Origin of the sequence: Mycobacterium mantenii (assembly GCF_001667865.1) — a bacterium.
Lineage (GTDB): Bacteria > Actinomycetota > Actinomycetes > Mycobacteriales > Mycobacteriaceae > Mycobacterium > Mycobacterium mantenii_A.
Genome location: NZ_LZJP01000102.1, coordinates 1 through 57,336 on the forward strand (window position 1 = coordinate 1; position 57,336 = coordinate 57,336).

General features: G+C 68.6%; 54 protein-coding genes (1 of these 54 only partly in view). 39 read left to right on the top strand and 15 right to left on the bottom strand.

Translation table 11 applies throughout. The annotated features are described in order from the left end of the window. The 3 genes from infB to A5688_RS19165 all read left to right on the top strand — a co-directional run. Positions 1-2,115, top strand: a 2,115-nt coding sequence (gene infB / locus A5688_RS19155) for a translation initiation factor IF-2 (RefSeq protein WP_068268253.1), incomplete at its 5' end; no start/stop codon positions are given. A 98-nt stretch (positions 2,116-2,213) separates the two neighbouring features. Further along, positions 2,214-2,702 carry a 30S ribosome-binding factor RbfA gene (rbfA, locus tag A5688_RS19160; protein WP_067912903.1) on the top strand — a complete coding sequence of 163 codons (489 nt, stop codon included), beginning with the start codon at positions 2,214-2,216 and terminating at the stop codon, positions 2,700-2,702. Further along, complete coding sequence (locus A5688_RS19165) at positions 2,677-3,684, top strand: DHH family phosphoesterase (protein ID WP_120312297.1); 1,008 nt, start codon at positions 2,677-2,679, stop codon at positions 3,682-3,684. Before rbfA ends, A5688_RS19165 begins: the two co-directional genes overlap by 26 nt. A gap of 134 nt (positions 3,685-3,818) precedes the next feature. On the opposite strand, the gene A5688_RS19170 is transcribed toward A5688_RS19165, so the two are convergent. Together A5688_RS19170 and A5688_RS19175 are read right to left on the bottom strand one after the other, a co-directional pair. Beyond that, positions 3,819-4,400, bottom strand: a complete 582-nt coding sequence (locus A5688_RS19170) for a hypothetical protein (RefSeq protein ID WP_067839638.1) — start codon at positions 4,398-4,400, stop codon at positions 3,819-3,821. A gap of 58 nt (positions 4,401-4,458) precedes the next feature. After that, the gene (locus tag A5688_RS19175; RefSeq protein WP_067912906.1) at positions 4,459-5,208 is read right to left on the bottom strand and encodes an enoyl-CoA hydratase; all 750 of its coding nucleotides are present in this window, start codon (positions 5,206-5,208) and stop codon (positions 4,459-4,461) included. A gap of 102 nt (positions 5,209-5,310) precedes the next feature. Here A5688_RS19175 and A5688_RS19180 point away from each other — a divergent pair, with 102 nt between their 5' ends. Beyond that, positions 5,311-5,580 (top strand): DUF2277 domain-containing protein, encoded by a 270-nt coding sequence (locus tag A5688_RS19180; protein ID WP_067840018.1) that lies wholly within the window; start codon positions 5,311-5,313, stop codon positions 5,578-5,580. Next, on the top strand, positions 5,577-6,137 hold the full coding sequence (locus A5688_RS19185) for a DUF1802 family protein (RefSeq protein WP_067912910.1): 561 nt from the start codon (positions 5,577-5,579) through the stop codon (positions 6,135-6,137). Before A5688_RS19180 ends, A5688_RS19185 begins: the two co-directional genes overlap by 4 nt. On the opposite strand, the gene A5688_RS19190 is transcribed toward A5688_RS19185, so the two are convergent. Together A5688_RS19190 and A5688_RS19195 are read right to left on the bottom strand one after the other, a co-directional pair. Further along, on the bottom strand, positions 6,096-7,826 hold the full coding sequence (locus tag A5688_RS19190) for a CocE/NonD family hydrolase (protein WP_067912913.1): 1,731 nt from the start codon (positions 7,824-7,826) through the stop codon (positions 6,096-6,098). The two genes, A5688_RS19185 and A5688_RS19190, sit on opposite strands and share 42 nt — an antisense overlap. Before the next feature lie 51 nt (positions 7,827-7,877). Beyond that, positions 7,878-8,465 (bottom strand): DUF3558 domain-containing protein, encoded by a 588-nt coding sequence (locus A5688_RS19195; RefSeq protein ID WP_067839649.1) that lies wholly within the window; start codon positions 8,463-8,465, stop codon positions 7,878-7,880. Between the two features lie 160 nt (positions 8,466-8,625). On the opposite strand from A5688_RS19195, the gene A5688_RS19200 reads away from it, so the two are divergent. From A5688_RS19200 to A5688_RS19220, 5 genes are all read left to right on the top strand, one after another. Continuing rightward, a complete protein-coding gene (locus tag A5688_RS19200) occupies positions 8,626-9,603 on the top strand; it encodes a metallophosphoesterase family protein (RefSeq protein WP_067912918.1) in 978 nt (325 codons plus the stop codon). Beyond that, the gene (gene pptT, locus A5688_RS19205) at positions 9,600-10,280 is read left to right on the top strand and encodes a 4'-phosphopantetheinyl transferase PptT (RefSeq protein ID WP_067912921.1); all 681 of its coding nucleotides are present in this window, start codon (positions 9,600-9,602) and stop codon (positions 10,278-10,280) included. The genes A5688_RS19200 and pptT overlap by 4 nt, the downstream gene beginning before the upstream one ends. Beyond that, positions 10,277-11,191, top strand: coding sequence for a tRNA pseudouridine(55) synthase TruB (gene truB / locus A5688_RS19210; protein ID WP_067912924.1), 915 nt, complete (start codon positions 10,277-10,279; stop codon positions 11,189-11,191). Before pptT ends, truB begins: the two co-directional genes overlap by 4 nt. A 172-nt stretch (positions 11,192-11,363) precedes the next feature. Further along, complete coding sequence (locus A5688_RS19215) at positions 11,364-12,554, top strand: lipid-transfer protein (protein ID WP_067912928.1); 1,191 nt, start codon at positions 11,364-11,366, stop codon at positions 12,552-12,554. A gap of 7 nt (positions 12,555-12,561) precedes the next feature. After that, entirely contained in the window at positions 12,562-13,845 is a 1,284-nt protein-coding gene (locus tag A5688_RS19220; RefSeq protein ID WP_067912931.1) for an acyl-CoA dehydrogenase family protein, read from the top strand. 78 nt (positions 13,846-13,923) lie between these two features. Here A5688_RS19220 and mntR read toward each other — a convergent pair whose 3' ends face one another. Continuing rightward, on the bottom strand, positions 13,924-14,616 hold the full coding sequence (gene mntR / locus A5688_RS19225; RefSeq protein WP_067839667.1) for a manganese-binding transcriptional regulator MntR: 693 nt from the start codon (positions 14,614-14,616) through the stop codon (positions 13,924-13,926). A gap of 101 nt (positions 14,617-14,717) precedes the next feature. On the opposite strand from mntR, the gene A5688_RS19230 reads away from it, so the two are divergent. The 5 genes from A5688_RS19230 to A5688_RS19250 all read left to right on the top strand — a co-directional run bounded on the left by A5688_RS19230 (position 14,718) and on the right by A5688_RS19250 (position 21,161). Continuing rightward, entirely contained in the window at positions 14,718-15,689 is a 972-nt protein-coding gene (locus tag A5688_RS19230; protein WP_067839669.1) for a bifunctional riboflavin kinase/FAD synthetase, read from the top strand. A 186-nt stretch (positions 15,690-15,875) separates the two neighbouring features. Further along, positions 15,876-16,145 (top strand): 30S ribosomal protein S15, encoded by a 270-nt coding sequence (gene rpsO / locus A5688_RS19235; RefSeq protein ID WP_067269087.1) that lies wholly within the window; start codon positions 15,876-15,878, stop codon positions 16,143-16,145. Between the two features lie 367 nt (positions 16,146-16,512). Next, a complete protein-coding gene (locus tag A5688_RS19240; RefSeq protein WP_082955159.1) occupies positions 16,513-18,771 on the top strand; it encodes a polyribonucleotide nucleotidyltransferase in 2,259 nt (752 codons plus the stop codon). Next, positions 18,749-20,131, top strand: coding sequence for a M16 family metallopeptidase (locus tag A5688_RS19245; protein WP_067840021.1), 1,383 nt, complete (start codon positions 18,749-18,751; stop codon positions 20,129-20,131). The genes A5688_RS19240 and A5688_RS19245 overlap by 23 nt, the downstream gene beginning before the upstream one ends. A 4-nt stretch (positions 20,132-20,135) precedes the next feature. Next, positions 20,136-21,161, top strand: coding sequence for a nitronate monooxygenase (locus tag A5688_RS19250; protein ID WP_067912936.1), 1,026 nt, complete (start codon positions 20,136-20,138; stop codon positions 21,159-21,161). 14 nt (positions 21,162-21,175) lie between these two features. Here the strand turns inward: A5688_RS19250 and ald are convergent, their stop codons facing one another. After that, on the bottom strand, positions 21,176-22,291 hold the full coding sequence (gene ald / locus A5688_RS19255) for an alanine dehydrogenase (RefSeq protein WP_067839678.1): 1,116 nt from the start codon (positions 22,289-22,291) through the stop codon (positions 21,176-21,178). A 90-nt stretch (positions 22,292-22,381) separates the two neighbouring features. Here ald and A5688_RS19260 point away from each other — a divergent pair, with 90 nt between their 5' ends. From A5688_RS19260 to A5688_RS19280, 5 genes are all read left to right on the top strand, one after another. After that, positions 22,382-22,843 carry an SRPBCC family protein gene (locus tag A5688_RS19260; RefSeq protein WP_067912939.1) on the top strand — a complete coding sequence of 154 codons (462 nt, stop codon included), beginning with the start codon at positions 22,382-22,384 and terminating at the stop codon, positions 22,841-22,843. Between the two features lie 24 nt (positions 22,844-22,867). Continuing rightward, on the top strand, positions 22,868-24,331 hold the full coding sequence (locus A5688_RS19265; protein WP_067912942.1) for a flavin-containing monooxygenase: 1,464 nt from the start codon (positions 22,868-22,870) through the stop codon (positions 24,329-24,331). A 162-nt stretch (positions 24,332-24,493) separates the two neighbouring features. Continuing rightward, positions 24,494-25,402: a metal-dependent hydrolase gene (locus A5688_RS19270; RefSeq protein ID WP_067839686.1), complete on the top strand. Its 909-nt coding sequence runs from the start codon at positions 24,494-24,496 to the stop codon at positions 25,400-25,402. Between the two features lie 4 nt (positions 25,403-25,406). Continuing rightward, entirely contained in the window at positions 25,407-27,191 is a 1,785-nt protein-coding gene (locus A5688_RS19275) for an SDR family oxidoreductase (protein WP_067912945.1), read from the top strand. Between the two features lie 21 nt (positions 27,192-27,212). Beyond that, entirely contained in the window at positions 27,213-28,277 is a 1,065-nt protein-coding gene (locus A5688_RS19280; protein ID WP_067912948.1) for a PDR/VanB family oxidoreductase, read from the top strand. On the opposite strand, the gene A5688_RS19285 is transcribed toward A5688_RS19280, so the two are convergent. Together A5688_RS19285 and A5688_RS19290 are read right to left on the bottom strand one after the other, a co-directional pair. Beyond that, positions 28,264-28,770 carry a GNAT family N-acetyltransferase gene (locus A5688_RS19285; RefSeq protein ID WP_067839695.1) on the bottom strand — a complete coding sequence of 169 codons (507 nt, stop codon included), beginning with the start codon at positions 28,768-28,770 and terminating at the stop codon, positions 28,264-28,266. The genes A5688_RS19280 and A5688_RS19285 overlap by 14 nt on opposite strands. Beyond that, a complete protein-coding gene (locus A5688_RS19290) occupies positions 28,770-29,345 on the bottom strand; it encodes a TetR/AcrR family transcriptional regulator (protein WP_120312301.1) in 576 nt (191 codons plus the stop codon). The genes A5688_RS19285 and A5688_RS19290 overlap by 1 nt, the downstream gene beginning before the upstream one ends. Before the next feature lie 192 nt (positions 29,346-29,537). On the opposite strand from A5688_RS19290, the gene A5688_RS19295 reads away from it, so the two are divergent. Both A5688_RS19295 and A5688_RS19300 read left to right on the top strand, forming a co-directional pair. Further along, positions 29,538-30,536, top strand: a complete 999-nt coding sequence (locus A5688_RS19295; RefSeq protein WP_067839702.1) for a Rieske 2Fe-2S domain-containing protein — start codon at positions 29,538-29,540, stop codon at positions 30,534-30,536. Positions 30,537-30,542: 6 nt separating this feature from the next. Then, the gene (locus A5688_RS19300; RefSeq protein WP_067912951.1) at positions 30,543-31,625 is read left to right on the top strand and encodes an NAD(P)H-dependent amine dehydrogenase family protein; all 1,083 of its coding nucleotides are present in this window, start codon (positions 30,543-30,545) and stop codon (positions 31,623-31,625) included. Positions 31,626-31,630: 5 nt separating this feature from the next. On the opposite strand, the gene A5688_RS19305 is transcribed toward A5688_RS19300, so the two are convergent. Beyond that, a complete protein-coding gene (locus A5688_RS19305; protein ID WP_067912954.1) occupies positions 31,631-32,989 on the bottom strand; it encodes an HNH endonuclease signature motif containing protein in 1,359 nt (452 codons plus the stop codon). 345 nt (positions 32,990-33,334) lie between these two features. Here A5688_RS19305 and A5688_RS19310 point away from each other — a divergent pair, with 345 nt between their 5' ends. From A5688_RS19310 to A5688_RS19325, 4 genes are all read left to right on the top strand, one after another. Continuing rightward, positions 33,335-33,901: a hypothetical protein gene (locus A5688_RS19310; RefSeq protein WP_067913049.1), complete on the top strand. Its 567-nt coding sequence runs from the start codon at positions 33,335-33,337 to the stop codon at positions 33,899-33,901. Positions 33,902-33,985: 84 nt separating this feature from the next. Next, positions 33,986-34,723, top strand: a complete 738-nt coding sequence (dapB, locus tag A5688_RS19315; RefSeq protein ID WP_067913052.1) for a 4-hydroxy-tetrahydrodipicolinate reductase — start codon at positions 33,986-33,988, stop codon at positions 34,721-34,723. Then, entirely contained in the window at positions 34,720-35,196 is a 477-nt protein-coding gene (locus A5688_RS19320; protein WP_067912957.1) for a hypothetical protein, read from the top strand. Before dapB ends, A5688_RS19320 begins: the two co-directional genes overlap by 4 nt. Then, positions 35,193-35,648: a flavodoxin family protein gene (locus A5688_RS19325; protein WP_067912960.1), complete on the top strand. Its 456-nt coding sequence runs from the start codon at positions 35,193-35,195 to the stop codon at positions 35,646-35,648. The genes A5688_RS19320 and A5688_RS19325 overlap by 4 nt, the downstream gene beginning before the upstream one ends. A 10-nt stretch (positions 35,649-35,658) precedes the next feature. Here the strand turns inward: A5688_RS19325 and A5688_RS19330 are convergent, their stop codons facing one another. From A5688_RS19330 to A5688_RS19345, 4 genes are all read right to left on the bottom strand, one after another. Next, entirely contained in the window at positions 35,659-36,207 is a 549-nt protein-coding gene (locus A5688_RS19330) for an ester cyclase (protein ID WP_067912963.1), read from the bottom strand. A 187-nt stretch (positions 36,208-36,394) separates the two neighbouring features. Continuing rightward, the gene (locus A5688_RS19335) at positions 36,395-37,228 is read right to left on the bottom strand and encodes an acyl-CoA thioesterase domain-containing protein (RefSeq protein ID WP_082955160.1); all 834 of its coding nucleotides are present in this window, start codon (positions 37,226-37,228) and stop codon (positions 36,395-36,397) included. A gap of 45 nt (positions 37,229-37,273) precedes the next feature. Continuing rightward, positions 37,274-38,788: a DUF4118 domain-containing protein gene (locus A5688_RS19340; RefSeq protein WP_067912966.1), complete on the bottom strand. Its 1,515-nt coding sequence runs from the start codon at positions 38,786-38,788 to the stop codon at positions 37,274-37,276. Positions 38,789-38,833: 45 nt separating this feature from the next. Then, positions 38,834-39,499, bottom strand: a complete 666-nt coding sequence (locus A5688_RS19345) for a response regulator (protein WP_067839724.1) — start codon at positions 39,497-39,499, stop codon at positions 38,834-38,836. An 810-nt stretch (positions 39,500-40,309) separates the two neighbouring features. Here A5688_RS19345 and A5688_RS19350 point away from each other — a divergent pair. Further along, positions 40,310-41,836 (top strand): class I adenylate-forming enzyme family protein, encoded by a 1,527-nt coding sequence (locus A5688_RS19350; protein ID WP_067840032.1) that lies wholly within the window; start codon positions 40,310-40,312, stop codon positions 41,834-41,836. Then, entirely contained in the window at positions 41,833-45,078 is a 3,246-nt protein-coding gene (locus A5688_RS19355; protein ID WP_067912969.1) for a carboxyl transferase domain-containing protein, read from the top strand. The genes A5688_RS19350 and A5688_RS19355 overlap by 4 nt, the downstream gene beginning before the upstream one ends. Here the strand turns inward: A5688_RS19355 and A5688_RS19360 are convergent, their stop codons facing one another. Then, positions 45,079-45,408: a hypothetical protein gene (locus tag A5688_RS19360; RefSeq protein ID WP_007775027.1), complete on the bottom strand. Its 330-nt coding sequence runs from the start codon at positions 45,406-45,408 to the stop codon at positions 45,079-45,081. 133 nt (positions 45,409-45,541) lie between these two features. Here A5688_RS19360 and A5688_RS19365 point away from each other — a divergent pair, with 133 nt between their 5' ends. The 4 genes from A5688_RS19365 to A5688_RS19380 all read left to right on the top strand — a co-directional run bounded on the left by A5688_RS19365 (position 45,542) and on the right by A5688_RS19380 (position 49,992). Then, on the top strand, positions 45,542-46,324 hold the full coding sequence (locus A5688_RS19365) for an SDR family oxidoreductase (protein ID WP_067839733.1): 783 nt from the start codon (positions 45,542-45,544) through the stop codon (positions 46,322-46,324). Further along, complete coding sequence (locus A5688_RS19370) at positions 46,321-47,520, top strand: acyl-CoA dehydrogenase family protein (protein WP_067839736.1); 1,200 nt, start codon at positions 46,321-46,323, stop codon at positions 47,518-47,520. Before A5688_RS19365 ends, A5688_RS19370 begins: the two co-directional genes overlap by 4 nt. Continuing rightward, positions 47,517-48,620, top strand: a complete 1,104-nt coding sequence (locus A5688_RS19375; protein ID WP_067839739.1) for an acyl-CoA dehydrogenase family protein — start codon at positions 47,517-47,519, stop codon at positions 48,618-48,620. Before A5688_RS19370 ends, A5688_RS19375 begins: the two co-directional genes overlap by 4 nt. Before the next feature lie 157 nt (positions 48,621-48,777). After that, positions 48,778-49,992, top strand: a complete 1,215-nt coding sequence (locus A5688_RS19380; protein WP_067839742.1) for a glycosyltransferase — start codon at positions 48,778-48,780, stop codon at positions 49,990-49,992. On the opposite strand, the gene A5688_RS19385 is transcribed toward A5688_RS19380, so the two are convergent. After that, positions 49,981-50,730 carry a dienelactone hydrolase family protein gene (locus A5688_RS19385; protein ID WP_067839745.1) on the bottom strand — a complete coding sequence of 250 codons (750 nt, stop codon included), beginning with the start codon at positions 50,728-50,730 and terminating at the stop codon, positions 49,981-49,983. The two genes, A5688_RS19380 and A5688_RS19385, sit on opposite strands and share 12 nt — an antisense overlap. Positions 50,731-50,772: 42 nt before the next feature. On the opposite strand from A5688_RS19385, the gene A5688_RS19390 reads away from it, so the two are divergent. The 7 genes from A5688_RS19390 to thyX form a co-directional block, all read left to right on the top strand. Continuing rightward, complete coding sequence (locus tag A5688_RS19390) at positions 50,773-51,573, top strand: thymidylate synthase (RefSeq protein WP_067839748.1); 801 nt, start codon at positions 50,773-50,775, stop codon at positions 51,571-51,573. Then, positions 51,570-52,103, top strand: a complete 534-nt coding sequence (locus tag A5688_RS19395; RefSeq protein ID WP_067839750.1) for a dihydrofolate reductase — start codon at positions 51,570-51,572, stop codon at positions 52,101-52,103. Before A5688_RS19390 ends, A5688_RS19395 begins: the two co-directional genes overlap by 4 nt. A 111-nt stretch (positions 52,104-52,214) precedes the next feature. Beyond that, positions 52,215-52,904, top strand: a complete 690-nt coding sequence (locus A5688_RS19400) for a cell division protein DivIVA (RefSeq protein ID WP_431602679.1) — start codon at positions 52,215-52,217, stop codon at positions 52,902-52,904. 36 nt (positions 52,905-52,940) lie between these two features. After that, complete coding sequence (locus A5688_RS19405; protein WP_067839755.1) at positions 52,941-54,164, top strand: winged helix-turn-helix domain-containing protein; 1,224 nt, start codon at positions 52,941-52,943, stop codon at positions 54,162-54,164. Beyond that, on the top strand, positions 54,164-55,561 hold the full coding sequence (locus tag A5688_RS19410) for a type I restriction-modification system subunit M (RefSeq protein ID WP_067912972.1): 1,398 nt from the start codon (positions 54,164-54,166) through the stop codon (positions 55,559-55,561). The genes A5688_RS19405 and A5688_RS19410 overlap by 1 nt, the downstream gene beginning before the upstream one ends. After that, positions 55,558-56,634 (top strand): restriction endonuclease subunit S, encoded by a 1,077-nt coding sequence (locus A5688_RS19415; RefSeq protein WP_067839761.1) that lies wholly within the window; start codon positions 55,558-55,560, stop codon positions 56,632-56,634. Before A5688_RS19410 ends, A5688_RS19415 begins: the two co-directional genes overlap by 4 nt. A 68-nt stretch (positions 56,635-56,702) precedes the next feature. Continuing rightward, a protein-coding gene (thyX, locus tag A5688_RS19420) for an FAD-dependent thymidylate synthase (RefSeq protein ID WP_067839764.1) crosses the window boundary here: on the top strand, positions 56,703-57,336 show its 5' portion. 119 nt of this gene lie beyond the right edge of the window; the window shows 634 of its 753 coding nt (coding positions 1-634); it begins with the start codon at positions 56,703-56,705; its stop codon lies off the right edge, out of view.

The window sequence follows — 57,336 nt, forward strand, 5'->3', positions numbered from 1 at the left end:
GCGCAGGGGGGCCCGGCCCCCCCCGGCGCCCCGCGTCCGGGCGGTGGCCGTCCCGGCGGTCCCGGCGGTCGTGACGGAGGCGGCGGCAACTACCGCGGTGGCGGCGGTGGCGGTGGCGTCGGCGCCCCGCCCGGGGGTGGTGGCGGCGGTTTCCGTGGCCGCCCCGGTGGTGGCGGCCGTCCCGGCCAGCGCGGCGGTGCCGCCGGCGCGTTCGGCCGTCCCGGCGGTGCGCCGCGACGCGGCCGCAAGTCGAAGCGGGCGAAACGCGCCGAGTACGAGAACATGCAGGCCCCCGTCGTCGGCGGTGTGCGGTTGCCGCACGGCAACGGCGAGACGATCCGGCTGGCCCGCGGCGCGTCGCTGAGCGACTTCGCCGACAAGATCAACGCCAACCCGGCCTCGCTGGTGCAGGCGCTGTTCAACCTCGGCGAGATGGTCACGGCCACCCAGTCGGTCGGCGACGAGACGCTCGAGCTGCTGGGCAGCGAGATGAACTACGTCGTCCAGGTCGTCAGCCCCGAGGACGAGGACCGCGAGCTGCTGGAGTCGTTCGACCTGACCTACGGCGAGGACGAGGGCGGCGAGGAAGACCTGCAGACCCGGCCGCCGGTGGTGACCGTGATGGGTCACGTCGACCACGGTAAAACGCGACTGCTGGACACCATCCGGAATGCCAGCGTCCGCGAGGCCGAGGCCGGCGGCATCACCCAGCACATCGGTGCCTACCAGGTGGCCGTGGAGCACGACGGTGTCGAACGGCCGATCACCTTCATCGACACCCCGGGTCACGAGGCGTTCACCGCCATGCGTGCCCGTGGTGCCAAGGCCACCGACATCGCGATCCTGGTGGTGGCGGCCGACGACGGCGTCATGCCGCAGACGGTGGAGGCCATCAACCACGCTCAGGCGGCCGACGTGCCGATTGTGGTGGCGGTCAACAAGATTGACGTCGAGGGTGCCGACCCGGCCAAGATCCGCGGGCAGCTCACCGAATACGGTTTGGTGGCCGAGGATTTCGGTGGCGACACCATGTTCGTCGACATCTCCGCCAAGCAGGGCACCAACATCGAGCAGCTGCTCGAGGCGGTGCTGCTGACCGCTGACGCGGCCCTGGACCTGCGGGCCAACCCCGACATGGAAGCCCAGGGTGTGGCGATCGAGGCGCACCTGGACCGTGGTCGCGGGCCGGTCGCCACCGTCCTGGTGCAGCGCGGCACGCTACGCGTCGGCGACTCGGTGGTGGCCGGCGACGCCTACGGCCGCGTCCGCCGCATGGTCGACGAGCACGGCGACGACGTCGAGGAGGCGCTGCCGTCGCGGCCGGTGCAGGTCATCGGTTTCACCTCGGTGCCCGGCGCCGGGGACAACCTGCTCGTGGTCGACGAGGACCGCATCGCCCGTCAGATCGCCGACAAGCGCAGCGCGCGTAAGCGCAACGCGCTGGCGGCGCGTTCGCGCAAGCGGATCAGCCTGGAGGACCTGGACTCGGCGCTGAAGGAAACCAGCCAGCTGAACCTGATCCTCAAGGGCGACAACGCCGGTACGGTCGAGGCGCTGGAGGAGGCCCTGATGGGCATCGAGATCGACGACGAGGTGGCGCTGCGCGTCATCGACCGCGGTGTCGGTGGCATCACCGAAACCAACGTCAACCTGGCGTCGGCCTCGGACGCGGTGATCATCGGCTTCAACGTGCGTGCCGAGGGCAAGGCCACCGAGCTGGCCAACCGCGAGGGCGTGGAGATCCGCTACTACTCGGTGATCTACCAGGCGATCGACGAGATCGAGAAGGCCCTGCGCGGCATGCTCAAGCCGATCTACGAGGAGAACACGCTGGGTCGTGCCGAGATCCGGGCGATCTTCCGGTCCTCCAAGGTCGGGATCATCGCCGGCTGCATGATCAGCAGCGGCATCGTGCGCCGCAACGCCAAGGCGCGGTTGCTGCGGGACAACATCGTGGTCAACGACAACCTCTCGATCACCTCGCTGCGACGGGAGAAGGACGACGTGACCGAGGTCCGCGAGGGCTTCGAGTGCGGTATGACGCTGGGGTATTCCGACCTCAAGGAAGGCGACATCATCGAGTCCTACGAGTTGGTCCAGAAAGAGCGCACCTGACCACCGCCGCCGAGGCAGAACGAACTGATGCGGAGGCGGTGAATCGACCACCGCCGACGACGCAGAACGAAGCGATGAGGAGGAGGCGGTGAATCGATATGGCTGACCCGGCCCGGGCGCGCCGTTTGGCCAAGCGGATCAACACGATCGTCGCCTCGGCGATCGAGTTCGAGATCAAGGATCCCGGGCTGGAGGGGGTCACCATCGTCGACGCGAAGGTGACCGCCGATCTGCACGATGCGACGGTGTTCTACACGGTGATGGGACGCACCCTGGACGACGAGCCGGACTACGGGGCCGCCGCGGCCGCCCTGGAACGGGCCAAGGGCGCGTTGCGGACCATGGTCGGGGCCGGCACCGGCGTGCGTTTCACCCCCACCCTCACGTTCACCCGCGACACCACGTCGGACAACGTGCAGCGGATGGACGAGTTGCTGGCGCGTGCCCGCGCCGCGGATGCTGATCTGGCGCGGGTTCGCTCGGGCGCCACACCGGCTGGGGAGGCCGATCCATACCGGGATAACGGATCGGGCGCGGAGCCCGGCTTCGACGGGAGCATCGGTGACGACGACCAACACGAATACTGAACTGGGCACCCTCAGGGTGGGGGCACGCGTCGACGCCGTGGGTGCGGTCGAGTTGCTGTCGGACGCCGGCTCCGTCGCGGTGATCGCACACGTGCATCCCGACGCCGACACCATCGGTGCCGGGCTGGCACTGGGGCTGGTGCTGGACGCGTGCGGCAAGCAGGTCGAGGTCAGCTTCGCCGAACCGGCGACGCTGCCGGAGTCGCTGGCGTCGCTGCCCGGCTGCCGGTTGCTGGTCGGCCCGGACGCGATGCGCCGCGACGTCGATCTGGTTGTCACCGTTGACGTTCCGAGCGTCAAGCGGCTGGGCGTGTTGAGCGACTTGGCCGTCGCTGCCGACGAGGTGCTGGTCATCGACCACCACGCCTCCAATGATCTGTTCGGCACCGCCAACTTCGTTGACGTGTCGGCCGATTCGACCACGATGATGGTCGCCGACATTCTCGACGCCTGGGGCACACCCATCGATCCCGAAGTCGCGCACTGCATTTACGCCGGCTTGACGACGGACACCGGGTCGTTCCGCTGGGCCAGTGCCCGAGCGCTGCGGCTGGCGGCCCGGCTGGTCGACGGCGGTGTGGACAACGCCGCGATCAGCCGAACCCTGATGGACAGCCATCCGTTCGCGTGGCTGCCGCTGCTGTCGCGGGTGCTGGCCTCTGCCCAGCTGCTGCCGGACGCCGCGGGTGGCCGGGGGTTGGTGTATGCCGTTGTCGGCAACCAGGATTGGGTCGGTTCACGCGCGGAGGAAGTCGAAAGCATCGTCGACATCGTGCGCACCACGCAGCAGGCCGAGGTGGCCGCGGTGTTCAAGGAGATCGCGCCGCAGCAGTGGTCGGTGTCCATGCGGGCCAAGGCCGTGGTGGACCTGGCGGCGGTCGCCTCCGGGTTCGGCGGTGGTGGGCACCGGCTGGCGGCCGGCTACTCGACCACCGGCTCGATCGACGACGCGGTGGCGTCGCTGCGCACCGCGCTGGACTAGTGGCGATCGCAAGCGCGGTGTAGCCGGGCGCGGCGGGTCGCCACCATCTGGACTAGTGGCGATCGCAAGCGCGGTGTAGCCGGGCGCGGCGGGTCGCCACCATCTGGACTAGTGGCGGGTCGCCACCATCTGGACTAGAACGCCCAGCTTCCCGAGCGCTGCACGACGAATCCGTGGTCGCCACTGGTGGTGTCCAGGCAGGCGACGAGGTTGTCGGCGCCGACCGCGCAGGTGACGTTGAGATAGGTCAGCTTCTGGCCCGAGCCCAGCAATTTGCCGCCGGCCGGCAGCGTCGGCTGGTTCCCATCGCATCCGCTGTAGGACATGCGGCTCAATTGGTAGCCGGGTCCCTTGAAATCCACCGAACCGACCATGCAGTCGCCCGGTCGTGAGCGCCCCCCGGGAATGGGGACGTCATCCATTCCCGGCATGTCGCCTTTGCACTTGATGTCCTGCGACGGCTGCGGGGCGGGCGCCGGCCCGCCGTAGAAGTCGCAGACCATGTCGGGCCCGGCGGAGAAACTGATCCGCGGCGAGCTTCCCGGCGTGCCCGTGTTGACGTAGCCGTCGGCCGGGACGGCGGTGAACGCGTCGAGGTTGGGAAATCCCGGCGGCGGGAGCGCCGCCGCGTGCGGCGCGGACACCGCGATCGCCGAGGCCGTGGCCAGCGTCAGGCCGCCGACCATCCTCAAGGTGCCACCGACGACCGCGCGCATCAGCTGATCGTATGGCGTGGGCAGGCCCGGCGGGAACGAACCGGTGCGAATTGCCCGGTCAGCGCACCTGCGAGCGCCCGCGTTGCAGCACTGCCTCCCGGTTGGCGGCGATGTCATCGCCGCTGGTCCGGAACTGCCGCGCGGCCGTCGCCTCCTGCCACAGTCCCGCGCTGGTCTGCGCGTCGTCGATGCGGTGATACGACGCCAGCAGCGCCCGCACCGCGTCCTGGTTGTTCCCGACGATCGACGCCGCCACCCCGCGGGCGGCACCCAGCAGCTGGTCGTGCGGCACCACCTCGGTCACCAGCCCGGCGCGCAGCGCATCGGCGGCGGACAGGTAATCCCCGGTCATGCTCATGCGCCGGGCCAGGCCGACTCCCACCTTCTGCGGCAACCGCACGCTGAGGCCCCAGGTGGGCAGCAGGCCCACCCGGGCGTGCGTGTCGGCGAATCGGGCGTTCTCCGAGGCGATCAGGATGTCGCAGTACAGCGCCAGCTCCAGCCCGCCGGTCACCGCGGCCCCGTTGATCGCGCCGATCACCGGCTTGGTCAGCGCCGGCCACCGCGGCGAGATGTCCGGAAGCGCCGAGGAACCACCCAGTTCCTTGAGATCCAGCCCCGCGCAGAACACCGGGTCGGCGCCGGTGACGATGATGACGTCGACGTCGTCGTCGGTTTCCGCGGCGGCGAGCGCCGAGAAAAAGCGGTCCCGCAATGCCGAAGACAGCGCGTTGCGCGACTGCGGGCGGTTCAGGGTCAGGGTGCGGACTTGCTCGTCGGTGTCGATCAGCAGGATCTCGTCGGTCATGCCATCACGGTAGCCAGTCGCCCGGCACGGCCGGTTGGCCGCCTTAACGCCCGTTGAGCCGCCGACAAGCGCCGCCGCCGAGCAGCCCTTATCGTGGGAAAGATGTGCCGAAATATCACCGAACTGCGCGGTCTGCAGCCAGCGGCCACCCCCGAGGAAATCGCGGCGGCCGCCCGGCAGTATGTGCGCAAGGTCAGCGGCATCACCCACCCGTCGGCGAGCAACGCCGAAGCGTTCGAGGCGGCCGTTGCCGAAGTCACCGAGGCGACGACGCGGTTGCTGGGTCAGCTGACGCCGCGGCGCCAGCCGCCAAAGACGGTCCCGCCGTTGCGGCGGCCCGAGGTGATGGCGCGGATGGCGGGTGCCACATGACCGTCATTACGACGACGCCCGCGCTCAAGGAGTGGAGCGCCGCGGTGCACGCCCTGCTGGACGGTCGCCAGCGTGTGTTGCTGCGCAAGGGCGGCATCGGGGAGAAGCGATTCGAACTGGCCGCCAAAGAATTCCTGCTGTTCCCCACGGTCGCGCACAGCCACGCCGAGCGGGTGCGCGCCGAGCATCAAGACCTGCTGACACCCGCGGCGGCCGACAGCACCGACGAGGAGCTGGTGATCCGTGCCGCCGCGAAAGTTGTTGCGGCGGTACCGGTTGAGCGGCCTGACGGCCTTCCGGCCATCGAGGACCTGCACATCTGGACCGCCGAGTCGGTGCGCGCCGACCGGCTCGACTTTCGTCCCAAGCACAAGCTGGCGGTGCTGGTGGTATCGGTGATGCCGCTGGCCGAGCCGGTGCGCCTGATCCGGACACCGGAATTCGGCGGCTGCAAGAGCTGGGTGGAGCTGCCTGTGCAGGCCGCGTGCGCCGGCCCCGTTCACGACGAAGCGGCGCTAGCCGCGGTCGCCGCCCGGGTCCGCGACGCCGTTGGCTGACAACTCGGCCGGGCCGACCGGCAACCGCAGCCGCGAGCGGCCGTAGCGCACCGTGTGGGTGACCGGCGTCGGCCGCCGACCGGTGAGCACCGGTTCGCCGGAGCCGAGGTTGTGCGCGTAGCGCGGGGACCAGCTGCCGGCGATCAGCACCCGGATGTGTGAGCCGGCCCGGAAGCGGTGGGCGATGCCGTCGAGGTCGAGGCGAACGATCTTCTCCGACTTGGGTTTCGCTGCGGTCCGCAACCTACGGTACGTCTCGCTGACATTGCGTGACCGGCCGTTGGCGTCGACCTCGCTCACCCGCACGAACAGGTCGGCGTGCGGATTGTCCGCGCCATGTGCGAGTTCGACGACCGGGCTGCCGTAGACATACAGATCCTCGGTCAGGGTCGCGCTGGTGAAGGCCAGCACGTCGTCACGCGATGCGAGCCGGCTGTCTTCGCGGTAACCGCCGCTGGAGGAAAGCAACGGGCCACCGATGGTCGGTGTCGGATCGGCCGGATCGTAACGAAATGTGGCCGGGCGCAACCCTTTCAGGGTGGGCGCAGTCTCACCCAGGTAGCCACCGGGGCGCAGGTACAGCGCCCGTTCGGTGGTGACGGGCGGCCAGTCGGGCAGGTTGTGCCAGCCCCCGCCAACGCCGCCGCCGGTGACGTAGACGTGCACCCGGCTGGGCCGGCGCGAAACGGCCGCCCCGCCCAGATGCGTGCCCAGCCAATCCAGTGCCTCCCGGGCACACGTGGAAAACCCCGTGGTGAGCAACCGGGTGTGCGTCCACGGGCCGACGGTGAGCGCGACGTCGACACCCCGGCCGCGCAGGTGCGCGTACTGCTGCAGCGTCTGCCTGATGAAGATGTCCTGCCAGCCGCCCACCAGCAGCACCGGCACGCGCACGCGGTCCAGGGCTTCGGTGCAGCGCAACGCATTCCAGAACGGATCGTCGGGTTCGCTGTGTTCGACCCAGGATTCGAACCACGGTGCCCCCGTGCCGAGCAGCCCGCGCGCGGCGTCGCCCAGCGGCACCGAGGCCGCCGCCCGCGCCACCCTGCGGTGAGTCTGCAGCTGGCGCAGGGCGGCCCGGACCCGCACCGGGTCCTCCTGGTGCGCCACCATGTCGCTCCAGCCCAGAAAGTCGTTGACCGCGAATGTTCCTGTGCCCCAGGTTGATTCGTTGAAATCGTGCGGCCCGACCATGATGACGGCCGTGGCCAGTTCCGGCGGGGGGTCCTGCAACAGGGCCCACTGGGTGAATCCGAGGTACGACATTCCGATAGTCGCGAACCGGCCGGTGAACCATGGTTGTTCGCGCAGCCAGGCGACGGTGTCGGCGCCGTCGGCGACCTCGTTGGCCATCGGCTCGAAGACCCCGCCCGAGCCGAATGTCCCGCGCACGCTTTGCAGTACGACGTGGTAGCCGCGCGCCGCGTACAACGCGCCGAAGATCAGCGTGAACGGGAATGCGCGTCCATAGGGGCTGCGAACCAGCAAGGTGCCGAGCGCCGAGGCGGTGGTCGGTGCATAGTGATCTGCCACCAGCTGCACCCCGTCGCGCATCGGCACGCGGACGCGCTCCACGGTGTAGTCGGTGATCGCCGGCGGGAGACCGAGCAGCCGGCCGGCGGCCTTGCCGCCCAGGTGTCGCAGGGTGTGCAGCGCCGGCTGCGCCGGTCGGATCGAGGTCGTGCTCACGGTCTCACACTAAGACCCGGCCGGCCGGCGGCGACTGCGCCCGGGCCGAAATCAGAACTTGTAATACGGCGCGAGGTCATTGGCGCGTTGCAGGTTGGTCTGCATGCAATCGACCTCGGGATTGGAGTACACGGTCGAGTAGTACAGCGCCTGCTGCAGCACGCCGTAGCTGGTCTTGAACACGACCATGCAGGAGTAGAACCAGTAGCTGTTGTGGTAGGTCGGCTTGAGCACCCAGTACTGCGCGGCGCGGTGACCCGCGATCGTCGTCTCGACGGCGTCGGCGGGCAGCGACTGCTCGTAGGTGCGCCAGATGATCGGCTCGACGGCCACCTGATAGTTCCCGGCGTCGAAGTGGCAGCGCAACCCGTCTTCGTGTTCCGGCGGTGAGAAACCCAGCCCGAGCCGCTGGATGACATCGAACGGAATGTCCTCGCACGCGTCGAACGGGCGTGGATCGGTGGTCGCCACGATCGGGCTCTTCATGGTGGTTTCCATCGGCTGGGCGGTCGACCGCAGCTCGACGGACCGGTCGTCGCCACCCGGCGCGGCCGGGGCGGACACCAAGCCCACCGTGCCCCCGATGGCCGCTGTGAGCAGCGCACCCAGCGCCCCCATCAGACGAACATTGGCGAACACGACACCCCCCTGACGCCTCAGCGGTCCTTTGGGGGGAGTGTACAAGTCCCGCGCGTGACGTCACAGGCAAACCTGAACTTGTTCTAACTCACCCGCTCGCGGGCCGAAATGACGCCCACGACAGGGGCTTGGCCCGGTCGGGTCGTTAGGGTGGTTAATCGTGGCTGGGCATACCTCGGGGCAGGGATCGACCAACAGTGGGCAACCGACACTGTGGGCGGTGTCCGACCTGCACACCGGGCACCTCGGCAACAAGCCGGTCACCGAGTCGCTGCATCCGTCCCATCCGGACGACTGGCTGATCGTCGCCGGCGATGTCGCCGAACGCACCGACGACATCCGTTGGGCCCTTGACCTGCTGCGACGGCGCTTCGCCAAGGTGATCTGGGTGCCGGGCAACCACGAGCTGTGGACCACCACCCGCGACCCCGTCCAGGTCTTCGGCAAGGCGCGCTACGAGTACCTGGTCAACATGTGCGACGAGATGGGTGTCGTCACCCCCGAGCATCCGTTCCCGGTCTGGACCGAGCGCGGTGGTCCGGCGACGATCGTGCCGATGTTCCTGCTCTACGACTACAGCTTCTTGCCCGACGGCGCCACGAGCAAAGCCGAAGGCCTGACCATCGCGCGCGAGCACAACGTGGTGGCCACCGACGAATTCCTGCTCTCCTCGGAGCCGTACCCCACCCGCGAGGCGTGGTGCCGCGAGCGCCTGGAGATCACCCGGGCCCGGCTCGAAGAGCTGGACTGGATGACGCCGACCGTTCTGGTGAACCACTTCCCGTTGGTCCGCGACCCCTGCGACGCGCTGTTCTACCCGGAATTCTCGCTGTGGTGCGGAACCACCAAGACCGCCGACTGGCACACCCGCTACAACGCCGTCTGCTCGGTCTACGGCCACCTGCACATCCCGCGGACCACCTGGTACGACGACGTGCGCTTCGAGGAAGTGTCGGTGGGTTACCCGCGGGAGTGGCGCCGCCGCAAGCCGCCCAGCTGGCTGCGCCAGGTGCTGCCGGATCCGCAGTACGCGCCGGGGGAGCTCAACGACTTCGGCGGCCACTTCAAGATCACTCCCGAGATGGCGCAGCAGGCGGCGCAGTTCCGGGAACGGTTGCGGCAGCGGCAATCACGATGACGGGGAACACACTGGTTTCCTCGGTGCTGCCGGCCGCCGACGGCCTGGCCTACTCGGAGGTGTATTCCGATCCGCCCGACCTCGCGCCGCTGCCCGAGGAGGAGCCGCTGATCGCCAGGTCGGTGGCCAAGCGCCGCAACGAGTTCATCACCGTCCGGCACTGCGCCCGGATCGCGCTGGGCGAGCTCGGCCTGCCGCCGGTGCCGATCCTCAAGGGCGAGAAGGGAGAACCCTGCTGGCCCGACGGCGTGGTGGGCAGCCTCACCCACTGCACCGGCTATCGGGGTGCGGTGGTGGGCCGCACCGGCGCGGTTCGCTCGGTGGGCATCGACGCCGAACCACACGACGTGCTGCCAGACGGCGTGCTGAACGCGATCAGCCTGCCGGCCGAACGCACCGAGATCCCGGCCAGCCTGTCGGGCGATCTGCATTGGGATCGAATGCTGTTCTGCGCCAAGGAGGCAACGTACAAGGCCTGGTTCCCGCTGACCAAAAGGTGGCTGGGTTTCGAGGACGCCCACATCGTGTTCGACGCCGACGGACCCGGGGCGGCGACGGGTGGTTTCGTCTCGCGGATCCTGATCGATCCGCAAGCGCTGTCCGGACCGCCGCTGACCGAGCTGCGGGGCCGGTGGTCGGTCGAGCGCGGGCTGGTGCTGACCGCCATCGTGCTATGAGCCAAAGCCCCAGCGGCCCCGGCATAGTCGTCGTCGACAAGCCGGCCGGGATGACCAGTCACGACGTGGTCGGGCGGTGCCGCCGGATCTTTTCCACCCGCCGGGTGGGGCATGCGGGGACGCTGGACCCGATGGCCACCGGCGTGCTGGTGATCGGCGTCGAGCGGGCCACCAAGATACTCGGCCTGCTGACCGCGACCGCCAAGTCGTATACCGCCACCATCCGCCTGGGCCAAAGCACGACCACCGACGACGCCGAGGGCGAACTGGTGCACAGCGTCTCGGCTCGGCACCTGACGAGCGACGAGATCGAATCCGCGGTGGACGCCCTGCGCGGCGACATCGAACAGGTGCCGTCGACGGTCAGCGCCATCAAGGTGGACGGCAAGCGCGCCTACCGGCTGGCCCGCGAGGGGCAGGCCGTCGAGCTCAAGGCCCGCCCGGTGCGCATCGACCGGTTCGAGGTGTGCGACATCCGTTCCCCATCCGGCGACGACGTCGTGGACGTCGATGTCGAGGTCGACTGCTCGTCGGGAACCTACATACGCGCCCTGGCCCGCGACCTCGGCGCGGCCCTGGGGGTGGGCGGGCACCTGACGGCGTTGCGGCGCACCCGGGTGGGGCGATTCGGGCTCGACCAGGCCTACCTTCTCGATGACCTGGCAGAGCGGCCGCGGCTCAGTTACAGCCTGGACGAGGCCTGCCTGCTGATCTTCCCGCGCCGCGACCTGTCCGCCGAGGAGGCCGAGGCGACCGGCAACGGCCGGCCCCTGACGCCGGCCGGGATCGACGGCATCTACGCCACCTGCGACCCCGACGGCCGGGTGATGGCGTTACTGCGCGACGAGGGCTCGCGGACCAAGCCGGTGGTGGTGATCCGCCCGGCGACGATGCGGGACGGAACGTCCTGAGGAGGAGTCGGGCCATCCGACCCCGCCCGGCGACGATGCGGGACGGAACGTCCTGAGGAGGAGTCGGGCCATCCGACCCCGCCCGGCGACGCTCTAACGGGTCCCGGCCGAGCGGTTGGTTGGGCGACGTTGCACACTGTGATGACTAGGCGGCCCACGAAAGGGGACAACGATGTCCAACAAGGTCTATGTCGTCGGCGTCGGCATGACGAAGTTCGAGAAGCCGGGCCGCCGCGAGGGCTGGGATTACCCCGACATGGCCCGGGAGTCGGGAACAAACGCCCTGGCCGACGCCGGCATCGAGTACGGCGAGGTGCAGCAGGGCTACGTCGGCTATGTCGCCGGTGATTCGACGTCCGGACAGCGTGCGCTCTACGAGCTGGGCATGACCGGCATCCCAGTCGTCAACGTCAACAACAACTGTTCCACCGGCTCGACGGCGCTGTTCCTGGCGGCGCAGGCCATCCGCGGTGGCATCGTCGACTGCGCGATCGCGCTCGGCTTCGAGAAGATGCAGCCCGGCTCGCTGGGCGGCGGCGCCCAGGACCGCGAATCGCCGATGGCCAAGCACGTCAAGGCGATGGCCGACATCGACGAGTTCGCGATGCCCGTCGCGCCGTGGATGTTCGGCGCCGCCGGACGCGAGCACATGAAGCAATACGGCAGCACCGCAGAGCATTTCGCCAAGATCGGCTACAAGAACCACAAACACTCGGTCAACAACCCCTTCGCGCAGTTCCAGGAGTCCTACACGCTCGACGACATCCTGGCGGCGCGGATGATTTCCGACCCGCTGACCAAGCTGCAGTGCTCGCCCACGTCGGACGGCTCGGGCGCGGCCATCCTGGCCTCGGAAAGCTTCGTCGACAGCCACAGGCTGGCCGGCCAGGCCGTGGAGATCGTCGGTCAGGCGATGACCACCGACTTCGCGTCGACGTTCGACGGCAGCGCGAAAAACCTCATCGGATACGACATGAATGTCCAAGCGGCGCAACAGGTTTACGACCAGTCCGGGCTCGGACCGGCCGACTTCCAGGTCATCGAGCTGCACGACTGCTTCTCGGCCAACGAACTGCTGCTTTACGAGGCCCTCGGCCTGTGCGGGCCCGGTGAGGCGCCCAAGCTGATCGATGACAACGACACCACCTACGGCGGGCGCTGGGTGGTCAACCCGTCCGGGGGTCTGATTTCCAAGGGGCATCCGCTGGGTGCGACCGGGCTGGCGCAGTGCGCGGAACTGACCTGGCAGCTGCGCGGGACGGCCGACAAGCGTCAGGTCGACAACGTCAGCGCCGCACTGCAACACAACATCGGATTGGGTGGCGCCGCCGTCGTCACCGCCTACCAGCGCGCCGAGCGTTAAGGCCGCCATGATCGAGTGGTCCGACACCGACCTGATGGTCCGGGACGCCGTTCGCCAGTTCGTCGACAAGGAGATCCGTCCGCACGTCGACGAATTGGAGACCGGCGAAATGTCGCCGTATCCGATCGCGCGCAAGCTGTTCAGCCAGTTCGGCCTCGACGTGATGGCCGCCGAGTCGGTCAAGAAGATGCTGGACCGCGAGCGGGCCAAGCTCGACGGCGCCCCCGCGCCCGAAGACGGCGACGAAAAGCCCGATGAGTCAGGCGGTTTCGGCGGCGGCGCACAAGGTTCGATGATCGCGGTGCTGGTGTCGGAAATCGCCCGGGTCAGCATCGGGCTGCTCAGCACCGCCTCGGTCAGCCTCGGCCTGGGCGCGGCGACCATCATGAGCCGCGGCACGCTGGCGCAGAAGGAGCGCTGGCTGCCCGAGCTGATGACGCTGGAAAAGATTGCGGCGTGGGCGATCACAGAGCCGGACTCCGGCTCGGATGCGTTCGGCGGCATGAAGACCTACGTCAAGCGCGACGGGCAGGACTACATCCTCAACGGGCAGAAGACGTTCATCACCAACGGGCCCTGCGCCGACGTCCTGGTCGTGTACGCGAAGCTCGACGAGGGCCTCGACGAGGGCAATGCGAGCAAGGACAAACAGGACAAGCGGAACCGGCCGGTGCTGGTCTTCGTGCTCGACGCGGGCATGCCGGGCCTCACGCAGGGCAAGCCGTTCAAGAAGATGGGCATGATGTCCTCGCCGACCGGAGAGCTGTTCTTCGACAACGTGCGGCTGAGCCCGGACCGGCTGCTCGGCGAGAGCGAGCAGCACGCCGACGGTGACGGCCGCGACAGCGCCCGCGCCAACTTCGCCGCCGAGCGGATCGGGATCGCGATGATGGCGCTGGGCATAATCGACGAATGCCACCGGCTGTGTGTGGACTACGCCAAGAGCCGGACGTTGTGGGGCAAGAACATTGGGCAATTCCAGCTGATCCAGCTCAAGCTGGCCAAGATGGAGATCGCCCGGATGAACGTGCAGAACATGGTGTTTCACACCATCGAACGCCAGCAGGCCGGCAAGCCGCTAACCCTGGCCGAGGCGTCGGCGATCAAGCTGTACTCCTCGGAGGCGGCCACCGACGTGGCGATGGAGGCCGTGCAACTGTTCGGCGGCAACGGATACATGGCCGAGTACCGGGTGGAGCAGCTGGCCCGCGACGCCAAGTCGCTGATGATCTACGCGGGCAGCAACGAGGTTCAGGTCACCCACATCGCCAAGGGCCTGCTCGGCGCCTGAACCGGGGATCGCGAGCGTAACCGCACTGCGAAAATCCGGGCCGCAGATCGCAGCCGGCTTACGCTCGCGGAAACCGAATTAGGCCACCACCCAGATCGCCCGGGCGGCGGGGCTGCCCAGCTCGACCGTGGTCTCGGCGCCGTCGCCGGAGTCGATCGCCACCGAGATCATGCCGGCGAATTCGCGCCGGGTCAGGACCCGCAGCCGGGAGTCGAGGTTGATGCCGACGTCCGTGAAGTAGCGCAGCATCTCGGGGTCGGAGTCGGAAATGCGCGCCACCGTCCCGGTGTCGCCGTCGCCGCACGCCCACAGCTGGCGGGCCGGCGGGGTGGGCACCTGCCCGTCCGAGGCCGGGATCGGGTCACCGTGCGGGTCCCGCTGCGGGAACCCCAGCTTGGCGTCGATGCGGGCCACCAGGCGATCCGACACCGCGTGCTCGAGCACCTCGGCCTCGTCGTGCACCTCGTCCCAGGCGTAGCCGAGCTCGTTGACCAGGAAGGTCTCCAGCAGCCGATGCCGGCGCACCATCTCCAGCGCCGCCCGGCGCCCCGCCTCGGTCAGCGTCACCGCCCCGTACTTTTCGTGATCGACCAGGCCCTGCTCGGCGAGTTTGCGGATGGACTCCGAGGCCGTGCTGGCCGACACCCCGATCTTTTCGGCCAGCATCTTGGTGCTGACCTTTTCCAGTGACCACTCCTGGGCATTCCAGATGACCTTCAGGTAGTCCTGGGCGACCGCGGTGATACCGCCACGCTCTTCGTCAGCCCTCACACCGAGCAAGTTTAGGCAACCCAAGCCTGATCGTGTGCTCCTCGACACCCTCGCGGATGCGGATCTCCCGGCGGACCACTCGGCGCCGTAGGCTTGCGGTCGTGCAGCGGTGGCGCGGCCAAGACGAGATTCCCACGGACTGGGGCAGGTGTGTGCTCACCATCGGTGTGTTCGATGGTGTGCACCGCGGCCACGCCGAGCTGATCGCGCATGCGGTGAAGGCGGCGCGGGCCCGCAACGTCCCGACGGTGTTGATGACGTTCGACCCGCATCCGATGGAAGTGGTCTACCCCGGCAGTCATCCCGCGCAGTTGACGACGCTGACCCGGCGCGCCGAGCTGGTCGAGGAGCTGGGCATCGACGTCTTCCTGGTGATGCCGTTCACCACCGATTTCATGAAACTCACGCCGGAGCGCTACGTGCACGAACTGCTGGTGGAGAACCTGCACGTGGTCGAGGTCGTGGTGGGCGAGAACTTCACCTTCGGCAAGAAGGCGAGCGGCAACGTCGAGACCCTGCGGCGCGCCGGGGACCGCTTCGGGTTCGCCGTCGAGTCGATGTCGCTGCTGTCCGAGCACCACAGCAACGAGACCGTCACGTTCTCGTCCACCTACATCCGGTCCTGCGTGGACGCGGGTGACGTGGTGGCGGCCATGGAGGCCCTGGGCCGTCCCCATCGCGTCGAGGGCGTGGTGGTCCGGGGTGAGGGACGGGGCATGGAGCTGGGGTTCCCGACCGCCAACGTGGCGCCGCCGATGTATTCGGCCATCCCGGCCGACGGCGTGTACGCCGCCTGGTTCACGCTGCTCGGCCACGGTCCGGTGACGGGCACCGTCGTCCCGGGCGAGCGTTACCAGGCCGCGGTGTCCGTCGGCACGAACCCGACGTTCTCCGGGCGCACGCGCACCGTCGAGGCCTTCGTCCTGGACACCACCGCCGACCTCTACGGCCAATACGTGGCGCTGGATTTCGTCGCGCGCATCCGGGGGCAGCACAGGTTCGATTCGGTGAAGGAGCTGATCGACGCGATGGGCACGGACACCGACAAGGCGCGTCAGCTGCTCACCGATTAGTGGCGATCGCAAGCGTGGCGTGGCCGGGCGCGGCGGGTCGCCACGATCGGCCCGAGCCGGGTCCGACGATTCGGGCCGGGCGCCTTCCGGCTGCTAAACTCCCGGACGACATCGGCGCGTGCTGCGGTTCGCGGTGGCCGCGCCCTCAACAGTTACCTTTCGCGGACCGATTGATGGAGATAGTTCGTGGCGCTGACAGCCGAGCAGAAAAAAGAAATCCTGGGCACCTACGGCCTGCATGGCACCGACACCGGTTCCCCCGAGGCACAGGTCGCGCTGCTGACCAAGCGGATCGCCGACCTGACCGAGCACCTGAAGGTGCACAAGCACGACCACCACTCGCGGCGCGGGCTGCTGCTGCTGGTCGGACGCCGCCGGCGGCTGCTCAAGTACGTCGCGCAGATCGATGTCGAGCGGTACCGCTCGCTGGTCGAGCGGCTTGGCCTGCGTCGCTGACGCACGCCTCACCGGGGCGTTAGCGGCCCCGCAAGTTCGGAAGCGATATGGCGGGCAGAGGTCGCCCGTGTAGAGTAAGGACGTTCTGGGCCGGTTCGGCCCGAGCAAACGGTGCGGTCACGCAGATCCGCGTGTGCCGTTCCAGCGTGTCACTACGCACGTTCGAGGGAGCAGCCAGTCTGCATCGGGCGGTCTTCGGTAGTGGCTGCCGGGCTCTCCGGATCTGGGGCAGGTCGGCCGCTTCGATCGATGGCCGTAGCCGTATTCAGACTCAGCGCCTCCCGCGGGTGACCCGCGGCCGTCAGGCCTGCGGTTCGCGCGTGGCCACGCGAAAAAGCTGAATACAAGAGAGGCCGTACGGACGTCTATGTCTGTCGCTGAAATTGAAGAGGGCGTGTTCGAGGCGACCGCCACTATCGACAACGGGAGCTTCGGCACCCGCACCATCCGTTTCGAGGTCGGCCGGTTGGCCCAGCAGGCAGCTGGCGCCGTGGTCGCGTACCTCGACGACGAGAACATGCTGTTGTCGGCGACCACCGCCAGCAAGAGCCCCAAGGAGCATTTCGACTTCTTCCCGCTGACCGTCGATGTCGAGGAGCGGATGTATGCCGCCGGCCGCATCCCCGGTTCGTTCTTCCGCCGGGAGGGCCGTCCGTCCACCGACGCGATCCTGACCTGCCGGCTCATCGACCGGCCGCTGCGCCCGTCGTTCGTCTCCGGGCTCCGCAACGAGATCCAGGTCGTGGTGACCATCCTGAGTCTGGACCCCAACGACCTGTACGACGTTCTGGCGATCAACGCCGCCTCGGCCTCCACCCAGCTGAGCGGCCTGCCGTTCTCCGGCCCCATCGGGGGCGTGCGGGTGGCGCTGATCGACGGCACCTGGGTCGCGTTCCCGACCGTCGAGCAGCTCGAGCGGGCCGTGTTCGACATGGTCGTGGCCGGCCGCAAGGTCGACGGTGACGACGTGGCCATCATGATGGTCGAGGCCGAGGCCACCGAAAACGTCATCGAGCTCGTCGAGGGCGGCGCCCAGGCGCCGACGGAAACCGTTGTGGCCGAAGGGCTCGAGGCCGCCAAGCCGTTCATCGCGGCGCTGTGCACCGCGCAGGAGGAGCTGGCCGGGGCGGCCGCCAAGCCGACCGCTGACTACCCGACGTTCCCCGACTACCAGGAGGACGTGTACTACTCGGTGGCCTCGGTGGCCACCGACGAGCTGGCCAAGGCGCTGACCATCGGCAATAAGGCCGAGCGCGACGGGCGGACCGACGAGCTCAAGGCCGAGGTGCTGGCGCGGCTTGCCGAGACCTACGAGGGCCGCGAGAAGGAGGTCAGCGCCGCGTACCGGTCACTGACCAAGAAGCTGGTCCGCCAGCGCATCCTCACCGACCATTTCCGCATCGACGGCCGCGGCATCACCGACATCCGCGCGTTGTCGGCCGAGGTCGCCGTGGTGCCGCGGGCGCACGGCAGCGCGCTGTTCCAGCGCGGTGAGACCCAGATCCTGGGCGTGACCACGCTGGACATGGTCAAGATGGCCCAGCAGATCGACTCGCTGGGACCGGAGACCTCCAAGCGCTACATGCACCACTACAACTTCCCGCCGTTCTCCACCGGCGAGACCGGTCGCGTGGGTTCGCCCAAGCGGCGTGAGATCGGGCACGGCGCGCTCGCCGAGCGCGCCCTGATCCCGGTGCTGCCCGGCGTCGAGGAGTTCCCGTACGCCATCCGGCAGGTGTCCGAGGCGCTGGGCTCCAACGGCTCGACGTCGATGGGTTCGGTCTGCGCGTCCACCCTGTCGCTGCTGAACGCCGGTGTGCCGCTGAAGGCGCCGGTGGCAGGCATCGCGATGGGCCTGGTCTCCGATGACGTGGAGGTGGACGGCAAGACCGAGCGCCGCTTCGTCACCCTGACCGACATCCTGGGCGCCGAGGACGCGTTCGGCGACATGGACTTCAAGTGCGCCGGCACCAAGGACTTCGTCACCGCGCTGCAGCTGGACACCAAGCTCGACGGCATCCCGTCGCAGGTGCTGGCGGGCGCGCTGGCACAGGCCAAGGATGCACGCGTGACGATCCTCGAGGTCATGGCCGAGGCCATCGACGCACCCGACGAGATGAGCCCCTACGCGCCGCGGGTGACCACCATCAAGGTTCCGGTCGACAAGATCGGTGAGGTGATCGGGCCCAAGGGCAAGGTGATCAACGCCATCACCGAGGAGACCGGCGCGCAGATCTCCATCGAGGACGACGGCACCGTGTTCGTCGGCGCCACCGACGGGCCCTCGGCGCAGGCCGCGATCGACCGGATCAACGCCATCGCCAACCCGCAGCTGCCCACGGTCGGCGAGCGGTTCCTCGGAACCGTGGTCAAGACAACCGACTTCGGTGCGTTCGTGTCGCTGCTGCCCGGTCGTGACGGCCTGGTGCACATCTCCAAACTCGGTAAGGGCAAGCGGATCGCCAAGGTCGAAGACGTGGTGAACGTCGGCGACAAGCTGCGCGTCGAAATCGCCGACATCGACAAGCGCGGCAAGATCTCGCTGGTTCTGGTGGAGGAAGACAGCTCGGCTCCTGCCGATGCTCCGGCGGCCGCTCCTGCCGATGCCGCGACGGCGAGCAGCTGACTCCTCGACCGGGACGCGTCCCGGTCGAGCCGGCGCGCTGCACCGGAGTACCGCCGATGAGGTGGAATCGGGGCCCCAGGCCGCACTGCGGCGCACCACGCTGCCGGGCGGCCTGCGGGTGGTCACCGAGTACCTGCCCTCGGTGCGTTCCGCATCGGTGGGGGTCTGGGTCGGCGTCGGCTCGCGCGACGAGGGTGCCACCGTCGCCGGCGCCGCGCACTTCCTCGAGCACCTACTGTTCAAGTCGACCCCCAGCCGCACCGCGGTGGACATCGCGCAGGCGATGGACGCCGTCGGGGGAGAGCTGAACGCGTTCACCGCCAAGGAACACACCTGCTACTACGCGCATGTGCTCGACAGCGATTTGGCGCTGGCCGTCGACCTGGTCGCCGACGTGGTGCTCAACGGGCGCTGTGCGGCCGACGACGTCGAGCTGGAACGCGACGTCGTCCTCGAAGAGATCGCGATGCGTGACGACGACCCCGAGGACGCACTCGGCGACATGTTCCTGAGCGCCCTCTTCGGTGAGCACCCGGTGGGCCGTCCCGTCATCGGCACCGCGCGGTCGGTGGCGTCGATGACGCGAAACCAGCTGCACTCGTTTCACGTCCGGCGCTACACACCCGAGCGGATGGTGGTGGCGGTGGCCGGCAACGTCGACCACGACGAGGTGGTCGCGTTGGTGCGCGAGCACTTTGGGCCGCATCTGGTCCGCGGGCGCGACCCCATCGCGCCGCGCAAGGGTGCCGGACGGGTCGGCGGCCGCCCCGCTCTGCTGGTGGGCAACCGGGACGCCGAGCAGGCTCACGTGTCGTTGGGCGTCCGCACGCCCGGGCGCGGCTGGGAGCACCGCTGGGCCTTGTCGGTGCTCAACACCGCGCTGGGCGGCGGCCTGAGCTCCCGGTTGTTCCAACAGGTTCGAGAGCTGCGCGGGCTGGCCTATTCGGTGTACTCGACGGTGGACGTCTTCGCCGACAGCGGCGCGCTGTCCGTGTATGCCGCCTGCCAGCCCGAACGGTTTGCCGACGTGATGGCGGTGACCGGCGACGTGCTGGATTCGGTGGCCCGCGACGGCATCACCGAGTCGGAATGCCGCATCGCCAAGGGATCGCTGCGGGGCGGCCTGGTGCTCGGCCTGGAGGATTCCAGCTCGCGGATGAGCCGGCTCGGTCGCAGCGAGCTCAACTACGGCAAGCACCGCAGCATCGAGTACACCCTGCAGCAAATCGATCGGGTGACTGTAGAGGAGGTCAACGCGGTGGCCCGCCGGCTGCTCGACCAGCGCTACGGTGCCGCGGTTCTGGGTCCCTACGCCACCAAACGGTCACTGCCCCAACGACTTCGGGCGATGGTAAGTTAGCCGAATGGTACTGGGCTTCTGGGACATCGTGGTGCCCATCGTGGGTGCACCCATGGCCGGCGGGCCCGGGACTCCGGCGTTGGCCGCGGCGGTGTCCAATGCGGGCGGGCTCGGTTTCGTCCCCGGCGGGCATCGCAGCGCCGAGCAGTTCGCCGAGGACATCGCCGCGGCGCGCAAGGCCACCACCGGCCCGCTCGGCGTCAACTTGTTTGTGCCCCAACCCAGCGTCGCCGATTGGGTGGCGCTGCACTACTACGCGGCGGAGCTCGAAGAAATCGCCGAGCACTACCAAGTGGAGGTCGGTCACCCGCAGCACGGCGACGACGACGAGTGGGAACAGAAGCTCGAGGTGGTGGCCGACGTGCGGCCCGAGCTGGTGTCTTTCACGTTCGGCGTGCCACCGCCCGACGTGATCCGGCGGCTGGGCGCGCTGGGCCTGCTGGTGATGGTCACCGTGACATCGGCCTACGAGGCCGGCGTGGCCGTCGCGGCCGGCGCGGACAGCCTGGTGGTCCAGGGCCCCGCGGCCGGCGGGCACCGCGGCACCTTCGCTCCGGACATGGAACCCGCCAGCGAATCGCTGCACCAGCTCATCGACCGCATCCGCAACGCCCACGACGTCCCGATCATCGCGGCGGGCGGACTGGGCACCGCCGACGAAGTCGGGGCCGTGCTGCGCAGGGGAGCGGTGGCGGCCCAGGTCGGCACTGCGCTGCTGCTCGCCGACGAGGCGGGCACCAACTCGGCGTACCGGGTCGCCCTGAAGAACCCGCTGTTCGCCACCACCGTTGTGACACGGGCCTTCTCGGGTCGCTACGCGCGCGGTCTGGAAAACGACTTCACCCGCACGCTCGATCACGTCGCGCCGCTGGGCTATCCCGAGGTGAACCAGATGACCTCACCGATCCGGGAGGCGGCCGCCGCCATCGATGATCCCAACGGGATGCCGCTATGGGCCGGGACGTCGTTCAAGCACGCCTGCGCGGGCCCCGCGGCCGACATCATCGCCAGTCTCGCGGCAACCAGTTAGCCCGCGCATACCGGTCAGCCCAGCACGCCGGCCGGGTCGGCGAACGGCAGACCCAGGTCGGTGGCCACCTGTTCGGACAGCAGCCTGCCGTCATGCGTCGAAAGGCCTTTGGCCAGAGCATGATCCGACCGGCACGCCGCCTGCCAGCCACGATCGGCCAGCGCCAGCACGTACGGCATGGTCGCGTTGGTCAGCGCCACCGTCGACGTCTTGGGCACCGCGCTGGGCATGTTCGCCACGCAGTAGAACACCGTGTCGTGCACCGCGAAGGTGGGGTCATCGTGCGTCGTCGGCCGGGAGTCCTCGAAGCAGCCACCCTGGTCGATCGAGATGTCGACCAGCACCGCACCCGATTTCATCTGCGAGACAAGGGAATTCGAGATCAATTTGGGCGCTTTGGCGCCGGGCAGCAACACCGCGCCGATGACCAGGTCGGCGCGCTTGACGGTGCCCTCCAGGTCGTAGGCCGATGAGTAGCGGGTGCGGACCTGGCCGCCGAACTCCGCGTCGAGCAGCCGCAGCTTGTTGATGTTGACGTCGAGAACCGTGACCGTCGCCCCCATGCCGCCGGCGACCCGTGCCGCGTTGTAACCGGCCGTGCCCGCGCCGATCACCACGACGTCGGCGGGTTTGACACCCGGCACGCCGCTGATCAGCACGCCGCGCCCACCGTGGGTGCGCATCAGGTGATAGGCCCCCACCTGAGCGGACAGCCGGCCGGCGACCTCGCTCATCGGCGCCAGCAACGGCAGTGTGCCGTCGGCGGTTTGGACCGTCTCGTAGGCGATCGACGTCGTTCCGGACGCCAACAGCGCTTCGGTGCACGCGCGCGACGCGGCCAGATGCAGATAGGTGAACAGGATCTGGTTGCGCCGCAACAGGTCATATTCGGCCGGCACCGGCTCTTTGACCTTGAGCAGCAGGTCGGCCTCAGCCCAGACCTGTTCGGCCGTATCGGCCAGTTGGGCGCCCGCCGCTTTGAACTCCGAATCGGTGATCGCCGATCCATCCCCGGCGCCGGCCTGCACCAGCACGTCATGGCCGCGGCCGGTCAGCTCGGCGACGCCGGCGGGGGTGATGGCCACCCGAAACTCATTGGTCTTGGTCTCGGTCGGTACGCCGACTCGCATGATCGCCCCTTGGTTGCCGGTTCACAGTCAAGTGTGAAGAAAGTTCGCGGGGGGCGCAAAAGGTTGGTGTTTGCTGGCTATGATCGGCCAATGACCGACCCATCCGTCAAGGCCACCGTGCGGATCGACGCCCGCCCTGACGTGGTGTACCGGCTCATCACCGACCTGCCCACGCTGGCCGAACTGGCCGAGGAGGCGGTGGTGATGGAGTGGCGCAAAGGCGACGCGGTGAGCCCGGGCGCGGTGTTCACCGGCCACAACCGCAGCGGCAGCCGGCGCTGGAGCACGAGGTGCACGGTCACCGACGCGGAACCGGGCCGTCGCTTCGCGTTCGACGTCAGCCACACGATCCTTCCGATCGCCCGCTGGCAATACGACATCGTCGCAGCCGACGGCGGGTGCGAGGTCACCGAAAGCACCTGGGACCGCAGACCCGGATGGTTCCGCAAGGTCGCCGGCAAGGCCACCGGCGTCAGCGATCGCGCGGCCGCCAACACCGAGCACATCCGGCTCACCCTGCAGCGCCTCAAGCAGCGCGCCGAGACCGAGTAGCCCGACGACACCACGGAGTCCGACATGACGCGACGCGATCCCACCGTAGCCGTCATCGGAGCCGGCATGTCGGGGCTGTGCGTCGCAATCGCCTTGCTGCGCAACGGTATTACCGATGTCACCATCTACGAGAAGGCCGACGAGGTGGGCGGCACCTGGCGCGACAACACCTACCCGGGTCTGGTCTGCGACATCCCCTCGCGGGTCTACCAGTACAGCTTCGCCAGAAACCCCAACTGGTCGCACCTGTTCTCACCCGGCGGCGAAATCCAGGCCTATTTCCGCGACATCGCCGACCGTTACGCGTTGCGGGAACGGATCCGCTTCGGCACCGAGATCCGCCACGCGCGGTTCGACGACGGCCGCTGGGTGCTGCGTACCGACGCCGGAGAGGAACAAACGGTCGACTTTCTGATCTCGGCCACCGGAGTGCTGCATCACCCGCGCATGCCATCGATCGCCGGATTGGATGACTTCGGCGGCAACGTCTTTCACTCGGCGCGCTGGGATCACAGCGTCGACGTGCGGGGCCGGCGCGTCGCGGTCATCGGCAACGGGTCGACGGGCGTGCAGCTGGTGTGCGGTCTGGCCGGGGTGGCCGGCCACGTCGCGCTGTTCCAGCGGACCGCGCAGTGGGTGCTGCGGCTGGCGAACCCACGCTACAGCGGCTTCACCGCGATCACCCGACGAAGGATGCCGTGGCTGGATGGGTTGGCCTACCGGCTCTACAGCCTCGGATTCGACTACTTCGCGGTCGGACTGACCAAGCCGGGCCTGCGCCGAAAGATCATGGCGGCGCTGTGCCGCGCCAGCCTCTGGGAAATCCGCGACCCCGAGTTGCGGCGGGCGTTGACTCCCGACTACACGCCGGCGTGCAAACGACTGGTGATGTCGAACGGTTTCTACCGGGCGATGCAGCGCGACGACGTCGAGCTGGTCACCGAGGGCATCGATCATGTGGAACGGCGCGGCATCGTCACCGCCGACGGCGTCCTGCACGAGGTGGACATCATCGTGCTCGCCACCGGATTCGACACGCACGCGTTCTTCCGGCCGATGGAGCTGATCGGCCGGGAAGGCATTCGGGCCAACGACGTCTGGCGCGACGGCCCCCGGGCCTACCAAACCGTGGCGCTGTCCGGCTTTCCCAACTTCTTCATGATGCTGGGGCCGCACAGCCCGGTGGGAAACCTCGCGCTGACGACCGTGGCCGAGTCGCAGGCCGACCACATCGTGGGCTGGATCGAGCGCTGGCGCCGCCGCGAATTCGACACGATCGAGCCGACCGCCGCGGCGACCGAGCGTTTCAACGCCAAGCTGCGCGCCGCGATGCCGGACACCGTGTGGACCACCGGCTGCAACAGCTGGTACCTCAATAAGGACGGCGTGCCCGAGGTGTGGCCCCTGACCCCCGCCGAACACCGCCGGATGCTGGCCAATCCCGAACCCGGCCAGTACGACCTGCGGCGGGTTGAGGTCGGCGGCTGAGGTCTGCGGCTGAGGTCGGCGGCTGACTAAACCGGCTGAGGATGCCCGCCGAAGAACCCAGTACCGGCGGTTTCGCATATCTGGGTCGCGTCCCTATACTTGGGACGCGCGACGTCCGCCGCACAGTGTGATCGAGGGCTAAACGCCGAGCTAGGGGGCACGATGCTGACTGTCGACAACCAGGCGGCGGGTCCGCACGACGCCTCGCTGGACCACGAGCGACTGGTGCTCGAGGCCCGCGATGTGGACTTCGACTGGGCGCAACTGCCGTTCCACTACGTGCCCGGCGAGCCGTTCACCACCCACGTCCTCAACGTGCTGCACCTGCTACTGCCCGCCGGCGAAGAGTTCTTCGTCGAGGTGTTCAAGCAGACGCTGCCCCTGATCAAAGACGACCAGCTGCGGCTGGACGTCCAGGGCTTCATCGGCCAGGAGGCCGTGCATTCGCAGGCCCACGCCAACGTGCTCGCCCACTTCGCCGCGCGCGACATAGACCTGACCCCCTACACCGGCCAGATCAAGTGGCTGTTCGACAAGCTGCTCGGCCCCCGGCCCGGCTGGAGCCGGCGCCGCCGGCAGAGCTGGCTCCTCGAGCAGGTTTGCATCGTCTCGGCCATCGAGCACTACACCGCCATCCTGGGGGAGTGGATCCTCGACTCACCGGCCCACGACCGGATCGGCACCGACCCGGTGATGCTGGACATGCTGCGCTGGCACGGCGCCGAAGAGGTCGAACACAAGGCGGTGGCCTTCGACACCATGAAGCACCTGCAGGCCGGCTACTGGCGGCAGGTGCGCGCGCAGCTCGTCGTGACGCCCGCCATGCTGCTGTTGTGGATTCGCGGCGTGCGGTTCATGTACTCGCGGGACCCCCACCTGCCGGCGCGCACCAAGCCGCGCTGGCGGGACTACTTCGCCGCGGCGCGCCGCGGTTTGGTGCCCGGGCCGCTGCGCTTCGTCCGGGCGATCGGCAACTACTACCGGCCGGGCTTTCACCCGTCGCAGCTCGGTGGGGTGGGGCTGGCCGTCGACTACCTGGCCATCTCACCCGCCGCGCGAGCCGCGCACTGATCCGATGACCAGCACCTCGACCATCACCTCGACCATCACTGCCGGCGACGGCGTCACGCTGGCCGTGCACCGGTACACCGACATCGACCCGGCGCGCCCAACCATCCTGGCAATTCACGGTTTTCCGGACAACCACCATGTCTGGGACGGCGTGGCCCAGGAGCTGGCCGGCCAGCCCTACAACTTCGTGGCCTACGACGTGCGGGGGGCCGGTGAATCGGCCCGTCCCGCAACGAGATCCGGATACCTCTTCCCGCAGCTGGTTTCCGACATCGCTGCGGTGATCGACAGCCTGGGCGTCGGGCGGGTGCACCTGCTCGCACACGACTGGGGGTCGATTCAGGCGTGGGCGGCGGTCACCGACGACTCTGTGATGGGCAAAGTCGGCTCCTTCACCTCGATCTCGGGCCCCCACCTGAACTATGCCGGCGCATTCCTGCGGTCGGCCCGCACGCCGCGGGCCGCGGCCCAGGTCATCAGGCAGCTCATCTCGTCGGGCTACATCGGCTTCTTCTTGTGCCCTGTCGTGCCGGAACTGTCGTTTCGCTCGCACGTCGGCGTGAAAGTCGTTGAGGCCCTTGAACGCATCGGCCGCTCGAGCACGCGCAGCCAGCGCCACGACACCCTGCGTTCGGTCACCGACTATGTGCACGGGCTCAACCTGTACCGGCAGAACATGCCGGCGCCCATGGTGGCGCCGGGACGCCGGCTGCCCGAGACCACGGTTCCGGTCCAGACCGTGGTTCCGCGCCGGGACATCTTCGTCACCCCCGCGCTGCAGCGGTTCACCGGCGCAATTCCGGACGGCGGCAGGGTGATTGAGATCGAGGGCGGCCACTGGGTGGTGACGTCGCGTCCCGACGTCATCGCCCGGCTGACCGCCGAGTGGGTCGACCGCAACGTCGGTGGCTCAGGCTCGACCGAGGTGCGCCGCGCCGGACCGGCCGAGGTGCGCGGCGAGCGGCGCGAGGTGCGCGGCAAACTCGCGCTGGTCACCGGGGCCGGCGCCGGAATCGGCCGGGCCACGGCGGTGGAGCTGGCCCGGCACGGCGCTCGCGTGATCGTGCTCGCCGATCGTGATGTCGCCGCCGCCAACGAAACCGCCGACGCCGTCCGCGCCGCGTGCGCCGGGGCCGCGGTCTACCAGGTCGACGTCAGCGACGAGGCCGCCATGAACGCCTTTGCGGCGCAAGTACGCAAGGAACACGGCGTGGTCGACATCCTGGTGAACAACGCCGGCATCGGGATGGCGGGCCGGTTCTTGGAGACGAGCTCGGCGAACTGGGAAGACATCATGGGCGTCAACGTCGGCGGTGTCATCTCGGGCAGCAGGGCGTTCGGCGCGCAAATGGTCGAGCGCGGCGAGGGCGGAACAATCATCAACGTGGCGTCGGCGTCGGCGTACCTGCCATCGAAATCCATGGTCGCCTACAGCACGACGAAGGCGGCCGTGCTGGCGCTCAGCGAGTCCCTGCGGGCCGACTTCGCCGACGAGGGCATCAGCGTAACGGCGGTGTGCCCGGGATTCGTGAACACCAACATCGCCAAGAACACGATCTACGCCGGGATGAGCGCGCAGCAGCAGGAGCGGGCGCGGGCGAAGGCCGATGCCGCCTACCGGCGCCGCAACTTCACCCCCGAAGCCACCGCCAAGGCGATCGTCAAGGCAGTCAGGACCGGTCCGGCCGTGTTGCCCATCGCCGCGGAGTCGCGGATCGGCTACGCGATGCGGCGCATCAGCCCGGGCATGATCCGGCTGTTCGCGCGCTTGGACATTCGGCAGACGTAGGGGGCTTCGGTGCCGGAGAGCATGTGGGCCAGCCGGCCCGCCGACCTGTACGGACGGCGCGACCACGACCGCTTCGGGTCGCTGCTGTGGGGCGTGCGGGCGGTGTTCGAGGGCTTCGCGACGGTGTCACGGTGGTCGCCCGCGCGGGTAAAGCTGGTGCAGCGCAAGCTGACCGCGGTGGTCACCAAGCGCGAGCTCGCCGCGCCCGATGTCGTCGCGTTGACCCTGGCCGACCCCGACGGTGGCTTGCTCCCGTCCTGGACGCCCGGCGGGCACATCGATGTCCTGTTGCCCTCCGGCCGGCGCCGGCAGTACTCGTTGTGCGGTCCGCCCGGGCGGCGCACCGACTACCGCATCGCCGTCCGCCGGATCCCCGACGGCGGAGGCGGATCCATCGAGATGCACGAGGCCTTCGACGTGGGTGACACACTGTCGTTCGAAGGTCCGCGCAATGCGTTCTACCTCGGCACGGCCGAGCGGGACGCGTTGTTCGTCATCGGCGGCATCGGGGTGACGCCCATCCTGCCGATGATCCAGGCGGCCGCGCAGCGCGGAATCGATTGGCGCGCGATCTATACCGGCCGCAGCCGCGAGTACATGCCGCTGCTCGACGAGGTCGTGTCGGCTGGGCCGGACCGGGTGACGGTGTGGGCCGACGACGAGCACGGCCGCTTCGCCACCGTGGCGGAGCTGCTGGCCGGGGCGGGGCCGGCGACCGCTGTCTACGTGTGCGGGCCGAGCGCGATGCTCGAGGCCGTCCGCATCGCCCGCGACGAACATGCCGGTGCGCCACTGCATTACGAGCGGTTCAGCCCGGCCCCCGTCGTCGACGGGGTTCCGTTCGAGTTGGAGCTGGCGCGATCAGGCCAGGTGCTCGCGGTGCCGGCGAATCGGACCGCACTGGACGTCATGCTCGATCGGGATCCGACGACGCCGTACTCGTGCCGGCAGGGATTCTGCGGGACGTGCAAGGTCAAAGTGCTTGCCGGACAAGTGGATCACCGCGGTCGTGTCGCGGCGGGTGACGACGGCATGCTGGTGTGTGTCTCGCGGGCCGTCGGCGAGCGAGTCGTCATCGACGCGTGAGGCGGTAGCCCAGGTGGGGCACCTTGACGCCGGGCGCCGGCTCCCAATCCAGGGTGCGGCCGTCGAGGTGAAAGTCATTCTTCTCATAGAAGCGGCGCGCCACGCGATTGGCTTCCGCGCACCACAACACGACGTCACCGCCGGGTTCGCAGGTCAGGGCCTTATCGAGCAGCAGGCGCCCGACGCCATGCCGTTGGCTTGCCGGCGCGATGTAGAGCGCATCGAGTTCGAGTCGCTCGGGCTCGTCCGGGTCCGGCCCGAAGATCGTCATGCCGAGGAGCCGGCCGTCGGCCTCGGCGACCCACATGCGCCACCCCGGGCGGCTGAGGTCGCGCGGATAGAGCAGCACGGCCCACCGCTTTGGCGAGGTCAGCGTGTCCAGTACGTCCGCGGGCAGCACGCCGGACCAGGATTGCCGCCAGACCGGATAGTGCATCGCGGCCACATCGGCGAAATCGGCGGGCGTGGCCTCGCGAATCGTGATGTCGGCCATTACGGCCGGGACTGCTCGAGGTAGGCGGCCAACGCGTTGGTCAGCCCCCGGCGCGCCATGTCGAGGTCGGCGTAGGACCCGAGCTGGCGTTCGGACACCAGGCCGCGCATCGCGCCGGGGATCAGGGCGGCCACCTCGCGGACCCGATCCGGGTCGACGGCCAGACCGGCGAACGCCTGCTGACAGGTCTCCAGCCAGCTCTTGCCCCAGGAGAACAGCTCGGCGGCCGTGTGCGGGTAGAGCCGCTCGAGCTCGTCGGGATCACGCGGCAGCGCGGCCCGCAGATTCTCGATCGCACGCGAATCCGCCGACGCCAGGCCACGGTAGAGGGTCTCGATGATGGCGCCGACGCGTTCGCGCAGCGGCGCCTCCGCCGAGACGGGTGTCGACAGGGTGGAGAACGTCGCCGCGCGCCGCTCCGCGGTGCGGTGCAGGACCGCGGCCCAGAACCCGTCGGTGTCGCCGAACTGGTACTGCACCGCGCCCCAGGTCGCGCCGATGTCTTTGGCGATGCGGTTGGCCGACACCGAGCCCGGCTCGCCGGAGGCCAGCGAGCGCAACGCCGCCTCGAGCATGCTTTCGCGAGTCGCATGGCCCCGCCGGTTCGGGCGCCGGCCCGCGACTCCGGGCGCGCCGCTCTGTGGGGTCATTCGCCGATCCTATCCACAGGCGGTGGTCCGGCGAGGGGTTTTCATAGAGGGTACTTTGATTTTGTTGGCGAGGGGCCTATCATTCGTACGCGAGGGAGGGCAGCATGGCAGGGCTCGATGGCTAAGCCACCGTTGTCGATGAAACCGACCGGCTGGTTCCAGGTCGCCTGGTCCGACGAGATCGGCGTCGGCGACGTGCACAAAATGAAGTACTTCGACCAGGAGATGGTCGCCTGGCGCGCCGAATCCGGCGAGCTCACGGTGATGAACGCCTACTGCGAGCACCTGGGCGCGCACCTGGGATACGGGGGCAAGGTCGTCGGCGAGGTGCTGCAGTGCCCGTTCCACGGGTGGCAGTGGAGCCGGGAAGGCCGCAACGTCTGCATCCCGTACCAGGATCGGCCCAACCGTGGCCGCCGCATCCGCACCTACCCGGTGGTGGAGCGCAACGCGTCGGTGTACATCTGGCACGACCTGGACCGTCGCGAGCCCTACTTCGATGCGCCGGACGTGTTCGCCGCCTTCGAGGACGGCAGCGGCGTCGACGACTACTACCCGCAGCAGCGGCTGTACCGCGAGACCCTGGAACTGCACCCGCAGTACGTGCTGGAGAACGGGGTGGACTTCGCGCACTTCAAGTACGTGCACAACACCCCGATCGTGCCCGTGTTCACCCGGCACGACTTCGCCGAGCCGGTGTCCTACGTCGACTTCACCATCACCTTCGAGGGCGACGACGGGCAGAAGATCGAGGACGTCAACAGCGGCGTGCAGGCCATCAACGGCGGTCTGGGCATCGCGGTGACCAAGAGCTGGGGCATGATCGACAACCGCACCATCTCGGCGATCACGCCCATCGACGAGTTCACCTCCGATGTGCGCTTCATGGTCTACATCGGCCGGACGCCGCACAAAGACCCCGACCGCGCCGCCGCCAAGGCCGACGAATTCGGGCGCGAGGTGATCCGCCAGTTCGAGCAGGACATCGAGATCTGGTGCCATCAGCGCTATTCGGATCCACCCGCGCTGGCAACCGACGAGTACGAAGGCTTCACCGCAATTCGCCAGTGGGCCAAGCAGTTCTACCCCGACGCGTTCGCATCCCAGGAAGGCTAAAGCGCAATGAGTACAGCACCGGTTCGCGTCTTTCAGGTCGGAAGCGGCAACGTCGGCTCGGAGATGATCAGGCGGATCTCCACCCAGCCGGACATCGAACTCATTGGCGTGCACTGCTATTCGCAGGAGAAGGTCGGCAAGGACACCGGAGAGTTCGCCGGCCTGGCGCCCAACGGGGTGGCCTTCACCGGCACGATCGAGGAGATCATCGCCGCCAAGCCGGACGTGCTGACGTTCCACGGCGTGTTCCCCGACGAGGACCTGTACGTCAAAGTGCTTGAGGCGGGCATCAATATCGTCACCACCGCCGACTGGATCACCGGCTGGCACCGTGACAAGAACCACCCGCACCCGTCGGGCAAGCCGGTGACCCAGCTGTTGGCCGAGGCGTGCGAGAAGGGCGGCGCGACGTTCTATGGCACCGGGATGAACCCGGGGCTGAACCAGATCCTGGGCGTGGTGTGCTCGGCCGACGTCGCCGACATCGAGAACGTCACCACCATCGAATCGGTCGACGTGTCGTGCCACCATTCCAAGGACACCTGGATCGAGGTGGGTTACGGCCAGCCGGTCGACGACCCCGAAATCCCCTCGAAGCTCGAGAAGTACACCCGCGTCTTCGCCGACAGCGTGTACATGATGGCCGACTGCTTCGACCTGCCGCTTGACGAGGTCAAGTTCAGCTACGAGCTGGGCGCGTGCACCAAGGACGTCGACCTGGGCTGGTACACGCTGCCCAAGGGTTCGCTGGGCGGCAACTACATCAAGTACCAGGGCATGGTCGACGGCGTGCCGCGGGTCGAGACACACCTGGAATGGCAGATGACGCCTCACACCGAACCCAACTGGAACATCAAGGGCTGCTACATCACTCAGATCAAGGGCGACCCCTGCATCTACAACAAGCACATGATCTTCCCGAAGCCCGGCGTCGACCTCTCCAACCCGGACAACTTCGCCTCCATCGGCATGACCGTCACCGGCATGCCCGCGCTGGCGTCGATCAAGTCGGTGGTCGCTGCGCCGCCGGGGCTCATCACCAGCGCCGACCTGCCGCTGCGGGGTTTCGCCGGACGGTTCAAGAAATAGACCGGTCATGGCGCCGCACCGTCGTCGAATAGGCGTTCGGGGTGGTGAAAGTCATTGGTGCGCGTGCCCCGGTCCAGCTGCGGGGGCGGTATCCATTCCGTGTCGCCGCTAGCGGTTTTTCTTGTCCGCCAGCCCTTTTCGGCTAGCTTGTGGTGCGGCACGCAGGCGAAGGTAAGGTTGTTCGCGTTCGTTGGGCCGCCGGCCGCCCATTCGTCGAGATGATGCACCTCGCACCAATAGCCGGGCGTGTCGCAGCCCGGGTGGGTGCAGCCGCGGTCCCGCGCGTACAAGACGATGCGCTGATCCGGTGCCGCGACGCGCCGCGACCTGCCGAGATACAGTGGGCGGCCCGAGTGTTCGTCGAACACGGCGAGGTAGTGATAGGCGTGGCGGGCCATTCGGATCACGTCGCGCATCGGCAGCAGCGTTCCGCCACCCGTGACCGCCCGCCCGGTGCCCGACGCCAGCTCCTGCAGCGTGGTCGACACGATGACGGTCACCGGCAACCCGTTGTGCTGACCGAGTTTCGGATCGCCCAGCTGGCCGCGCACCAGGGCGTTGAGGGCGTCGTGCTGGCGCTGGGCGGGGCTGCGGCTATCGCTTTTGCTGCGTTCGTCGTCGGGTCCAGCTGCGACGCAGGGTGTTTGGTCGTCGGGATTGCACATGCCGGGGGCCGCGAACCGGGCGAGCCAGGCATCGAGGTTGGCGCGTAGCTCCGGCGACGCGATCAGCTTCGCGACGCTCATCCCGTCGGGCCGTTGGCCGTACCAGCTGAAACCACGCTGGCGCGCGCGGTCGACGTCGGAGAACTTTCCGTCGGGATTGATCCGCACTGCGCACTGGTGTGCGAGCTTTTGCAATTGGTCCGGACGCAACGTGCGCGCCTGCTCGGCCAGGAATCGCTCGGCATTCTCCACCGTCGCAGGGGGTGTGGAGTCGGGAAGATCCCGGACAAATGTATGAATGACCCGAAGGTGCTGACCGTCGAGCAGCCCGTCTCGCCACGCCACGGCGGTCGCAGGCAACTGCGGCGGCAGCTCCTGGCCGGTGAGGGTCAAACGCGGCGACAGATCGTTGGCGTCGCGAAGCCGACGGCACGCCTCGGCATAGCTGATCCGCAGCCAGTCGGCGACCACCTTGTGCACCGGGCCGCCGATGTCGGCGGGGTCCTCCTTGGCCAGGCTTGCGATCACGTCGTGGCTCGTCGCAAGCTGTCGCCGGCGCGTGGCCTCCATCCGTTCCAGCACCCGCAGCCGGACGGCCGGGCTCAACACATCGAGGTTCAGGCCGCGGATCGCCGAGGCGGCGGCGTCCTGCGCGTCCAGCGCGGCGGACACCTCGGCCGGCAACTCGATCGAATGCATGTTCGAATGATATTCCGCCGCAGGACTGGGCGAAGCCGGACCGAGCCGCGGCTGTGGATCAATCCCGAACTGTGGACAACGCACCCCGGTCTCGAGTGAAGACCATGCGGGAGGAGCTATTAGGGACCGGGCAGCTGACCGGCCCTCATCCACTCTTTGGTGCGATTCACGTTCAGCCGCAACGGGATTCGCTGTTCGACGTCCAACCCGGCACCACCGGCGGCGGCAGGCCGTCTCGCTGAACATTCGTCCTACCTCAGCGAACGGGCGAAGCCGGGGTTGGCTTGACGCGGGCATCGAACGGTCCCGCGTTTTTCGCGGCAGCGCTGCGGGTAACCACCCGTGGTGCGCGCGGGATGTGTATTTGCCGCAGCCGCAGCCGCGGCCGCCGTGGTGATTGCCGCATGCCCGTGCCCCGCCGGTTCGGCCGACCCCGCGTCCGAGAGTCCACCGTTCCCGATCGGTCAGATGGGCGTGCCCGTGCATGCGCGGGCGGCCGACGGCGCGACCGCCGACATCACCGTCAACAGTGCGACGTGGTTTCCGCCGGGGTGCACCACTCATTTCGCGACTCCGACGTATGGCTCCGCATGCAACGTGGTGGAAATGACGATCACCGGGACGTCCCACCGGTTCTTCCAGGTCGACCAGCGCCATATGTTTGCCGGATACGGCGGCGGCAATCAGCCATGGACCCATCCCGACGACGCGCCCCAGCCGTCAACGCTTGCGGTCGACTACCGGAGGCTCGACAAGATGCCCGCGCTGCAAACGGGCGGCCTTCACGACGGCCAGACCGCACATGGATTCGTCGGCTTCGCGATGCCGACGGCAGGCGACCTGTACATCACGATCAACGATCCCGCGCACCCTGCGCCTTACACCGAAGCGGGCTTGATCGTCCACACCTGATCGGCGTGAGAACCCACGTTCGAGTTGTCATGACATCTCGAAGCGCGCCGCGGCGTCGAATTGACCCGGTCTAGGGTGAAGACCATGCGGGTAGGAGTGCTGGGAGCCAAGGGCAAGGTGGGATCGGCGATGTTGGCGGGCGTGCAGGCCGCCGAGGATCTGACCTTGTCCGCCGAAGTGGACGCCGGCGATTCGCTGAGCCTGCTGATCGAGGGCGACACCGAGGTCGTCATCGACTTCACCCACCCCGACGTGGTGATGGACAACCTGAAGTTCGTCATCGGCAACGGAATTCACGCCGTCGTCGGGACCACCGGCTTCACCGCCGAGCGGCTGCAGCAGGTACAGGATTGGCTCGCCGACAGCGGAGGCACGTCGGTGCTGATCGCGCCGAATTTCGCGATCGGGGCGGTGCTGTCGATGCACTTCGCCAAGCAGGCCGCGCCCTTCTTCGAGTCGGCCGAGGTGATCGAGCTGCATCATCCGCACAAGGCCGACGCACCCTCGGGCACCGCGACGCGCACCGCGAAGCTGATCGCTGAGTCGCGAAAAGGCTTGCCGCCCAACCCCGATGCCACCAGCACCAGCCTGCCGGGCGCGCGCGGCGCCGACGTCGACGGCGTCCCGGTGCACTCGGTGCGACTGGCCGGGCTGGTCGCTCATCAGGAGATCCTGTTCGGCACCGAGGGGGAGACGCTGACCATCCGCCACGACAGCATCGACCGGACCTCGTTCGTGCCCGGTGTGCTGCTGGCGGTACGCCGGATCAAGGAACACCCCGGCCTGACGGTGGGTCTCGAGGCCCTGCTCAATCTGCAATGAGCGACACCGCGCGCGTCGTGCGTACCCAATTGCTCGTCGCCTTCATGTGCGTCGCGCTGGTGGTGTACTTCGTGCTGCTGGGGCGCGTGGCCGTCGCGATGATCGGCTCCGGTCGGGCGGCCGCCGTCGGCCTCGGACTCGCGGTGTTGGTCCTGCCCGTGATCGGGCTGTGGGCGATGATCGCCACCCTGCGCGCCGGGTTCGCGCACCAGAAGCTGGCCCGGCTGATCGCTGCCGACGGGATGGAACTGGACACCAGCGCGCTGCCGCGCCGGCCGTCGGGCCGCATCCAGCGCGACGCGGCCGACGAACTGTTCGCCACGGTGCGCACCGAGGTGCAGGACCACCCCGACGACTGGCGGCGCTGGTACCGGCTCGCCCGCGCCTACGACTACGCGGGGGATCGCCGCCGCGCGCGCGAGGCCATGAAGACCGCCTTGGACTTACACCGAGACCTGCAGGGGCGCCCATGAGCAAGACGCTGTTGATCGTGCACCACACCCCGTCGCCGCACACCCACGAGATGTTCGAGGCGGTGGTCTCCGGCGCCACCGACCCCGACATCGAGGGCGTGGAGGTGCTGCGGCGCCCGGCGCTGACGGTCTCGCCGGCCGAGATGCTGGCCGCCGACGGGTACGTGCTGGGCAGCCCGGCGAACCTCGGCTACATCTCGGGAGCGCTCAAGCACGCGTTCGACTGCTCCTACTACCAACTGCTCGACTCCACCCGCGGGCGACCGTTCGGGCTGTACCTGCACGGCAACGAGGGCACCGAGGGTGCCGAGCGTGCCGTCGACACCATCACCACCGGGCTGGGGTGGTCGAAAGCCGCAGTGACCGTGGTGGTTTCGGGCAAACCCGGCAAGGACGAGCTGCAAGCGTGCTGGGAGCTCGGGGCGACGGTCGCCGCGCAGCTGATGGACTAGCCGTACCCGGTCAGGTCTTGTTGGACCAGGGGTTCCGGACTCTGCGCGAACGTAGCGCAGCCCGAGCCACAGTGATGGGGTGGTTGAGGAGAGTCGCGAGCCGACCCGCCGTACTGTTCGGATCGCGTCCGACACCAAGCTGAATGAGCAGGCCGATGCGGTCGAAATAGGCGCGTTCGCATACGAGGTCGGCTCCGTCGAACTGGAAGATCGCGACAAGCGGCAGCTCGACTGAGCGGCCCGTCGGGGGAAGCCCGCGATAGGTCCCGAGGTGCGTACCGAGCACGCGGGTTTCCACCATCACCCGGTCGTCGTGATGACACAGCGAACCGGGCTTGATGTCGAAGCGCATGTCTGGAAAGGCAGTGAAGAGTTCGCGGTACGCGTCCGCGACCGCGTCATGGCCGACGGCAACCTCGCCGGGCAGTTCCGTTCTTGCGGCACCGGATTTGAACGTCGCAAGCGTCGCCGCGATGTCGTGCTGGTTCTCCGCTTCGAAGTGGGTAAGGACCGTGGTTTCACGCAATTGCCGTTCGGCGGCTTCGGTTGTCTCGGTCACGCGGCTCCGCCTTCCTTATGGCTGCCTGCGGCTTTGCTGGGCAGCCTGAGTCTAGATGCCTGGGCGGGCAAAAGGAGATGAATAGCCTGGCCCTCAAGCACGCGTTCGACTGCGCCTGCACGGTAACGATGGCCCGAGCGCGTAGACCTTGACGTCGACGCCATCATCACTGGGGTAGGGCGGTCGGCTAGGTGTGGGTCGGCCTGAAGGCGTCGGCCGGTTGGGCAAGCGCAAGCGCCGAGCTGGTGCCCAGCGGTCCGTGCTTGTCGAACAGGGTCGCGGCGCCGGTGGCGACCCCGGCCGTGGCGTAGTGGCTCTGGGCGGCGAGCCCGAGGAATTCGCCGTCGGGCAGCCGGCTCGCGGTGACGGTGTAGTCGGCGTTGATGTAGCGCAATCCGCCGGTGCCCCAATGGGTCAGCGAACTGGTGATGTCACCGACGAACGCCATGCGGGTGAACGGGGTGAGCGGGTGGCCGTGCACCATCGGGCGAAACAGCCGGGCCCAGGCGAACTTCTGGGAGTGGGTCTGTTCCCATTCGCCGGCGGCAATGCCGGGACTGCCTTCCGACGTGGCGCCGTACCCCCAGATGAGAAACGGCATCTCCGCCGCAAAGCCGTCCGAGGACGTCGGGAGCGGCGGCATCTGCGCGGGGGACGACCACACCTGCCCGTCGGGATGATCACCGCGGCGCAGGAACAGCGCGCTGGCCCGCGCGACGACCGTGCCGTTCTGGACCAGGCTGCCGTCGACCAGCTTGATGCGCCGGCCCTCGCGCTGCACCGAGGTCCGGATCTGCACCGGCTCCATCAGGGCCGGACGCAACAGGTCCACCGTGAAGCGGGCGGGCTGCAGGTCCGGATCGATGCCGGATTGCTCTATGCCCCAACCCAACAGGCCCCCGACGATCTGGCCGCCCATCGCCGCGCCCCACGGCCCCTGCGTCATCTTGCCCGGAACATAGGAGTCGCCGTCTACAGTGAAAAACGCCTCGGGCATGATGGCGGAATCCTCGATCGTCACCGCTATCACGATAGGACACCGGACCGAGATACCCGTGCACCGCCGTCATGCACAGGTGGGAATCACAACGTGCAGGGTGGTGCCGCCCCCGGGCGGGCTGGCAATATCCAGGTGGCCCCCGAGCGCTTCGACTCGGTCTATCAAACCGACGAGCCCGGATCCGTTGCCGCTGTCGGCTCCGCCGACGCCGTCGTCGCGGATCGCGAGCATCAACTTCGACTCGTCAGTTCGGGCGTCGATGTCGATCTCGGCGGCGTGCGCGTGCCGGGCTGCATTCGTAAGCGCCTCCGCCACAACGTAGTACGCGGCGACTTTCGCAGATTCAGGTATCCGTTCGTCCAGTGCCAGGCGAATAGTGACCGGAATGGGGCAGCGGCGGGCCAGCGTCTTGAGCGCTGAATCGAGGCCACCCCTGGACAGGATCGCGGGATGAATGCCCCGAGCGAGCTCCTGAAGATCGGCTGATGCCACGCCAAGGTGCGTCACAGCGGCTGAGATTTGGTCTTTCAGCCAATCGAGTTCTGGCGGCACGCCTTCCTCGATAGCGCGCAGTTGCAGTGCAAGCGATACCAGCCGCTGTTGTGCCCCGTCGTGCAGATCACGTTCGAGACGGCGGCGGGCATCGTCGGCGGCGGTGACGATGCGCGCTCGAGACGCGGTGAGCGCTCCGTGCGCCTCGGCATTAGCAATGGCAGTGGCGACGAGTTCGGTGAAATCACCGATCCTCTGCTCGGTGGCGAGCGGCAGTGGACCGGCTGCGGAGCCGACGACTGTGACACCCCATAGCCTGCCCCCGACCACGATCGGTGCCCCCACGCCGCTGCGTAATCCTAGATGGCGAATCAGCGCCGCCAAATCACCACTCGCAATGTCGTGACTGTCCATCCGTGCGGCCCGGCCGGAATTGGCCACCATGGCACCGATGTTCTCCCCGTCCACGGGCCAGCGGCTGCCGACGGGCATCTGCAGCGTCTGCGCAGGGTCGTTGACTGCCGCGACAAGTGTTGCGGTGCCGTCGGTTTCGTAGCGCCACAGCGCCACGTTGGCAACCTCGAGCGATTTCGCCAGCTCATTCACCACGGCGGGAAAGATCTCTGATGGCCGAACTCCCCGCGCGATCAGGGTCGCGACCCGGCGTAGCGCGGCTTGTTGCTGGGCGAGAAGACCGAGCTCGTCTCGGCTCTCTTCGGCCTCCCGCCTGCGCTGTTCGGCGTTCGCGGCATGTGCTCGCGCATTGCGCGCCAACATATTGGCAACCAGCCCCACGATGACGAAGACGAGCAACGCCGTCCAGTCCTGAAGCTGAGCCGGCACCATCGTGGTGTCCGGCCAGTTGCGAAAGTAGTCGAAAGCGAGTGCACTCAGCACCGCCGTCGCGGCGGCCAGTCCGCTTCCCCACCCGGTTGCGACGATGAGAACACCGATCAGATAAAGCACGCCAAAAGAGTTGTCGGGGGCGAGAGCCTTGAGCAGGAGCATGACGGAGGTTTCCGCCGCGATGCAGACAACAGCCACCGCGAAGCCCAGCGGTGCCGGTAGTGGGTCACGGGACAGCAGCATCGAGCCCAGGCGAGAAATGTTCTGCGGCTTAGCTATTGGCACAGGTCAGCGCGCCTCCAGAAAGGTGATGACGGCACGAACCCGTCGGTGATCGTCCGGCGTTTCGCGTAGCTCCAATTTGGTCATGATGCTGCGGACGTGCTTCTCGACGGTGCCCTCGGTCACCCACAAGCGTTGGGCAATACCAGCGTTCGAGCGCCCTTCCGCCATAAGGGCAAGGACTTCCCTCTCCCGTGGGCTCAGTTCCGCCAGCGGATCGTTGCGGGTGCGAGCTTCGACCAATTCCTGAACCAGACCGGGGTCGACCACACACCCCCCGTCGGCGATTCGGCCCAGCGTGCTTAGGAAGTCGTTGACGTCAGTCACCCGTGTCTTCAGCAGGTAACCAACGCCGCGGCCGCTGGCCAGCAGTTGCATCGCATGTTCTGCGTCCACGTGCGCAGACAAGATCACCAGCCCCGCCGAGGGCAACTCTTCACGGATGGTCATCGCGGCGTCGAGTCCCTCGGTGGTGCCCGTCGGCGGCATCCGGATGTCGACGATCACCACTTCCGGCTTCTCCTGACGGACCAGTTCCATAAGGCTTGCGGCGTCGCCGGCCTGACCGACTACCCGGTAACCGGACCGGGCCAGCAGGCTGGCTAATCCTTCTCGCAGCAGCACGTCGTCATCGGCGATGACGACACGCACACCTGCCTCTTCCCCCTCCACCCGAAAGTGATCCTCTCTTACGATCTGCACCCGGCAATGCCGAGCGTAATTGCAGCTAGCAGGTATTGCTGTAGTCAGGGTGGCCGGCCGGCAAGATAGATGTCAGCACTGAAGACACAGACCCCGCAGCACGGGAATCTGGGGTCATGAGAACGACCACAGCGTCTTCGATCAGGAAGTGGGCACCGGGCTGCGGGTATGTGGCGCGGTGCGTCGTCCACGTGTCCGGAGTGCTCGCCTTCAACGCAGCCGTCTTGCTGGCGGGTGTCCAACTGACCGGATTGAGCTGGTCGGAACTGTGTTTTTGGTGTTGCCACCGATGATGACCGGATCGGGGGCCGTTCTGACTTTCGTGGCGCTCAACCGAATGATCATGCGGTCAGAAGCGGCCGACGCGGCTGTTGAACGCAGGAGCAGTGTCATCAGTGGAACCCGCTAGTAAGCATTCTCGTTCAGCCACGCACAGGACCTGGATGCGCCGGACCGGGTCAAGGAGATGCCGTGATGTGATCGCCACGACGACGCTCAGCGTCGTTCTCGCAGTGGGCTCCAGTGTCGGGACACCTGTGAGCGCCGACTCCAACCCGTTTGGAACCCTCAGCTGCAACAGCCAGGACCCGCCTTCGGCCTTCGACGGGGATCAAAAACAGGTCATAGACCGAGGTATCCGCGACGCCCTGTCCGGCCGGCTGGCGGGGCCGTCGCACTGATCCGGACGCACCGGTTCGAGCTTGATGGCTAGACTGCCGACTACGCTCACAGCCGGGACGTTCTTGTGACGGAGGTCGAGACGTGACGCAGCCGAGCGCGGTGATTGAAATTCCGCGCGGCCACAACCCGTTCCCGGTCACCGGCGTGTCCCGCGGCCGCGACGGCATCCCACGATATGACGACCTGCCCGCCACCCTGCTGGACATGCTCGCCGAACAGGTCGACGCCCGTCCGGACGCGGAAGCCCTGGTCGAGCTGGGCGCCGGCCGGCTCACCTACCGGCAGCTGTGGGACCGCGCCGCGCGGGTGGCCGGCGGCCTGCGCGAGAGCGGCCTGCAACCCGGTGACCGGGTGGCGGTGCGTAAGCCCGCGGGAATCGACTGGGCGCTGGCGTTCTGGGGCACCGTGATGGCCGGTGGCGTTGCGGTGGCGGTCAACACGCGATCGGCGCAACCGGAGGTCGAATTCGTGCTGTCCGACTCCGGCGCGCGGGTCGACCTGGCGCCCGATTCGCCGCTGCCCGACGGGCGGCCATACGTCACCGAGCAACTCGGCGCCGCCGACACGGCCGCCCTGTTCTACACCTCGGGCACCACCGGCCACCCCAAGGGCGTGCCCACCACGCACGAGGCATTCCTCACCAACACCGAAAACGCCCGCCGCTGTCTGCAGCAGCCGCGGGATCTCGGTGAGGCGATGCGCACCCTCATCTCGGTTCCGCTGTTCCACGTGACCGGTTGCAACACACAGCTTCTGGCCGCGGCCCGGCTTGGGGGAGCATCGGTGATCATGCCGGCACTCAACCTGGACGCATTGCTCACGGCGCTGACCGCCGAGCGGATCTCGGTCATGGTCACCGTTCCGGCGGTCTACTCGTTGTTGTTGCGGCACAGCGGGTTTGCTGGGCTCGATGTGTCGAACGTGCGGTGGGTGGGCTACGGCGGGGCTCCGATCGCCCCGTCGCTGGTGCTGTCGGTGAAAGACGCGTTCGGCCACGCCACGGTGTTCAACGGCTACGGCATGACCGAGACGGCGTCGCTGATGACGGTGCTGCCCGACCGCGAGGCCGTCGAGCACGCCGACTCCGTCGGTTACGCGGTGCCGTCGGTCGACCTGGGTCTGATCCCGTTCGGTGGCGACGAGCGAGGCGTCGGTGAGTTGGTGGTGCGCGGCGCCAACGTGACGGCCGGGTATTGGAACCGGCCGGAGGCCACCGCGGCCACCATCGTGGACGGCTGGCTGCACACCGGCGACGTGGTGCGCGTCGACGACGCTGGCCGGGTGCACATCGTCGACCGGCTCAAGGACATCATCAACCGCGGTGGCGAGAACGTCTCCAGCGTCGAGGTGGAGGCCGTGCTGCTGGCGGCGCCCCACGTCGCGGACGCCTGCGTGCTGGCCGTTCCCGACGACGTCATGGGTGAGAAGGTGGGTGCGGTGTTGTTCGGCGGTGACGACGAGATCAACGTGCCGGCGGTGCTCGACCACTGCCGCGGCCAGTTGGCCGACTTCAAAGTGCCGCAATATGTCACGGTGGTCGCTCAAGCACTGCCGCGCAATGCCGGCGGCAAGCTGCTCAAGGCCAGACTTCGTGAGCAGGTCCGGTGGGGCGAGCCGCTGCGATGAGCCCGAGCCTGCTGGTCGCCAACCGCGGCGAAATTGCTCTTCGAATCATCCGCACCGCAACCGAATTGGGCATGCGAACGATCGCGGTCTACGCCGAAGACGATGCGGACAGCCCGCATGTGCACGCGGCAGACGAGGCGATCGGGCTGCCGGGCACCGGCCCGCGGGCCTATCTCGACCAGGCCGCCGTGCTGGCGGCGGCCAAACGCTCCGGCGTCGAGCTGGTTCACCCCGGTTACGGCTTCCTCAGTGAGAACGCCGAATTCGCCCGCGCCTGCGCGGCGGGCGGCCACACCTTCGTGGGTCCGGACCCCGGGGTGCTCGAGTTGCTGGGCAACAAGACGGCGGCCCGCGGCGCCGCGATCGCCGCCGGGGTTCCGGTGCTGCCCGCCACCGAGGGACCGAGCAGCGTCGAGGACGTCAAGGAATTCTTTGCGGCCCACGGTGCCATCATGATCAAGGCCCTGGCCGGCGGCGGCGGGCGGGGAATGCGCAAGGTGCACAGCGCCGATCAGATCGACGAGGCCTACCAGCGCTGTGCCGCCGAAGCGCGGCTGGGCTTCGGTGATTCCGCGCTGTTCGCCGAGGCGCTGCTCACCGACGCCCGCCACATCGAGGTGCAGGTCGTGGGAGCGCCGGCCGGGTACCAAACACACGCGCACGCGGTCGGCGACCGCGACTGCAGCATCCAGCGACGCTATCAGAAGCTGGTCGAAATCGGCCCCGCCCAAGGCCTTTCGGATGGCCTGCGCCGGGCCCTGCACCAGGCGGCGGTGCGGTTGTGCGCCCGCGTGGGACTGCGCGGGCTGGCCACCGTCGAATTCCTGGTCACCGGAGAGGAATTCGTCTTCCTCGAGGTGAACCCGCGAATCCAGGTCGAGCACACCGTCACCGAGGAAACCACCGGGCTCGACCTGGTGGCCGTGCAGTTGGCCATCGCCGGCGGCGCATCCATTTACCAGCTGGGGCTGGCATCCGGAATCGCCTCCGACGGCATGGAAGTCATCGGCGAGCCGGCCGCGCGCCGCGGCATCGCGATTCAGCTCAGGGTCAACATGGAGACCTTTGGGCCCGACTTCGCCGTCGTGCCCTCCGCGGGCACGCTCACGGTGTTCTCCCCGCCCAGCGGGCCCGGCGTCCGCGTCGACACCTATGGCCGGGCCGGGCTGGTGATCAGCCCCCAGTACGACTCGCTGCTGGCGAAGGTCATCGCGCATGTGCACGGGTCGTCGTGGCAGGCGGCCGTGCGCAAGGCGCGCACCGCTTTGGCCGAATTCAGCATCGAGGGCGTCGCGACGAACATCGGATTCCTGCGCGAGCTGTTGTCCGACGGCCGGGTCGAGTCCGGTTGGGTGAGCACCGGTTTCCTCGATGAGCGGCTTCCCGAGTTGGCCCGGGCCGCGCTGTCTCACCAGAAGGAACCACGGGCGGCGGCGGTCGAGCTCTATCCCGGCGAGGATGCGCTGCGCGCGCAGCTGGCCGGCACCGTGGTCGAGGTCGCGCCCGAGGGCGCCGAATATGCCGCGGGCGGGCAACTGGTGGTCCTGGAAGCGATGAAGATGCAGCACGTGCTCGTCGCGCCGGACGCGCTGCGGACCGTCCGGATTCTGGTGACGCCCGGGCAGGTGGTCGGGACCGGGGATCCGCTGCTGGTCTTCGTTCGCACCGCGGCGGCCGGTGACGGCGAGTCCGTCCCGGCCGCAACCGATCTCGACCGGCCCCGGGCCGATCTCGACGAGGTGATGTACCGCCATGCCCTGACCCTCGACGAGGGCCGCGAGGCCGCGGTTGCCAAGCGGCACAAGCAGGGTCGCCGCACCGCGCGGGAGAATATCGCCGATCTCGTCGATCCCGGCAGCTTCGTCGAATACGGCGCGCTGGCGATCGCGGCGCAACGCAGCCGTCGCTCGGAAGAGGACTTGATCGCCAACACGCCCGCCGACGGACTGGTCGCCGGCGTGGCCGCCATCGGCGCGGACCGGTTCGGGCGAGACGCGGCGCAGGCCGTCGTGGTGTCCTACGACTACACCGTGCTGGCGGGTACGCAGGGCATGCGCAACCACGCCAAGACCGACCGGGTGTTCGATCTGGCCGCGCGAAAACGGTTGCCGGTGGTGCTGTTCGCCGAAGGTGGCGGGGGCCGGCCGGGGGACACCGACGTCGGCGGCGCCGCCGGGCTGGACGTCCCGACGTTCCGGATGCTGGCCGGACTCAGTGGGGAAGTGCCGCTGGTGTCGGTGGTCTCGGGGCGTTGCTTCGCCGGCAACGCGGCGCTGGCCGGGGTGTGCGACGTCATCATCGCGACACCGGACGCCAACATCGGGATGGGCGGGCCGGCGATGATCGAGGGCGGCGGGCTGGGCGTCTACCCGCCGGAGGCGATCGGGCCGATCGGGGTGCAGCGGCGCAACGGCGTGGTCGGCCTGGTCGCCCGGGACGAGGCGCACGCGGTCGCACTGGCCAAGCAATACCTGTCGTACTTCCAGGGCACCCTGAGCGGCTGGACGGCGCCCGACCCGCGGCTGGCCCGGCATGTGGTGCCGCAGAACAGGTTACGCGCCTACGACGTGCACCGCGCGATCGAGGCGATCGTCGACGTCGGCTCGGTGCTGGAGCTGCGGGGAGACTATGGCGTGGGGATCGTCACCGCGCTGGTGCGCGTCGAGGGAGTGCCATACGGGCTGATCGCCAACAGCACTCACCACCTCGGTGGCGCGATCGATGCCGAGGCGGCCGACAAGACCGGCGACTTCCTCGCCTTGTGCGAATCGTTTGGGCTGCCGGTGATCTCGCTGTGCGACACCCCGGGCTTCATGGTCGGGCCGGCCGCGGAGATTCAAGCGGCGGTCCGCCGTTTCGGCCGGATGTTCGTGCTCGGCGCGCGGCTGACGGTGCCGCTGGGAATGATCATCTTGCGCAAGGGTTACGGGCTCGGCGCGATGGCGATGGCCGGCGGTTCGTTCCGCGCACCCCACTTCACCGTGGCCTGGCCGACCGGAGAGATCGGCGGCATGGGCCTGGAAGGCGCGGTGCGCCTGGGATACAGCAAGGAACTGGCCGCCGCGGACGAGTCAGGCGACCTCGCCGAACGGCAAAGCCTATTCGATCGTCTGGTGGCCAAAGCCTACGAGCACGGCAAGGCGCTGCGGGCCGCCACCACGTTCGAACTTGACGACGTCATCGACCCGGCAGCCTCCCGGGCCTGGATCACCAGGCTCGCGGAAGGCCGACGGGTCGAGTGATCAGGCGTGGCCGGAACCGCAACCGACGCCGGGCAGACATCCGGTACCGCCGGGGATGCCACCCGGTCCCGCGTTCTGTCCGCCGGAGCCGCAGCCGACGCCCGGGACGCAGCCCTGGCCGCCCGGGCCGCCGCCGGGACCGTTGAACTGGCCGCCCGAGCCGCAGTTTCCGTTGGCGTCGCAGCCGCCGCCGCCCGGGTCGTCTTTGAAGGTGACGTGGGTGGGGGCGGGGGAGTTGGCGGCTGGTCCGGCGACATACACGTCAGCGGCGGCCGCGGGCGCGGCGGCGATGGCCGCAGCGACAGCCCCGGCAACAACCAGCGGTTTCATGAGTGTCAATTTCGATAACATGCGCGTGGCATACCACCTCCACATGTGTCCAAAACATCGCGAATAAAATTCGACAGCAAACGAAGTCTCCGCTGCTCGCGGCGGCTCTCACCGCGACGGAAGGCCCGAATCCATGACTTCACAAGATCTGACCGGCCGCACCGCGATCATCACCGGTGCATCGCGCGGAATCGGGCTTGCGATCGCCCAGCAGCTGGCGGCCGCCGGGGCCAATGTGGTGCTCACCGCGCGCAAGCAGGAGGCCGCCGACGAGGCCGCAGCCCAGGTGGGAAAGCAGGCCCTCGGTGTCGGTGCCCACGCGGTCGACGAGGACGCGGCGCGGCGCTGCATCGAGCTCACGCTGGAGCGATTCGGCGGCATCGACATCCTGGTCAACAACGCCGGAACCAACCCGGCCTACGGACCCCTGATCGACCAGGATCACGCGCGGTTCACCAAGATCTTCGACGTCAACCTGTGGGCTCCGCTGCTGTGGACCTCGCTCGTCGTCAAGTCGTGGATGGGTGAACACGGCGGGACGATCGTCAACACGGCCTCGATCGGCGGCATGCACCAATCGCCGGCGATGGGCATGTACAACGCCACCAAGGCCGCGCTGATCCACGTCACCAAGCAACTGGCACTGGAACTCTCGCCCCGCGTCAGGGTCAACGCGATATGCCCGGGTGTGGTGCGCACCCGGCTGGCCGAGGCGCTGTGGAAGGACCACGAGGACCCGCTGGCCTCGTCGATTGCGCTCGGGCGCATCGGGGAGCCGATCGACGTGGCCGCGGCCGTCGCCTTTTTGGTGTCCGACGCGGCGAGCTGGATCACCGGCGAGACCATGGTGATCGACGGTGGACTGCTGCTCGGCGCCGCACAGGGATTCCAGTCCGCACCGGGCGGCGGGCAATGAACGCCGCCGACATCGCCGACCTGGACGCGCGGGTGCAGGCCCTGCTCGACGAGCACGATCCGGCGACCAGCAGTCCACGGGATTTCCTTGGCGCGCAATACGATTCAGGCCTTGCCTGGGTGCACCTGCCGCACGGTTTCGGCGGACTGGATCTGCCACGCACCGCGCAGGAGCGCGTCGACGCGAAGCTGGCCGCCGCCGGTGCGCCGGTGGGAGGCACGCCCAAGAACTACATCGGGATGGGCATGGCGGCGCCGACGATCGCGGCGTTCGGCACCGACGAGCAGAAGCGAAAGTTCCTGCGCCCGTTGTTCACCGGCGAACAGATCTATTGTCAGCTGTTCAGCGAACCCGGCGCGGGGTCGGACCTGGCCGGGGTATCCACGCGTGCGGTCCGCGACGCGCATAATCCTCAAGACTGGATTGTCAACGGGCAGAAGGTGTGGACCTCGCAGGCGCAGCACGCGCAGATGGCCATCCTGGTCGCGCGCACCGATCCGACGGTGCCCAAACACTATGGCCTGACTTATTTTCTGTGCGACATGACCCAGCCCGGTGTCGAGATCCGGCCGTTGCGCCAGATCACCGGCGAGGCGGAATTCAACGAGGTGTTCCTCACCGACGTCCGCGTGCCCGATGCGAATCGGCTCGGACCGGAGGGCGGCGGCTGGCGAGTCGCGACGACCACACTCAACAACGAGCGGGTCGCGATCGGTTCCCGCGCCGGCGCGCCGCGGGAAGGCGGTCACATCGGTAAGGTCGCCGACGCCTGGCGCGACCACCCGGAGCTGCGCAACCCCGCGATGCACGACCAGCTGATGCGGCTGTGGGTCGAGGCGGAGGTCCTTCGGCTCGCCGGCGAGCGGCTGCGGCAACAGGCCGCCACCGGTCAGCCCGGCCCCGAAGGTGCCGGCATGAAGGTGGCGTTCGCCAAGCTGGCACAAGCGATTTCGGGCTTCGAGATCGAGCTGCACGGCGAATCGGGGCTGCTCTACGACGACTGGACCATGCGCAGACCCGAGACGGTCGACCTGGTCGGTCGCGAGCCGGGCTACCGCTACCTGCGGGCGCGCGGCAACTCGATCGAGGGCGGCACGTCGGAGATCCTGCGCAACACCATCGCCGAGCGGATTCTCGGCCTGCCCGGTGAACATCGCGTCGACAAGGACGTCGCCTGGAAGGACCTGCCCCGATGAGCGCGCACACCGCCGACCTGTTGTACTCCGACACAGAAGAGGCTCTGCGGGCCGGTGTCCGTCAACTGTTCGCCGAGCGGTGTCCGCCCGATTCGGTGGCCCGCGTGTATGACGCTGAACCACAAGACTTTTCGGGCGTGTGGCGTACACTGGCCACCGAGCTGGGCGTGGCCGGCCTGCTGGTTCCGGAGTCGCTCGGCGGCGCCGGCGCGAGCGCGCGCGAGGCCGCCGTGGTCATGGAGGAGATCGGCCGGGCCGTCGCACCGGTGCCGTTTCTGTCCAGCGCGGTCCTCGCCACGATCGCGCTGTCGCGTGCCGGGGACACCGAAACCGTGTCGGCGCTGGCCCAGGGCGAACTGACGGCGGCCCTGGCGGTGCCGCTGGCGAGCGCGCCGGGCGATCCGATCACGGTCGTCGGCGGCGACGCCGACGGGCTGAGCGGGACCGTCACCAGCGTGGCCGGTGCCGACGTTGCCGACGTGCTGGTGGTCCCGGTCGCCGGCCCGGACGGGCTCGAGCTGCACACCGTCGCCCGCGCCGCGGCGGGCGTGACGATTTCACCGTTGCTCGCGCTGGATATGACCAGAACCCTTGCCGCCGTGTCGTTTTCGGGAACGCCGTCGTCGCGGGCCGGGGCCGGCGACCAGGCGGTCACCGAAGCCATCCGGACCGGGGCGGCCCTGCTGGCCTCCGAGCAACTCGGGGTCGCCCAATGGTGCTTCGAGACCACGCTGGAATACACCAGGGAACGCAGGCAATTCGGCCGCACCATCGGCTCCTACCAGGCGATCAAGCACCGGTTGGCGGATCTGTGGTTCGAGGTCGGCGCCGCGACGGCCGCGGCCCGCTATGCTGCCGACACCTGCGCCCGGGGCGGGGAAGACGCGGACGCCGCGGCGGCCATCGCCCAGGCCTACTGCAGCGATGTCGCCGTGCATGCCGCCGAGGAGTGCGTGCAAATGCACGGCGGCATCGGCATGACCTGGGAATATCCCGCGCACCTATACCTCAAGCGGGCCAAGAGCGACCAGTTGGCATTCGGCACCGCTTACCGGCACCGCGCCCGCCTGGCCGAATTGGTGGACCTGCCGGCGTTTTGACGCTCGGCGCCGCACGCGACGCCAAGCTTGCGCTCGCGGTGATTTTTACGCGTGCGCTGGCGAAAGCCGACCAGGGCGCCCGAATCTCGCCGCGAGCATCGCCCCAAGACGCACCGCCGGCGATAGAGTTTGCCGACCGGGCAGGTGGGAGCGGCGGATGCGAGTGTTGCTGTCGGCGTACGACTCGCGCGGGGGCGTCGAGCCGCTGGCGGCGCTCGCGGTGCAGTTGCGGACGCTCGGCGTCGACGCGCGGGTGAGCGCGCCGCCGGATGCCGAATTCGTTGAGCTGCTGGCCGGTGTCGGCGTGCGGATGCTGCCCCTCGGCGACTCACTGCGCGCGATGAAGACCGGGGCGACGCCCTCCGAGGAGGACTTGCGCCGGCACCTGGACGGGTTGATCGCCGCGCAATTCGACACCGTGGCCGCCGCGGCGCAGGGCTGCGATGCCGTGGTGGTGGCCGGCTTCCCGCCGGCCGCGGCCGCCGCTCGGTCGGCATCGGAAAGCCTGGGCATCCCGTACGTCTACGTGAGTTACCAGCCCACCATCCTGCCGTCGCCGCACCACCCGCCGCCGGGGTACGCGAACGGGCCGTTCCCTGCGGGCGCGGTCGACAACCGGGTGCTGTGGCAACTCGATGGCCGGCACATGCAGGAGCTGTTCGGCGAGACGCTCAACGGTCACCGGGCGTCACTCGGCCTGCCGCCGTTGGACAACCTGCGCGACTACGCGCTGACGGACCGCCCGTGGCTGGCGACGGATCCGATCCTTGACCCGTGGCGGCCCGGCGACCTCGACGTGGTCCAGACCGGCGCCTGGCTGCTGCGCGACGAACGCCCGCTGCCGGCCGAGTTGGTGACATTCCTCGAGTCCGGCGCACCGCCGGTCTACGTGGGTTTCGGGAGCATGCCCATGCGCGCCTCAGCGGACGTCGCCCGGACGGCCATCGAGGCGGTCCGCGCCCAGGGCCGCCGTGTCCTGGTGTCATGCGGCTGGGCGGGGCTGGCCCCGATCGACGACCGGGACGACTGCTTCGCCGTCGGCGACGTCAACCACCAGGCGCTGTTCGGGCGGGTCGCCGCCGCCGTGCACCACGGCGGGGCAGGCACCACGACGGCCGCCGCCCGGGCCGGCGCGCCGCAGGTGGTGGTGCCCCAGGGCGCCGACCAGCCGTACTGGGCAGCCCGGGTGAGAGACCTGGGCATCGGCGCCGCCCACGATGGTCCCGCTCCGAGCACCGAGTCGCTCTCGGCGGTACTTAAGACGGCGCTGACCGAACCGACCCGCGCGCGAGCGAGCGCGGTGGCCGCCACCATCCGCGCCGACGGGGCGACCGTGGCCGCGAAGCTGCTGGTGAACGCGCTAGCGCGGTAGCGCGGCAGCGAACACCGCCGTCATCGCGTCCCAATGCCGCTCGGCCGCGGCGGCGTCGTACGGCGCGTTGTCCGGCACCGCGAATCCGTGGCCGGCCGGATACCACTCGATGGTGTGCTGCACGCCGGCCGCCGTCAGCGCCTTGTCGAGCTGTTCGGCGTGATCGGCGGTGAACGACGCGTCGTTCTGGGCGCCGCCGATGTACACGGTGGCGCGGATCCGGTCGGCCAGCAGGTGCGGGCTGTCATCGGTGTCGGTCACCAGGCCACCGCCGTGGAAGGACGCCGCCGCGGCCACCCGCTCGGGCACCCGGCCCGCCACGATGAGCGCCGTCCGCCCGCCCATGCAGTAGCCGCACACCCCGAAGCGCTCGCCGACCACCTCGGGGCGGGCGGCCAGATAGTCGAAGAACGCGCTCGCGTCGGCGGCCATCCGGTCCGGGGTGACGCTGCCGATCATCGAGAACAGGCGCCCGCGTTCCTTCTTGTCGCTGAAGACGGTCGCCATGTCGAACGGCGCCCAGTCGGCGGTGCGGTAGTAGACATCCGGGAGCAGCACGGCATAGCCGTAGCCGGCCAGCTTGGCCGCCATCTGCTGGAAGGTGTCGCGCACGCCGCCGGCGTCGGGGTACATGACGACACCGGGCCACGGGACTTGGGATTCCGGGCCGTCGGGGGTGAACAGGTGCACCGTGCAGGTGCCATCGGGGGTGGTGACGACGTCGATGATGTTCGGCATGGCACCCGTTCTACTCCGCGCCATCGACGCTATTCTTGCGGCGTGCCGATCCCGACGCCCTACGAGGACTTGCTCCGCCTGGTGCTCGATCGGGGAACGGCGAAATCCGACCGCACCGGCACGGGGACCCGCAGCCTGTTCGGTCAGCAGCTGCGCTATGACCTGTCGGCCGGTTTCCCGCTGCTCACCACCAAGAAGGTGCACCTGAAGTCGGTGATCTACGAATTGCTCTGGTTCCTGCGCGGCGATTCCAACGTCGCCTGGCTGCACGAGCACGGCGTCACCATCTGGGACGAATGGGCAAGCAGCACAGGCGATCTCGGGCCGATCTACGGTGTGCAGTGGCGGTCCTGGCCCACGCCGTCGGGTGAGCACGTCGATCAGATCAGCGCGGCCCTGGACCTGCTGCGCACCGACCCCAACTCGAGGCGGATCATCGTCTCGGCCTGGAACGTCGGCGAAATCCCGCAGATGGCGCTGCCGCCTTGTCACGCGTTCTTCCAGTTCTACGTGGCCGACGGGCGGCTGAGCTGCCAGCTCTACCAGCGCAGCGCCGACCTGTTCCTGGGCGTGCCGTTCAACATCGCCAGCTACGCGCTGCTGACGCACATGATGGCCGCCCAGTCCGGCCTCTCGGTCGGCGAATTCGTGTGGACCGGCGGGGACTGCCACATCTACGACAACCATGTCGAACAGGTGCGGCTGCAGCTGAGCCGCGAGCCCCGGCCGTATCCGGAACTCGTTCTGGGAGCAAGGGATTCGATTTTCGATTACACCTACGACGACGTCGTCGTCAAGAACTACGACCCGCACCCGGCGATCAAAGCCCCCGTCGCGGTATGACGCGGACCACGGAGGTGGGCCTGGTCTGGGCCCAGTCGACCTCGGGCGTCATCGGGCGCGGTGGCGACATCCCCTGGAAGGTGCCGGAAGATCTCTCCCGGTTCAAAGAGGTGACCCTGGGCCACCCGGTGATCATGGGCCGGCGGACGTGGGATTCGTTACCGGCGAAGGTGCGGCCCCTGCCGGGCCGCCGCAACCTCGTCCTAACCCGTACCTCCGGCTTCGTCGCCGAGGGGGCGCGGGTGGTCGGGTCCCTGGAGGATGCCCTCGCCGATGGCGCGGCCGAGCCCGAGGTCTGGGTCATCGGCGGCGAGCAGGTCTATTTGCTGGCGCTGCCGTACGCCACCCGCTGCGAGGTCACCGAGATCGAAATCGATTTGCGCCGCGATGACGACGATGCGCTGGCGCCGACGCTGGACGACACCTGGGTGGGTGAAACGGGGGAGTGGCTGGCCAGCCGCTCGGGGCTGCGGTATCGCTTCCACAGCTACCGCCGGCCGTCCGCGCTGCCGTTCGCGCCCTCCGCCTGACCTGACATACTCGGACGCGGGGGTCGGTCGCACAGGGCAACCAGGCGTTCGGAGAGATAGGGGGAATTGGCAGTGAATACCGAACCCGTGAAGACGTTCTCTCGAAAGTTCATGGGCTACGACGCGGCCGCGGTTGATGCCCACATCGAGATGCTGACCACCAAGCAGCAGCTGCTGCTTGACGACGTGTCGAGCCTGCGGGCCCGGCTGCAGGAATCCGGCGATCAAACGGCCGCACTGCGCAAGGAAGTGGCCGCGCTCACCGACACCTCGCCGTCGCCGCACGCGGTGCAGCAGCGGATGGCGAAGATGCTCAGCCGCGCGGTCGACGAGGTGGCCGAGATGCAGGCCGAGGCGCGGGCCGAAGCGGATGCGCTGATCGCGGCGGCCGAGGCCGAGGCCGAGGAAACCCAGCGGAAGCGCGAGCAGATGCTGTCGGACATGGCCGCGCAGCGGGAAACCATGGAAGCCGAGTATCAGGAGACCAAGGAAAAGCTCGAGGCCGAGCTGGCCAGCCTGCGCGAAGACGCCCAGCAGGCGCGTGAGCGGCTGTTGGCCGAGGCGAAGGAGCGGGCCGACCGGGATCGTGACGAGGCCCGAAGGGCCGTGGACGAGGCGAGTCGGCAACGGATCCGGATTCTCGAGCAGTTGATGGGCGTGTACCGCGACCTCGGCGACGTTCCGAAAGCTCTCGAGGCGGCCTACGAGGAACAAACGAACGCGTCCGAGACCGATTCCGTGGCGCGGCTGGACGAGAAAGCGCGGTCGGACGAGAAAGTCAGCGCCGGCTCAGCGTCGTAGCGCAACTCGTCGGACCCGGCCGGTATTCTCAGCGCCGTGTCGACCCGCAGGCTATCGGCCGCCCAAGCCCGGCGGATAGCCGTTGCGGCCCAAGGTTTTAGCGAGCCCCGGCCCGGTGGCCAGATCACCCGGGCCCACCTGAAGCGACTGATCTCCAGGATCCAAGTGCTGCAATTGGATTCGGTCTCGGTGGCAGTCCGCGCGCACTACGCTCCGGTGTTCAGCCGGCTCGGCCCGTACGAGCGCGACGTGCTCGACCGCGCCGCCTGGGGCCCGCGCTCGTCGCGGCTGCTGGCCGAGTACTGGGCGCACGAGGCCGCGCTGATGGCCGTCGAGGACTGGCCGCTGCTGCGCTGGCGGATGCGCCAGTACCGGCACGGCCGATGGGGCACCCACATCGTCAAGGCCAACCCGGAACTTGCCGACAAGATCGTCGCGGCCGTCGCCGAGCTCGGGCCCAGCACCGCAGGACAGATCGAGGCCCATCTCGAGGCCGAACCGCGCGGGCCCCGAGGGAGCTGGTGGGGCACCCGCAGCGACACCAAGTGGGTGGCCGAGGCGCTGTTCTCGTCCGGGGTGCTCACCACGGCCACCCGGGTCGGCTTCGCTCGTCACTACGACCTGGTGGAGCGGGTGCTGCCGGCCGGCGTGCTGGCCCGCGAGGTCGACGACGACGAGGCGATCCGTGAACTGGTGCTGCGGGCCGCCACCGCGCTGGGCGTGGGCACCGAGGCCGACCTCCGCGACTACTTTCGGCTGTCGGCCCAGCAGGTCAAGCCTGCGATCGCCGCGCTGGTCGCCGCCGGTGACATCGAGCCGGTCGACGTCGACGGCTGGTCGGCGCCGGCCTATCTGCGGGCGGGCCGCACGGTCCCCCGCGCAGACCGCGGCACCGCGCTACTGTGTCCGTTCGATCCGCTGATCTTCTTCCGGCCCCGCGTCGAGCGCTTATTCGAATTCCATTACCGCATCGAGATTTACACCCCTGCCGCCCAACGTCAGTACGGCTACTACGTGTGGCCGCTGCTGATGGACGGGCGGCTGGTGGCGCGGGTCGACCTCAAGGCCGACCGGGCCGCGAATTCGCTGCGGGTCCTGGGCGCATTCGGCGAGCCCGATGTGCCCAAGGCCCCCGTCGCCGCGGCCCTGGCCGGCGAACTTGCGTCCATGGCGTCCTGGCTGGACCTGGGTGGATTCAGCGTCGCCGGGCGCGGTGATCTGTCCGGCGAGCTACGCGCGGCGGCCAAGCGGGTCAGCTGATGCCGGCGTCGACGTCCAAGGAGCTCAAGGCCACGCTGTGGAAGGCGGCCGAGAAGCTGCGCGGCTCCCTGTCGGCCAGTCAGTACAAGGACGTGATCCTGGGCCTGGTGTTCCTCGAGCATGTCTCCGAATCGCACTGGAAAGCATTGGCGGACAACGTAGATTCCGATCACCTCGGCAGGTTGGCGGATGAGGCGATGGATGCCGTGATGACGGCGAACCCGGCGCTGGCCGGGATGCTGCCCCGGCTGTACGAAAACCTCGATCGGCGCCGCCTCGCCGAGCTGGTGACCCTGCTCGACGGCGCACGCCTTGGCGATCGCGGCGGCGACCTGCTGGGCGAGGTGTATGAGTACTTCCTGGGCAATTTCGCTCGCGCGGAAGGGCGGCGGGGCGGCGAATTCTTCACCCCGCCCACCGTCGTGCGGCTGCTCGTCGAGGTGCTCGAACCGACCGGCGGGCGGGTGTATGACCCGTGCTGCGGCTCGGGCGGGATGTTCGTGCAGACCGAGCACTTCGTCGCCGAACACCACGGCGATCCCGCGAAAGTGACCGTCTACGGCCAGGAAAGCGTGGAGCAGACCTGGCGAATGGCGAAGATGAACCTGGCCGTGCACGGCATCGACGACGCGGGCCTGGGCCCGCGGTGCGCTGACACCCTGGTCGTCGACCAGCACGCCGGCGTGCAGATGGACTACGTGATGGCCAACCCGCCCTTCAACATCAAGGATTGGGCCCGCGACCCGAACGATCCACGCTGGCGCTTCGGCGTTCCCCCCGCGACCAACGCGAATTACGCCTGGATTCAACACATCCTGTGCAAGCTGGCGCCCGGCGGCAAGGCCGGCGTGGTGATGGCCAACGGTTCGATGTCGTCGAACGCGTTGGGCGAGGGCGACATCCGGGCCCGGATCGTCGATGCGGACCTGGTGTCATGCATGGTCGCATTGCCCGCCCAGCTGTTCCGCAGCACCGGAATACCGGTGTGCGTGTGGTTCTTCGCCACCGACAAGGCGCACCGGTCGGGCCAGGTGCTGTTCATCGACGCGCGTGGCCTGGGCCACCTGGTGGACCGCGCCGAGCGCGCACTGACCCGCGACGAGATCGTCCGGATCGGCGACACCTATCACGCGTGGTCGGGAGCGGCATCGGCCCTCGCCAAAGGCCTTACCTACCAAGACGTTCCGGGATTCTGCCGGTCCGTGCCGCTGGACGACATCAGGGCCGCGGGCTACCCGCTGACGCCGGGACGCTACGTGGACGCACCGACCGAGCGGGACGACGACGAGCCGGTCGGCGACAAGATCGCGCGATTGACCGACGACCTGCTGGCCGCGCTCGACGAATCGACGCGCACCGAGAAATCGGTGCGTGAGCAGCTGGAGCGGCTGCGGTGAAGACCGTCTTGCGCGAGCACCTCGACTTCAGCACCGGAAGCAGCGCGCCGCGGCGGGCATCCGACGGGCGTTTTCCCGTCTACGGCGCCAACGGCGCGATCGGTTATGCCGCCGAACACAACGCCAGCGGACCGTTGATCGTGCTCGGCCGCGTCGGCTCGTACTGCGGCAGCCTGCGCTACTGCGACTCCGATGTCTGGGTCACCGAGAACGCGCTGGTGTGCCGGGCCAAAGACCCGGGAGAGACCCGGTACTGGTACTACGCCCTGCAGACCTGCCGGCTGGCCGACCACCGATCCGGGTCGGGCCAGCCCCTGCTCAACCAGAAAATCCTGAACGACGTGTCGGTGTGCACCGTCGCGGCGGACGAACGGCGGCGGATCGCCGAACTGCTCGGCGCCCTAGACGACAAGATCGCCGCCAACGACCGGGTCATCGAGACGGCCGAACGCCTGATGGTCGCCCTGGCCGCATCGGCGCCGGATCGCGTGCGGCTGTCCAGCCTGGCGACCCGGTCGACCGTGACCCGCAACGTGACCGAGTTCGACGATCGCGTCGCCCACTTCAGCCTGCCGGCGTTCGACGACGGCGCGAGACCCCGCCTGGTCGACGCCGCGGCGGTGCGCAGCGCCAAGCTGCTCCTGACCGGGCCGTGCGTTCTCTTCGCCAAGCTGAACCCGCGGATCCCACGGATCTGGAACGTGGCGAGCCCGCCGCCGGACATGGCCCTGGCCAGCACCGAGTTCGTCGTGCTGAGGCCGGTCGGCATCGATTCCTCGGCCCTGTGGTCGGCGCTGCGGCAACCCGATGTCGCACTGCGCCTGCAGCAGAGGGCCGCGGGAACGTCGGGCAGCCATCAGCGGATTCAACCCCGCGACCTGCTGGACGTGCCGGTGCCCGACGTCCGCCGGCTGAGCCCGGCGCTGGCGCGGACGCTCACCGGTCTGGGTGCGATGTGTCACGCGCGCCGCACCGAAAGCCAGCGGCTGGGGGGCTTCCGGGACGCGCTGCTGCCGTTGCTGGTCTGCGGCAAAGTGCGGGTCTGCGACATCGATCCGCCCGGCACGCCTTAAGGCTGATTGCCCGGCTCCACCTCGCGCCACTCCGTGGCGCGCATCATCGCCGGGCTAAGGTGAGCGCCGTGGCCGAGATCGCGCCGCTGCGCGTGCAACTGATCGCCAAGACCGACTTCTTGGCGCCCCCCGACGTGCCGTGGAACACCGACGCCGACGGCGGCCCCGCGTTGGTCGAGTTCGCCGGCCGGGCCTGCTATCAAAGCTGGTCGAAACCCAATCCCAAGACCGCGACCAACGCCGGCTACATCAGGCACATCATCGACGTCGGCCACTTCTCGGTGCTCGAACACGCGAGCGTGTCGTTCTACATCACCGGCATCTCGCGATCGTGCACCCACGAGCTGATTCGGCATCGCCACTTCTCCTACTCGCAGCTGTCGCAGCGCTACGTCCCCGAGCGGGACTCGCGCGTCGTCGTGCCGCCGGGCATGGAAGACGACCCGGAGCTGCAGCAGATCCTCACCAAGGCCGCCGACGCCAGCCGCGCCACCTACACCGAGCTGCTGACCAAGCTGGAAGCCAAGTTCGCTGACCAGCCCAACGCAATCCTGCGGCGCAAACAGGCCCGCCAGGCGGCCCGCGCCGTGCTGCCCAACGCGACCGAGACCCGCATCGTCGTGACCGGCAACTACCGGGCGTGGCGGCACTTCATCGCGATGCGCGCCAGCGAGCACGCCGACGTGGAGATCCGGCGGCTCG

Bases quoted from the DNA above. Each gene is read 5' to 3' on its own strand.
- A5688_RS19265 (WP_067912942.1), top strand. From the start codon at position 22,868: ATGACGCGACGCGATCCCACCGTAGCCGTCATCGGAGCCGGCATGTCG.
- A5688_RS19240 (WP_082955159.1), top strand. From the start codon at position 16,513: ATGTCTGTCGCTGAAATTGAAGAGGGCGTGTTCGAGGCGACCGCCACT.
- A5688_RS19260 (WP_067912939.1), top strand. From the start codon at position 22,382: ATGACCGACCCATCCGTCAAGGCCACCGTGCGGATCGACGCCCGCCCT.
- A5688_RS19295 (WP_067839702.1), top strand. From the start codon at position 29,538: ATGGCTAAGCCACCGTTGTCGATGAAACCGACCGGCTGGTTCCAGGTC.
- A5688_RS19170 (WP_067839638.1), bottom strand. From the start codon at position 4,400: ATGCGCGCGGTCGTCGGTGGCACCTTGAGGATGGTCGGCGGCCTGACG.
- A5688_RS19400 (WP_431602679.1), top strand. From the start codon at position 52,215: ATGGGCTACGACGCGGCCGCGGTTGATGCCCACATCGAGATGCTGACC.
- A5688_RS19305 (WP_067912954.1), bottom strand. From the start codon at position 32,989: ATGCATTCGATCGAGTTGCCGGCCGAGGTGTCCGCCGCGCTGGACGCG.
- A5688_RS19275 (WP_067912945.1), top strand. From the start codon at position 25,407: ATGACCAGCACCTCGACCATCACCTCGACCATCACTGCCGGCGACGGC.
- A5688_RS19375 (WP_067839739.1), top strand. From the start codon at position 47,517: ATGAGCGCGCACACCGCCGACCTGTTGTACTCCGACACAGAAGAGGCT.
- A5688_RS19270 (WP_067839686.1), top strand. From the start codon at position 24,494: ATGCTGACTGTCGACAACCAGGCGGCGGGTCCGCACGACGCCTCGCTG.
- A5688_RS19385 (WP_067839745.1), bottom strand. From the start codon at position 50,730: ATGCCGAACATCATCGACGTCGTCACCACCCCCGATGGCACCTGCACG.
- A5688_RS19180 (WP_067840018.1), top strand. From the start codon at position 5,311: ATGTGCCGAAATATCACCGAACTGCGCGGTCTGCAGCCAGCGGCCACC.
- A5688_RS19300 (WP_067912951.1), top strand. From the start codon at position 30,543: ATGAGTACAGCACCGGTTCGCGTCTTTCAGGTCGGAAGCGGCAACGTC.
- A5688_RS19220 (WP_067912931.1), top strand. From the start codon at position 12,562: ATGATCGAGTGGTCCGACACCGACCTGATGGTCCGGGACGCCGTTCGC.
- dapB (WP_067913052.1), top strand. From the start codon at position 33,986: ATGCGGGTAGGAGTGCTGGGAGCCAAGGGCAAGGTGGGATCGGCGATG.
- truB (WP_067912924.1), top strand. From the start codon at position 10,277: ATGAGCCAAAGCCCCAGCGGCCCCGGCATAGTCGTCGTCGACAAGCCG.
- A5688_RS19370 (WP_067839736.1), top strand. From the start codon at position 46,321: ATGAACGCCGCCGACATCGCCGACCTGGACGCGCGGGTGCAGGCCCTG.
- A5688_RS19320 (WP_067912957.1), top strand. From the start codon at position 34,720: ATGAGCGACACCGCGCGCGTCGTGCGTACCCAATTGCTCGTCGCCTTC.
- A5688_RS19365 (WP_067839733.1), top strand. From the start codon at position 45,542: ATGACTTCACAAGATCTGACCGGCCGCACCGCGATCATCACCGGTGCA.
- A5688_RS19355 (WP_067912969.1), top strand. From the start codon at position 41,833: ATGAGCCCGAGCCTGCTGGTCGCCAACCGCGGCGAAATTGCTCTTCGA.
- ald (WP_067839678.1), bottom strand. From the start codon at position 22,291: ATGCGAGTCGGCGTACCGACCGAGACCAAGACCAATGAGTTTCGGGTG.
- A5688_RS19290 (WP_120312301.1), bottom strand. From the start codon at position 29,345: ATGCTCGAGGCGGCGTTGCGCTCGCTGGCCTCCGGCGAGCCGGGCTCG.
- A5688_RS19245 (WP_067840021.1), top strand. From the start codon at position 18,749: ATGCCGCGACGGCGAGCAGCTGACTCCTCGACCGGGACGCGTCCCGGT.
- A5688_RS19280 (WP_067912948.1), top strand. From the start codon at position 27,213: ATGTGGGCCAGCCGGCCCGCCGACCTGTACGGACGGCGCGACCACGAC.
- A5688_RS19325 (WP_067912960.1), top strand. From the start codon at position 35,193: ATGAGCAAGACGCTGTTGATCGTGCACCACACCCCGTCGCCGCACACC.
- A5688_RS19215 (WP_067912928.1), top strand. From the start codon at position 11,364: ATGTCCAACAAGGTCTATGTCGTCGGCGTCGGCATGACGAAGTTCGAG.
- A5688_RS19395 (WP_067839750.1), top strand. From the start codon at position 51,570: ATGACGCGGACCACGGAGGTGGGCCTGGTCTGGGCCCAGTCGACCTCG.
- A5688_RS19285 (WP_067839695.1), bottom strand. From the start codon at position 28,770: ATGGCCGACATCACGATTCGCGAGGCCACGCCCGCCGATTTCGCCGAT.
- A5688_RS19410 (WP_067912972.1), top strand. From the start codon at position 54,164: ATGCCGGCGTCGACGTCCAAGGAGCTCAAGGCCACGCTGTGGAAGGCG.
- rbfA (WP_067912903.1), top strand. From the start codon at position 2,214: ATGGCTGACCCGGCCCGGGCGCGCCGTTTGGCCAAGCGGATCAACACG.
- A5688_RS19340 (WP_067912966.1), bottom strand. From the start codon at position 38,788: ATGCTGCTGTCCCGTGACCCACTACCGGCACCGCTGGGCTTCGCGGTG.
- A5688_RS19250 (WP_067912936.1), top strand. From the start codon at position 20,136: ATGGTACTGGGCTTCTGGGACATCGTGGTGCCCATCGTGGGTGCACCC.
- A5688_RS19360 (WP_007775027.1), bottom strand. From the start codon at position 45,408: ATGAAACCGCTGGTTGTTGCCGGGGCTGTCGCTGCGGCCATCGCCGCC.
- pptT (WP_067912921.1), top strand. From the start codon at position 9,600: ATGACGGGGAACACACTGGTTTCCTCGGTGCTGCCGGCCGCCGACGGC.
- A5688_RS19380 (WP_067839742.1), top strand. From the start codon at position 48,778: ATGCGAGTGTTGCTGTCGGCGTACGACTCGCGCGGGGGCGTCGAGCCG.
- A5688_RS19185 (WP_067912910.1), top strand. From the start codon at position 5,577: ATGACCGTCATTACGACGACGCCCGCGCTCAAGGAGTGGAGCGCCGCG.
- A5688_RS19175 (WP_067912906.1), bottom strand. From the start codon at position 5,208: ATGACCGACGAGATCCTGCTGATCGACACCGACGAGCAAGTCCGCACC.